Source organism: Novosphingobium sp. GW835-FHT14H07 (assembly GCF_058793515.1).
Map to the genome: position 1 here is coordinate 112,646 of NZ_JBXAFX010000003.1, position 57,051 is coordinate 169,696.

General features: G+C 65.5%; 50 protein-coding genes (2 of these 50 only partly in view). 28 read left to right on the forward strand and 22 right to left on the reverse strand.

Annotation, left to right across the window (positions count from 1 at the left end; all coding sequences use genetic code 11):
• Positions 1–145, reverse strand: the start of a protein-coding gene (locus AC1Q5P_RS04130; protein ID WP_492518208.1) for a TetR/AcrR family transcriptional regulator. It extends 533 nt beyond the left edge of the window; only the first 145 of its 678 coding nucleotides appear in the window; it begins with the start codon at positions 143–145; its stop codon lies off the left edge, out of view.
• A 159-nt stretch (positions 146–304) separates the two neighbouring features.
• Here AC1Q5P_RS04130 and AC1Q5P_RS04135 point away from each other — a divergent pair, with 159 nt between their 5' ends.
• Entirely contained in the window at positions 305–2,524 is a 2,220-nt protein-coding gene (locus tag AC1Q5P_RS04135; RefSeq protein WP_492518209.1) for a glycoside hydrolase family 3 C-terminal domain-containing protein, read from the forward strand.
• A 31-nt stretch (positions 2,525–2,555) separates the two neighbouring features.
• Positions 2,556–5,669 (forward strand): family 78 glycoside hydrolase catalytic domain, encoded by a 3,114-nt coding sequence (locus AC1Q5P_RS04140; protein ID WP_492518210.1) that lies wholly within the window; start codon positions 2,556–2,558, stop codon positions 5,667–5,669.
• 6 nt (positions 5,670–5,675) lie between these two features.
• On the opposite strand, the gene AC1Q5P_RS04145 is transcribed toward AC1Q5P_RS04140, so the two are convergent.
• The 3 genes from AC1Q5P_RS04145 to AC1Q5P_RS04155 all read right to left on the reverse strand — a co-directional run bounded on the left by AC1Q5P_RS04145 (position 5,676) and on the right by AC1Q5P_RS04155 (position 8,796).
• A complete protein-coding gene (locus AC1Q5P_RS04145; RefSeq protein ID WP_492518211.1) occupies positions 5,676–6,641 on the reverse strand; it encodes an acyl-CoA dehydrogenase family protein in 966 nt (321 codons plus the stop codon).
• A 14-nt stretch (positions 6,642–6,655) separates the two neighbouring features.
• A complete protein-coding gene (locus AC1Q5P_RS04150) occupies positions 6,656–7,801 on the reverse strand; it encodes an acyl-CoA dehydrogenase family protein (protein ID WP_492518212.1) in 1,146 nt (381 codons plus the stop codon).
• Positions 7,802–7,920: 119 nt separating this feature from the next.
• Positions 7,921–8,796 carry a LysR family transcriptional regulator gene (locus AC1Q5P_RS04155; protein ID WP_492518213.1) on the reverse strand — a complete coding sequence of 292 codons (876 nt, stop codon included), beginning with the start codon at positions 8,794–8,796 and terminating at the stop codon, positions 7,921–7,923.
• 100 nt (positions 8,797–8,896) lie between these two features.
• Between AC1Q5P_RS04155 and AC1Q5P_RS04160 the strand changes: the two genes are divergently transcribed.
• From AC1Q5P_RS04160 to AC1Q5P_RS04175, 4 genes are read left to right on the forward strand one after another with little or no spacing between them, the layout of a single operon-like run.
• A complete protein-coding gene (locus AC1Q5P_RS04160) occupies positions 8,897–9,703 on the forward strand; it encodes a crotonase/enoyl-CoA hydratase family protein (protein WP_492518214.1) in 807 nt (268 codons plus the stop codon).
• Positions 9,700–10,938: a CaiB/BaiF CoA transferase family protein gene (locus AC1Q5P_RS04165; protein WP_492518215.1), complete on the forward strand. Its 1,239-nt coding sequence runs from the start codon at positions 9,700–9,702 to the stop codon at positions 10,936–10,938. The genes AC1Q5P_RS04160 and AC1Q5P_RS04165 overlap by 4 nt, the downstream gene beginning before the upstream one ends.
• Positions 10,938–12,374, forward strand: a complete 1,437-nt coding sequence (locus AC1Q5P_RS04170) for an aldehyde dehydrogenase family protein (protein WP_492518216.1) — start codon at positions 10,938–10,940, stop codon at positions 12,372–12,374. The genes AC1Q5P_RS04165 and AC1Q5P_RS04170 overlap by 1 nt, the downstream gene beginning before the upstream one ends.
• An 18-nt stretch (positions 12,375–12,392) precedes the next feature.
• Positions 12,393–13,292: an NAD(P)-dependent oxidoreductase gene (locus AC1Q5P_RS04175; protein ID WP_492518217.1), complete on the forward strand. Its 900-nt coding sequence runs from the start codon at positions 12,393–12,395 to the stop codon at positions 13,290–13,292.
• A gap of 49 nt (positions 13,293–13,341) precedes the next feature.
• Here AC1Q5P_RS04175 and AC1Q5P_RS04180 read toward each other — a convergent pair whose 3' ends face one another.
• Together AC1Q5P_RS04180 and AC1Q5P_RS04185 are read right to left on the reverse strand one after the other, a co-directional pair.
• Positions 13,342–14,196, reverse strand: a complete 855-nt coding sequence (locus tag AC1Q5P_RS04180) for an SDR family NAD(P)-dependent oxidoreductase (protein WP_492518218.1) — start codon at positions 14,194–14,196, stop codon at positions 13,342–13,344.
• A gap of 21 nt (positions 14,197–14,217) precedes the next feature.
• A complete protein-coding gene (locus tag AC1Q5P_RS04185) occupies positions 14,218–14,679 on the reverse strand; it encodes a VOC family protein (protein ID WP_492518219.1) in 462 nt (153 codons plus the stop codon).
• A 103-nt stretch (positions 14,680–14,782) separates the two neighbouring features.
• Here AC1Q5P_RS04185 and AC1Q5P_RS04190 point away from each other — a divergent pair, with 103 nt between their 5' ends.
• Positions 14,783–15,778, forward strand: coding sequence for an alpha/beta hydrolase (locus AC1Q5P_RS04190; RefSeq protein WP_492518220.1), 996 nt, complete (start codon positions 14,783–14,785; stop codon positions 15,776–15,778).
• A 27-nt stretch (positions 15,779–15,805) separates the two neighbouring features.
• On the opposite strand, the gene AC1Q5P_RS04195 is transcribed toward AC1Q5P_RS04190, so the two are convergent.
• The 3 genes from AC1Q5P_RS04195 to AC1Q5P_RS04205 all read right to left on the reverse strand — a co-directional run bounded on the left by AC1Q5P_RS04195 (position 15,806) and on the right by AC1Q5P_RS04205 (position 21,428).
• Entirely contained in the window at positions 15,806–16,918 is a 1,113-nt protein-coding gene (locus AC1Q5P_RS04195) for an acyl-CoA dehydrogenase family protein (RefSeq protein ID WP_062343338.1), read from the reverse strand.
• 213 nt (positions 16,919–17,131) lie between these two features.
• Complete coding sequence (locus AC1Q5P_RS04200; protein WP_492518221.1) at positions 17,132–19,600, reverse strand: TonB-dependent receptor; 2,469 nt, start codon at positions 19,598–19,600, stop codon at positions 17,132–17,134.
• A 397-nt stretch (positions 19,601–19,997) separates the two neighbouring features.
• A complete protein-coding gene (locus AC1Q5P_RS04205) occupies positions 19,998–21,428 on the reverse strand; it encodes an NAD-dependent epimerase/dehydratase family protein (protein ID WP_492518222.1) in 1,431 nt (476 codons plus the stop codon).
• 135 nt (positions 21,429–21,563) lie between these two features.
• Between AC1Q5P_RS04205 and AC1Q5P_RS04210 the strand changes: the two genes are divergently transcribed.
• Together AC1Q5P_RS04210 and AC1Q5P_RS04215 are read left to right on the forward strand one after the other, a co-directional pair.
• Complete coding sequence (locus tag AC1Q5P_RS04210) at positions 21,564–23,489, forward strand: flavin-containing monooxygenase (RefSeq protein ID WP_492518223.1); 1,926 nt, start codon at positions 21,564–21,566, stop codon at positions 23,487–23,489.
• A gap of 65 nt (positions 23,490–23,554) precedes the next feature.
• Complete coding sequence (locus tag AC1Q5P_RS04215) at positions 23,555–24,208, forward strand: TetR/AcrR family transcriptional regulator (protein ID WP_039334487.1); 654 nt, start codon at positions 23,555–23,557, stop codon at positions 24,206–24,208.
• A gap of 27 nt (positions 24,209–24,235) precedes the next feature.
• Here the strand turns inward: AC1Q5P_RS04215 and AC1Q5P_RS04220 are convergent, their stop codons facing one another.
• The gene (locus AC1Q5P_RS04220; protein ID WP_492518224.1) at positions 24,236–25,012 is read right to left on the reverse strand and encodes an SDR family NAD(P)-dependent oxidoreductase; all 777 of its coding nucleotides are present in this window, start codon (positions 25,010–25,012) and stop codon (positions 24,236–24,238) included.
• 282 nt (positions 25,013–25,294) lie between these two features.
• Between AC1Q5P_RS04220 and AC1Q5P_RS04225 the strand changes: the two genes are divergently transcribed.
• From AC1Q5P_RS04225 to AC1Q5P_RS04245, 5 genes are read left to right on the forward strand one after another with little or no spacing between them, the layout of a single operon-like run.
• Positions 25,295–26,209: a ThuA domain-containing protein gene (locus AC1Q5P_RS04225; protein ID WP_492518301.1), complete on the forward strand. Its 915-nt coding sequence runs from the start codon at positions 25,295–25,297 to the stop codon at positions 26,207–26,209.
• A 32-nt stretch (positions 26,210–26,241) separates the two neighbouring features.
• Complete coding sequence (locus AC1Q5P_RS04230) at positions 26,242–27,534, forward strand: MFS transporter (protein ID WP_492518225.1); 1,293 nt, start codon at positions 26,242–26,244, stop codon at positions 27,532–27,534.
• Between the two features lie 3 nt (positions 27,535–27,537).
• Positions 27,538–28,395, forward strand: coding sequence for a sugar phosphate isomerase/epimerase family protein (locus AC1Q5P_RS04235; RefSeq protein WP_492518226.1), 858 nt, complete (start codon positions 27,538–27,540; stop codon positions 28,393–28,395).
• Positions 28,396–28,455: 60 nt separating this feature from the next.
• Entirely contained in the window at positions 28,456–29,070 is a 615-nt protein-coding gene (locus AC1Q5P_RS04240) for a gluconate 2-dehydrogenase subunit 3 family protein (protein ID WP_052242365.1), read from the forward strand.
• A 14-nt stretch (positions 29,071–29,084) separates the two neighbouring features.
• Complete coding sequence (locus tag AC1Q5P_RS04245) at positions 29,085–30,770, forward strand: GMC oxidoreductase (RefSeq protein WP_039334481.1); 1,686 nt, start codon at positions 29,085–29,087, stop codon at positions 30,768–30,770.
• Between the two features lie 53 nt (positions 30,771–30,823).
• On the opposite strand, the gene AC1Q5P_RS04250 is transcribed toward AC1Q5P_RS04245, so the two are convergent.
• Positions 30,824–31,603 (reverse strand): SDR family NAD(P)-dependent oxidoreductase, encoded by a 780-nt coding sequence (locus AC1Q5P_RS04250; protein WP_492518227.1) that lies wholly within the window; start codon positions 31,601–31,603, stop codon positions 30,824–30,826.
• Positions 31,604–31,641: 38 nt separating this feature from the next.
• Entirely contained in the window at positions 31,642–32,721 is a 1,080-nt protein-coding gene (locus tag AC1Q5P_RS04255) for a 3-ketosteroid-9-alpha-monooxygenase, oxygenase component (protein WP_039334652.1), read from the reverse strand.
• A 324-nt stretch (positions 32,722–33,045) separates the two neighbouring features.
• Here AC1Q5P_RS04255 and AC1Q5P_RS04260 point away from each other — a divergent pair, with 324 nt between their 5' ends.
• From AC1Q5P_RS04260 to estDL136, 10 genes are all read left to right on the forward strand, one after another.
• Complete coding sequence (locus AC1Q5P_RS04260) at positions 33,046–33,807, forward strand: SDR family NAD(P)-dependent oxidoreductase (protein ID WP_039334478.1); 762 nt, start codon at positions 33,046–33,048, stop codon at positions 33,805–33,807.
• Between the two features lie 13 nt (positions 33,808–33,820).
• Positions 33,821–34,549, forward strand: a complete 729-nt coding sequence (locus AC1Q5P_RS04265; RefSeq protein WP_492518228.1) for an EthD domain-containing protein — start codon at positions 33,821–33,823, stop codon at positions 34,547–34,549.
• Positions 34,550–34,572: 23 nt separating this feature from the next.
• The gene (locus tag AC1Q5P_RS04270) at positions 34,573–35,448 is read left to right on the forward strand and encodes an SDR family NAD(P)-dependent oxidoreductase (protein WP_039334474.1); all 876 of its coding nucleotides are present in this window, start codon (positions 34,573–34,575) and stop codon (positions 35,446–35,448) included.
• A 295-nt stretch (positions 35,449–35,743) separates the two neighbouring features.
• Complete coding sequence (locus AC1Q5P_RS04275) at positions 35,744–37,162, forward strand: cytochrome P450 (protein ID WP_492478161.1); 1,419 nt, start codon at positions 35,744–35,746, stop codon at positions 37,160–37,162.
• Between the two features lie 10 nt (positions 37,163–37,172).
• Positions 37,173–37,505: a 2Fe-2S iron-sulfur cluster-binding protein gene (locus tag AC1Q5P_RS04280; RefSeq protein WP_039334472.1), complete on the forward strand. Its 333-nt coding sequence runs from the start codon at positions 37,173–37,175 to the stop codon at positions 37,503–37,505.
• A gap of 117 nt (positions 37,506–37,622) precedes the next feature.
• On the forward strand, positions 37,623–38,504 hold the full coding sequence (locus AC1Q5P_RS04285; protein WP_492518229.1) for an SDR family NAD(P)-dependent oxidoreductase: 882 nt from the start codon (positions 37,623–37,625) through the stop codon (positions 38,502–38,504).
• Entirely contained in the window at positions 38,501–38,926 is a 426-nt protein-coding gene (locus tag AC1Q5P_RS04290) for a nuclear transport factor 2 family protein (protein ID WP_492518230.1), read from the forward strand. Before AC1Q5P_RS04285 ends, AC1Q5P_RS04290 begins: the two co-directional genes overlap by 4 nt.
• A complete protein-coding gene (locus AC1Q5P_RS04295; protein ID WP_492518231.1) occupies positions 38,923–39,729 on the forward strand; it encodes an SDR family NAD(P)-dependent oxidoreductase in 807 nt (268 codons plus the stop codon). Before AC1Q5P_RS04290 ends, AC1Q5P_RS04295 begins: the two co-directional genes overlap by 4 nt.
• A complete protein-coding gene (locus AC1Q5P_RS04300; RefSeq protein WP_193828628.1) occupies positions 39,729–40,628 on the forward strand; it encodes an NAD-dependent epimerase/dehydratase family protein in 900 nt (299 codons plus the stop codon). The genes AC1Q5P_RS04295 and AC1Q5P_RS04300 overlap by 1 nt, the downstream gene beginning before the upstream one ends.
• A 13-nt stretch (positions 40,629–40,641) precedes the next feature.
• The gene (estDL136, locus tag AC1Q5P_RS04305; protein WP_492518232.1) at positions 40,642–41,568 is read left to right on the forward strand and encodes a chloramphenicol hydrolase; all 927 of its coding nucleotides are present in this window, start codon (positions 40,642–40,644) and stop codon (positions 41,566–41,568) included.
• A gap of 3 nt (positions 41,569–41,571) precedes the next feature.
• Here estDL136 and AC1Q5P_RS04310 read toward each other — a convergent pair whose 3' ends face one another.
• The 4 genes from AC1Q5P_RS04310 to AC1Q5P_RS04325 all read right to left on the reverse strand — a co-directional run bounded on the left by AC1Q5P_RS04310 (position 41,572) and on the right by AC1Q5P_RS04325 (position 45,913).
• Positions 41,572–43,542 carry a putative bifunctional diguanylate cyclase/phosphodiesterase gene (locus tag AC1Q5P_RS04310; RefSeq protein WP_492518302.1) on the reverse strand — a complete coding sequence of 657 codons (1,971 nt, stop codon included), beginning with the start codon at positions 43,540–43,542 and terminating at the stop codon, positions 41,572–41,574.
• A 195-nt stretch (positions 43,543–43,737) separates the two neighbouring features.
• Entirely contained in the window at positions 43,738–44,508 is a 771-nt protein-coding gene (locus AC1Q5P_RS04315) for a TIM barrel protein (protein WP_062347292.1), read from the reverse strand.
• Positions 44,509–44,511: 3 nt separating this feature from the next.
• Positions 44,512–45,510, reverse strand: coding sequence for a sugar phosphate isomerase/epimerase family protein (locus AC1Q5P_RS04320; RefSeq protein ID WP_039334458.1), 999 nt, complete (start codon positions 45,508–45,510; stop codon positions 44,512–44,514).
• Positions 45,511–45,526: 16 nt separating this feature from the next.
• Positions 45,527–45,913, reverse strand: coding sequence for a C-glycoside deglycosidase beta subunit domain-containing protein (locus AC1Q5P_RS04325; protein WP_039334456.1), 387 nt, complete (start codon positions 45,911–45,913; stop codon positions 45,527–45,529).
• Between the two features lie 121 nt (positions 45,914–46,034).
• Between AC1Q5P_RS04325 and AC1Q5P_RS04330 the strand changes: the two genes are divergently transcribed.
• Positions 46,035–47,654: a GMC family oxidoreductase gene (locus tag AC1Q5P_RS04330; protein ID WP_492518233.1), complete on the forward strand. Its 1,620-nt coding sequence runs from the start codon at positions 46,035–46,037 to the stop codon at positions 47,652–47,654.
• A 179-nt stretch (positions 47,655–47,833) separates the two neighbouring features.
• Here AC1Q5P_RS04330 and AC1Q5P_RS04335 read toward each other — a convergent pair whose 3' ends face one another.
• The 3 genes from AC1Q5P_RS04335 to AC1Q5P_RS04345 all read right to left on the reverse strand — a co-directional run bounded on the left by AC1Q5P_RS04335 (position 47,834) and on the right by AC1Q5P_RS04345 (position 51,323).
• Positions 47,834–48,760, reverse strand: coding sequence for a hypothetical protein (locus AC1Q5P_RS04335; RefSeq protein WP_492518234.1), 927 nt, complete (start codon positions 48,758–48,760; stop codon positions 47,834–47,836).
• Between the two features lie 164 nt (positions 48,761–48,924).
• A complete protein-coding gene (locus AC1Q5P_RS04340) occupies positions 48,925–49,827 on the reverse strand; it encodes a PRC-barrel domain-containing protein (protein ID WP_427465895.1) in 903 nt (300 codons plus the stop codon).
• A gap of 248 nt (positions 49,828–50,075) precedes the next feature.
• The gene (locus AC1Q5P_RS04345) at positions 50,076–51,323 is read right to left on the reverse strand and encodes a S8 family serine peptidase (protein ID WP_492518235.1); all 1,248 of its coding nucleotides are present in this window, start codon (positions 51,321–51,323) and stop codon (positions 50,076–50,078) included.
• 86 nt (positions 51,324–51,409) lie between these two features.
• On the opposite strand from AC1Q5P_RS04345, the gene AC1Q5P_RS04350 reads away from it, so the two are divergent.
• From AC1Q5P_RS04350 to AC1Q5P_RS04360, 3 genes are all read left to right on the forward strand, one after another.
• Positions 51,410–51,898 carry an RNA polymerase sigma factor gene (locus AC1Q5P_RS04350; protein WP_492518303.1) on the forward strand — a complete coding sequence of 163 codons (489 nt, stop codon included), beginning with the start codon at positions 51,410–51,412 and terminating at the stop codon, positions 51,896–51,898.
• Positions 51,895–52,611 (forward strand): hypothetical protein, encoded by a 717-nt coding sequence (locus tag AC1Q5P_RS04355; RefSeq protein ID WP_492518236.1) that lies wholly within the window; start codon positions 51,895–51,897, stop codon positions 52,609–52,611. The genes AC1Q5P_RS04350 and AC1Q5P_RS04355 overlap by 4 nt, the downstream gene beginning before the upstream one ends.
• Before the next feature lie 89 nt (positions 52,612–52,700).
• Positions 52,701–53,672 carry a hypothetical protein gene (locus tag AC1Q5P_RS04360; RefSeq protein WP_492518237.1) on the forward strand — a complete coding sequence of 324 codons (972 nt, stop codon included), beginning with the start codon at positions 52,701–52,703 and terminating at the stop codon, positions 53,670–53,672.
• 454 nt (positions 53,673–54,126) lie between these two features.
• Here AC1Q5P_RS04360 and AC1Q5P_RS04365 read toward each other — a convergent pair whose 3' ends face one another.
• The 3 genes from AC1Q5P_RS04365 to AC1Q5P_RS04375 form a co-directional block, all read right to left on the reverse strand.
• Complete coding sequence (locus tag AC1Q5P_RS04365) at positions 54,127–55,317, reverse strand: replication initiator protein A (protein ID WP_492478506.1); 1,191 nt, start codon at positions 55,315–55,317, stop codon at positions 54,127–54,129.
• A 430-nt stretch (positions 55,318–55,747) separates the two neighbouring features.
• Entirely contained in the window at positions 55,748–56,851 is a 1,104-nt protein-coding gene (locus AC1Q5P_RS04370) for a ParB/RepB/Spo0J family partition protein (protein WP_039335747.1), read from the reverse strand.
• A gap of 83 nt (positions 56,852–56,934) precedes the next feature.
• On the reverse strand, positions 56,935–57,051 hold the 3' end of the coding sequence (locus AC1Q5P_RS04375; protein WP_039335745.1) for an AAA family ATPase. It continues 1,086 nt past the right edge of the window; only the last 117 of its 1,203 coding nucleotides appear in the window; its start codon lies beyond the right edge, outside the window — the gene reads right to left on this strand; the stop codon is at positions 56,935–56,937.

The following is a 57,051-nucleotide window of genomic DNA, read 5'->3' on the forward strand; positions in this document are numbered from 1 at the left end:
GGAACATCGTGCGCGCGGTGTCGACAATGGCACGATCGATCGAGGTGACCTGATCAGCCGTCGGCCGGCCGCGCACCGGTTGATGCGGCGCGGGCGTAGCCTTCCTTGCTGCGGGACCGCGGGTTTTCTTGGGGCTGGCGTCCATCGCGGTGCCTTGTTCCACAGCAGCAGAGCCCGCGCAAGCGGTGTCGCCTAATCGAACCCGCGTGATCTATTACTTGACTCGAAGGCGAGCTTCGTGAAGTCTGCCGGCCTGAAAGCACGGGGCGGGCGATGCCCCGCCGGATCACCTGAGGACCCTGAAATGAAGCCTGCCGCGCGCCTGTCCTGCTCTGCTGCAATGCTTGCGCTCGGCTGTGTCCAGGCACAGGCCAACCCTGTGCAAGCTTCCCGGGATACCGCCGAGGCGCGCGCCGAGCAGGCGCTTTCGCAGATGACGCTGGAGGAGAAGATCCAGCTGCTTCACGGCACGATGCCGCTGTTCATTCCCGTGCCCAAGCGCGCGCCGGGCATGCCGGTTGGCGCAGGCGTCATTGCCGGGATCGAGCGCCTGGGCATCCCGCCCCAGTATGCCACCGACGCCAGCCTTGGCGTTTCCAACATCATGGACATGCGCAAGGGCGATGTTGCCACGGCCCTGCCTTCCGGCCTGTCGCTCGCCTCCACCTGGAACCCGGCGCTGGTGCGCGAGGGCGGGCGGATGATCGGATCGGAAGCCGTGGCCAAGGGCTTCAACGTGATGCTGGCAGGCGGCGTCAATCTGTTGCGGGACCCGCGAGCCGGGCGCAATTTCGAGTATCTTGGCGAAGACCCGCTGCTCGGCGGCGTGCTGGCCGGGGCGCAGATCGAGGGCGTGCAGGCGAACGGCATCATCGCCACGATCAAGCACTTCGCGCTCAACAACCAGGAGATCGGGCGCTCGTCGGCCTCGGTCGAGATGGACGAGGCGGCCATGCGCGAGAGCGACCTGCTGGCCTTCCAGATCGGCATGGAGCGCGGCAATCCGGGCTCGGTCATGTGCTCGTACAACAAGGTTGGCGGCACATATGCCTGCGAGAACCGCTTCCTGCTGACCGACGTGCTGCGGCGCGACTGGGGCTTCAAGGGCTATGTCATGTCGGACTGGGGCGCGGTCCATTCGGCCGAGGCACTGCTGGCCGGGCTGGATCAGCAATCGGGCGAGATGCTTGACCGCAAGCGCTGGTTCTCCACCGAACTGAAGCCGAAGCTGGCTGACGGCAGCATTCCGATCTCGGCAGTCGACATGGCGGCCAAGCGCATCCTCTGGGCGATCTATGCCAAGGGCGTGGACAAGACCGTGATCGCGCCCAGGGCCATCGATTATGCCCGCAATGGGGAAGTTGCGCTGCAGGCCGCACGCGAAGGCACGGTGCTGCTGCGCAACGAGGGCGGCATCCTGCCGCTGGCGGCTTCGGTCCGCTCCATTGTGGTGATCGGCGGCAAGGCCGATCTTGGCGTGCCATCGGGCGGGGGATCGAGCCAGGTCGTGCCGGTCGGCGGGTTCCGCGCGGTGGAGAAGATCGAGAGCGGGCCTGCCGCCACCTTCGCCCGCCGTGCGTGGGGCGGCACGCCGCCGCTTGAGGCGCTGCGCCGCACATTTGGCAAGGCGCAGGTGACGTACGTTGACGGCAGCGATGCGAAAGTGGCAGCAGACGCGGCCCAGGCCGCCGATGTCGCCGTGGTCTTCGCCACGAAGTTCGCGACCGAAGCCGAGGACCAGCCCGACCTGGCGCTCGATGGCCGGCAGGATGCGCTGATCGATGCCGTGGCCAGCGCCAATCCGCGCACGGTGGTGGTGCTGGAGACCGGCAACCCGGTAACGATGCCTTGGCTGGCCAAGGTGCCGGCGGTGCTCGCCGCGTGGTATCCCGGCCAGCGCGGCGGCGATGCGATTGCCGAAATCCTGTCCGGCAAGACCAATCCCTCGGGTCGCCTGCCGGTGACCTTCCCGGTAAGTGTGGATCAGTTGCCCAATCCCGTCCTGCCCGGATCGGACTTGCCGCCGCCGTCCAAGGAGGACAAGGCCACCTATGGGCTGCAGACCAACAGCCCGCCGTTCACGATCACTTATCCCGAAGGTTCCGACGCCGGCTATCGCTGGTTCGACCGGAAGGGCGAGAAGCCCCTGTTCGCGTTCGGCCACGGCCTGTCCTACACGACGTTCCGCTATTCGGCGCTCAGGGCCAAGGCCGGGCGCACCGTCAGCGTCAGCTTCACCGTTACCAATTCCGGCGCGCGCGAAGGCGCCGACGTGCCACAGGTCTATGTCTCGTTGCCCGGCAAGGCGCGGCGCCTGATCGGGTGGGACAAGCCGGTGCTGAAGCCGGGGGAAAGCCGGACAGTGACGATCACGGCCGACCCGCGCCTGCTCGCCAGTTTTGACGTGGCCCGACAGCGCTGGGTGGTGAAGCCGGGCAGAGTGAAGATCGAGGTGGCCCGCTCTGCCGGTGACCCGGTGCTGGCCACGCAGGTTTCGCTGGCCGCGCAGACGATCAAGCCCTGATGCCAAGAGCAAAGATTCCGGGAGAAAGACGATGAAGGTCAACCGGCGCGAAGCCATTGCCTTGGGCATTGCCGGCGGCGGTGCAACCGCGCTCCCGCTGCGGGCGCTTGCCGCAGCTGAACCGGCACAGGTCGAAGGCCTGCGTGTGTGCGGTCTGGAAAGCCCGCTGGCGCTGGGCGATGCACCACCGAGGTTTTCGTGGAAGCTGGGCGGCGCGGAGCGTGCAGGGCAGGTCGCTTACCGGATCAGCGTGGCGCGAAGTCCGGACGACCTCGCTGCTGGCCGCAACCTGGTCTGGGACAGCGGGCGCGTGGCAGGCACTTCGGCGGTCGACATTGCCTATGGCGGGCCGGCCCTGCCCTCGCGCAGCCGGGTGTGGTGGCAGGTGGAAAGCTGGACCAGGGGCAGCCGCACGCCGCTGCGCAGCAAGCCGGCAATGTGGGAAACCGGCCTTGCCCCGGCAGACTGGCAGGCCGAATGGATCGCCAGCGAAACGCTGGTCGCCAAGGCCGATCGCGAAGCCGGGCTGCACTGGATTTCAGGGCCGGACAAGCAGAACGTGGGCCAGACCCGCGCATTCCGCTGGACCTTTGACCATCCCGGCGGTGCGGCAGAGTTCTGCGCCACGCTGCACGAATTGACCGGCGTGTGGATCAATGGCGAACCTACGCCCGCGCCGCGCGATGGCCCAGCGCGTCACACCGAGATGGCAGTCTGGCCGATCATCCTGAAGAAGGGCCGAAATGTCATCGCCATCGAAGGGCGGCGCGTCGGCAGCTTTGGCCAGCCGCCTTGCGTGGTGGCGGCCTTGCTGCGCCATGGCGAAGGCCTGATCCAGCGAATGACTTCGGCCAGCCCCGGCTGGAAGACCATGGTGGCGGCGCCCCCCGGCTGGCATCTGCCCACGTCCGATGACACGGCATGGCCCGCAGCCGAACCGGCCAAGGGCAGCCTCCCCATTGGCGAGCCCTGGCCGCTCACGCCTGCCAGCCGCCTGCGCCATGGCTTCACCATCGACAGGCCAATCCGCGCCGCGCGCCTCCATGCCACGGCACTGGGCATCTACCAGCCATGGATCAACGGCGCGCCGCTGGCCGACCGCAAGCTCGCGCCCGAATTTACCGATCCTTCGAAGCGGGTGCTTTACCAGACTTATGACGTCACCGCGCTGCTCAAGCCCGGTGCCAACATGCTCGGCATGGTGGTCGGCGATGGCTGGTACGGTTCGCGCTTCAGCACTTCGGCCCGCTTTGCCTTCGGGCCTGCGCCATGCCGCATGCTGTGCCAGCTCGAGATCGAGCATGACGACGGCTCGCGCACCGTGATCGGCAGTGGCGATGGCTGGGAGATCGCAGACTCGGCCGTACTCGAACATTCGCTGTACGATGGAGAGATCCACGATGCGCGGGGTGAACAGCCCGGCTGGGCTGGCGTCGGCGGCGCTACTGCAGGGTGGCGTCCGGCCAGTGTGGTGGCTGCTCCCGCGATCCCGGTTCAACCACAGCGCTGCCCGCCGATCCGCATTCGCGAGACGCTGCAACCGAAGAGCGTCAAGCGCCTGGGGCCTGGGCATTATCAGCTCGACTACGGACAGAACTTTGCCGGCTTCCCGCGCCTGACCGTGAGTGCCCCTGCCGGCACGCGCATCGAGATGCGCTTTGCCGAGATCCTCAAGGCCGACGGCACGATCGACCAGGCCAACCTGCGCACCGCCAAGGCGCGGGACATCTACATTGCCGCCGGGCGCGGGCGCGAGGTCTACGAGCCGCGCTTTACCTATCACGGCTATCGCCATGTCGAGATCACCGGTGTGCCCGATGATCAGACGGCGTGGAACCTTGAAGGTCTGGTGGCGCATCAGGACCTGCCACTGACCGCCGAGTTGCGCGTCGGCGATCCGGTGATCCAGCAGTTCTGGCGCAATTCGGTGTGGAGCCAGAAGGCCAACTTCTATGGCCTGCCGACCGACTGCCCGCAGCGCGACGAGCGGTTGGGCTGGATGGGCGATGCCGCCGTGTTCTGGCCAGCGGCGGCATGGAACATGGACGTTGCCGCCTTCACCGCCCGCGTGATGGAGGACGCGCGCGTCTCGCAAAGCGCCAAGGGCGCCTTCCCCGACTGCATCCCGCCGTTCGTGCCGACGATGAAGCTGTCCTCGCCGGGCTGGGCCGATGCGGGCGTGATCCTGCCGCACACCTCGTGGATGCAGAACGGCGATACCGGCGTGATCCGCGCCAACTGGCAGGCGATGGAAGCCTACATGGCGTGGATCGAGGCGGCCAACCCTGACCATGTCTGGCGCAAGCAGCGCGGCGCGGACTATGGCGACTGGCTCTCGGTCGATGCGCCGACGGCCAACCCGGGCGCGGCGACCACGCCCAGGGACCTGCTCTCCACCGCCTATTGGGCGCAGGATGCGACGATGATGGCGGCGATGGCCGGGGCGATCGGCAACGCAGAGGCTGCCGCAAAGTATCGCAGCCTGTTCGAGGCGATCCGCAGCGCATTCAACACCGCCTTCGTCGTCGAAGGGAAGGTTGGTAATGGCAGCCAGACCGGCATCGTCGTGGCGATCCGCTTCGGCCTGCTTTCGCCCGAAGCCATGCGCGCAGCGGGCGCGGCGCTGGCGGCGGACATTGCGCGGCGCGGCAACCACCTGTCCACCGGCTTCCTCGGCACGCCGCACATCCTCGATGCGCTGGCCATGGCCGGGCAGGAGGCAACTGCGATCACCCTGCTCACCCAGCGCAGCTATCCGTCATGGGGCTATATGGTGGAGCAGGGCGCGACGAGCATGTGGGAACGCTGGAACAGCGACCAGGGCGATGCCAGCATGAACAGCCGCAATCATTATGCCTTCGGCGCAATCGGCGATTTCCTGTTTCGCCGCATCGCCGGCATCGCGCCTGCGACGCCCGGCTTCGGCAAGGTCCGCATTGCACCGATCATGAGCGAAGTGCTGGGCACTGGCGGCGCGACCTACCACAGCGTGCGCGGCACGATCCGCACCGACTGGACGGCCAAGGGCGGCAGGTTCCGGCTCGATGTAGAGCTTCCCGGCGGCGTGGAGGGTGAGGTCGTGCTGTCCGATGGCCACAAAACCCGCGCGATGGCGGGGCCGAACCGGTTTTCGGGCAAGCTCTGAGGTGGATCAGGCGAAGACGCTTTGCCTGATCCAGTCCACGCTTGTCACGGTCGACGCGAGTCGGCTTTGCCCCAGCACTTGCGACCAGTAGCCCTCCGAACCATCTGCGAGGCGCCATTCGTGCAGGCGGCGGGTGAGGAGCTGGAGGTCGTATTCCTCGCTGATGCCAATGGCGCCGTGAACCGCATGAGCGGTGGCAGCGATGCGCGGGGCGGCCGACGACGTGGCGATCTTGGCCGTGGCCGCGGCGGCGAGCGGCAAGTTCAGACCATGCGAAGCGCCAAGCTGCGCGGCGATGCGGCAGGCGATCATGTCCTCGGCCATCAGCGCCAGCATCTGCTGCAGCGACTGCTGGCGGCCGATGGGCTTGCCGAACTGCACCCGCTCGGATGCATAGGCGGTGGTCACGTCGCACAGGCGGGCGGCGGCACCGGCGATCAGCGCAGCGCGCAGCACGGCGGCAATGGCGCGCAGGCCGGATGCAGAGCGGGGCAGACTCCTGCCTTCGGGCTTGCCGGAAATGCGTGCAGCCAATGAATTGGTGACGCCGGTCGGCGCGGGCGAAAGCTGCGCCATGTCGCACAGCACCAGCGCATTGCCGCAATCGACCAGCGCCGCTTGCGCCACCAGTCCGCACGGCACCGGCTGCGCCAGCGAGGTGACAAGCACGACCGGCCCATCGGGCGCAGCAATCCCGCTTTTGGCCAACAGCGCGCGGGCTACCATGGTTTCGGCCACGGGCAGCGGCACGGCGCGGGCCCCGAGTGCCTCGATCAGCGGTTCGATATCGGCAAGACTCAGGCCCGCGCCGCCGTGTTCATCGGCAACCAGCGCATCGAGGAAGCCTGACTCTGCGATCTCTCTCCACAGAGCGTCGGCAGAGCCACCGTGTTCGATGGCACGGACCACTGCCGGGCTCGCTGCCGCATCGAGCATGCGGACGAAGGGTTCGAGCAGTTCGTTGATGTCCATCTGTTTCTCTCCCCTCACCGCAGGCCCATGCCGCGCGCGATGATCCCGCGCAGGATCTCGCGCGTGCCGCCGCGCAGGCTGAAGCTCGGCGCGATGTGCGTGACGTAGAGCAGCGTGCGATACAGCTCCTCGCTCACCGCCTCATCGGGGTGCGCGGCGAGATCGTCGCCGATCACCACCGGCAATTCCTGTTCGAAGCCAGTGCCGCGATCCTTGACGATGCTCGCTTCGACCACCGGGCTTTCCCCCGCCACCAATCGCGCCGTGCAGGCAATCGACATGGCGCGCAGCGTGGCAAGCTCGGCAGTCAGCCGCCCGACCAGCGCGGCGCAATCGCTGCGACCCACCGCCTGCAGGTGCCGTATCCACGCATCCAAAAGCACGGCGCTGGAATAGATGCGTTCCGGCCCGGAGCGTTCGAACGCCAGTTCGGCGACGACCTGCTTCCAGCCCTCACCCTCTGCCCCCACCAGCGCATCCTCGCCGAGTTCGACGTTCTCGAAGAACACTTCGGCAAAGTGCGCATCGCCCGTAAGATCGACGATGGGCCGTACCGTGACGCCGGGTGCCTTCAGGTCGATGATCAATTGCGAAAGCCCCGCCTGCCGGTCTGCCGAAGTGCCGGAAGTGCGGACCAGCGCGATCATGTAGTCCGAATGCATGGCATTGGTGGTCCAGATCTTCTGGCCGTTGACCACCCAGCCCCCGCCGCTGCGGTCGGCCCGCGTGCGCACGCTGGCAAGGTCCGAGCCCGAGCCCGGCTCGCTCATGCCGATGCAGAACAGCTGTTCGCCCCGGCAGATCGCGGGAATGTGCCTGCGGCGCTGCGCCTTGGTGCCGAAGTTCAGGAGCAGTGGCGCGCTCTGCCGGTCGGCGATCCAGTGCGCGGCGACCGGTGCTCCGGCGCAGAGCAATTCCTCGACCACCACGAAGCGCGCAAATGGGCCCTTGCCGTGGCCACCGTATTCCTTGGGCAGCGTGAGGCCGAGGAAACCCGCCTGCCCCAGTGCGCGGCTGAATTCGGCGCTGAAGCCCTGCCACGACCGCGCGCGGCGATCCATCGGGATGCCGGCAATGTGCTGTTCAATGAAGGTGCGGATGGCAGGCCGCAGCGCTTCGTCTTCGGGTGGCAACTGGGCAAGCGTCAGGGTATCGAACACGGAAAGGCGGCTCCTGTCCCGGGCGGCGCATCATGGCGCCGCTCTCAAGGGCAAAGCGATGCGCCCGGAGGCACTCTGCATCAAATATTTATTTTGCCGGGTTCGATAGTGATTGCATATCAGGCCTTCTCACAGGCCAGGGCGGCGCGCACGAAATTCCGTGCCAGAACAGATGGCTCGTCGGCCCGCGCGATGCCCATCGCGATCGGCACCGGGTCTGACAGGGTGACGATGCGCACCCCCTCCCCGGCAAAGCGCGCGCTGCGGCCGGGGATCAGCGCCACGCCAAGCCCGGCTTCGACAAGGCTGAGGATGGTCTGCACCTGCACCGCCTCCTGCGCGACGCGCGGGGTGAACCCGGCACGATGGCAGGCGAGCCGGATCGTGGCATGGAGCACGCTGACCGGGCTGTAGATGATGAAGCTGCGATCAGCCAAGGCGCCAAGATCAAGTGTCTTGCGCCGCGCCAGCACGTCGCTTGCAGGCAGCACCGCAACCAGTTCATCGGTCTCGATCACGTCGATAGCCACGGGCGCGGAGTCCATCACCGGCAGGCGCACCAGCCCCACGTCCAGGCGGCGCGCAGCAATGGCCCGGACGATCTCGACGCTGTTCATCTCCTCCAGCGCGAGCTCGACCTCCGGGTAGGCGTGGCGAAAGGGGGAGACGATGCGCGGCAGCAATTCTCCGATGGCCGAGCCGATAAAGCCGATCGACAGACGGCCGCGCAGGCCCGCCGCGCCCTGGCGCACGGCCTCGCGCACTTTCTCGGCCGCCGCCAGAGCCTCGCGCGCCGGGGCAACCGCGGCAAGGCCTGCCGTCGTCAAGCGCACGCCACGCGGATCGCGCTCGAACAGGGCGACGCCAAGGTCTTCCTCAAGCTTGCGAATGGCGACCGTCAGCGGTGGCTGCGAGATGTGCAGGCGCTCTGCCGCGCGGTGAAAGTTCAGCGTTTCGGCAAGGGCGTTGAAATAGCGCAGCTGGCGCAAGTCCACGATACATACTCACTATCGAATGTGGAAAATTCAATATTAGCCCGAAAGGACGGGGTAGCCTAGCTGTTTCAGCCAACCAAAAGCCCATGGAGAGAGCGCGATGTCCGAAACCCCCTTCCTGCTGGTCGAACGCGATGGCCCGGTGGTCATCGCCACGCTCAATCGCCCGGACACCCGCAACGCCATTTCGGAAACCGCGCACAGCGAGGAGATCGCGCAGTTCTGTGCAGACGTGACCCGCGATGCTTCGGTGCGTGCGGTAGTGCTGACCGGGGCGGGCAAGGCCTTCTGCGCGGGCGGCAATGTCAAGCACATGGCCGAGAAGACCGGCATGTTCGGCGGCTCGCCGTTCTCGATCCGCAACCAGTATCGCACCGGCATCCAGTTGATCCCGACGGCGCTTTACGATCTGGAAGTGCCGGTCGTTGCCGCTGTCAACGGCCCGGCGATCGGGGCGGGCCTTGACCTCGCCTGCATGACCGATATCCGCATCGCTTCGGACAAGGCTCTGTTCGCGGAAAGCTTCGTAAAGCTCGGCATCGTGCCGGGAGATGGCGGGGCGTGGCTGCTGCCGCGCGTGATCGGCATGGCCCGCGCCAGCCTGATGACGCTGACCGGCGACACCATCGACGCCGCCAAGGCACTGGAGTACGGCCTGGTCAGCGAAGTCGTGGCGCCTGACCGGCTCCTGCCGCGTGCCCTCGAAGTCGCCCACTCGATCGCCGCCAACCCCGGCCATGCCACCCGCATGGCCAAGCGCCTGCTGCGCGAAGGGCAGGACATGAAGCTGGCCCCGCTGCTCGAGCTTTCGGCCGCTTACCAGGCGCTGGCCCATCACACCCATGACCACCACGAGGCGGTCAGTGCCTTCCTCGAAAAGCGCAAGCCGGAGTTGAAGGGCGAGTGAGCGAACCGCAGGTTGCCGGCCCGCTTGCCGGGATTACCGTCCTCGATCTTTCGCGCGTGCTGGCGGGGCCGTGGTGTTCACAGGTTCTGGGCGACCTTGGCGCCGACGTGATCAAGGTCGAACAGCCGGGACAGGGCGACGACACGCGCAAGTGGGGGCCACCGTTCCTTGACGACGGCAGCCGCGATGCCGCCTATTACCTCTGTGCCAACCGCAACAAGCGTTCGGTTGCGATCGACATGGCCGAGCCTGCAGGCGCCGAACTGATCCGCCGGTTCGCCGCGCAGGCCGACGTGGTGATCGAGAACTTCCGCGTCGGCGGCCTTGCCAAGTACGGGCTCGATTATGAGTCCCTGCGCGAGGTCAAGCCGGACCTGATCTACCTTTCGATCACCGGCTTCGGCCAGACCGGCCCCTTGCGCAACAACGGGGGATACGACTTCCTCGTCCAGGGCATGAGCGGCCTGATGAGCGTGACCGGCCTGCCCGATGGCGAGCCGGGCGGCGGGCCGATGAAGGTCGGCATCCCGATCAGTGACCTGACGACCGGGCTCTACGCCGCAATTTCGGTGCTGGCGGCATTGAACCACCGCCATGCCACCGGCGAGGGCCAGCGGATCGACCTTGCCCTGCTCGATACGCAAGTGGCACTGCTCGCCAATCAGGCGTCGAACTGGATGAACGGCGGCATGGTGCCGCGCCGCATGGGCAACCAGCACCCCAATACCGTGCCATATCAGGACTTTGCGTGTTCGGACGGCAGCGTGCTCGTCGCACTCGGCAATGATCGGCAGTTCCGCGCCTTCACCGCGCTGATCGGCCTGCCTGACCTCGCTGACGACGAGCGCTTTGCGATCAGCGCTGGCCGTAGCGTCAACCGCGAAGCCCTGCTCGCGCAATTGCGCCCGGCCATCGCCCGGTGGAAATCGGCTGAACTGATCGCGGCGATGGAAGCGGCGGGGCTGCCCGGCGGCAAGGTGAACGAGATTCCCGAAGTGCTGGAGCACCCGCAGATCGAAGCGCGCGGGCTGGTGCACGAGATGGCGCGATCCGACGGGACGCCGGTCAAGGTGCTTGGCTTCCCGGCCCAGCTTTCGGCCTCGCCCGCAACATATCGCCACGCCCCGCCACGCTCGGGCGAAGATACCGTCGCCGTGCTCAGCGAAAGACTGGGGCTCGGCAAGGACGAGATCGAACGCCTGCTGGCGGCTGGCGTGATTGCGGAGACATTGTGATGCAGGGTGCAAACTACATCGACGGTCGCTGGGTGGACGGCGCAACGCCGTTCACCACGCAGAATCCGTCCGACCTTGATGAGACCGTGGGCAGCTATACCAAGGTTGGGGAGGCCGAAGTGCGCGAGGCCATGGCGGCGGCGCGCCGGGCGCAGCCAGCATGGGCCGCGTTCAACATGCAGGCGCGGGCCGATATCCTCTACCGCATTGCCGAACTGCTGAAGGCGCGCGCGCCGGAGATCGGCAAGCTGCTCAGCCGCGAGGAAGGCAAGACCCTGCCCGAAAGCATAGGCGAGGCCCTGCGCGCCGCACAGTGCTTCCAGGCCGCGGCCGGCGACGTGATCCGCGCGCAGGGCGAATGGTACAATTCGATGCGCGATGGCTTCAACGTGCTGGTCACGCGCGAACCGCTGGGCGTCATCGCCGCGATCACCCCGTGGAACTTCCCGATCGCGCTCCCTTCATGGAAGATCGCAGGCGCGCTCGCCTATGGCAATGCGGTGGTGCTCAAGCCCAGCAGCTTCGTACCCGGCTGCGCGGTGATGCTGGCGCAGATCATCGAAGACGCGGGCGTTCCGGCGGGCGTGTTCAACCTCGTCATGGGTGATGGCCGCGCTACCGGCAACGTGATGATCGACGAGGCCGATGGCCTGACCTTCACCGGCGGCACCGCCACGGGCCGCGCCGTGCTGACCCGCGCCGCCGAGACGATGACCAAGTGTCAGCTCGAACTCGGCGGCAAGAATGCGCTCGTCGTGCTCGACGATGCCGACCTTGATCTCGCGGTCGAGATCGCCAGCAACGGCGCCTGGATCCAGACCGGGCAGCGCTGCACCGGGACCGAGCGCCTGATCGTGACGCGAGGCATCCACGATGTCTTTGTCGAGCGCATGGCCAAGGTGGCGGGCAGCTACCGCGTCGGCCATGCGCTCGATCCCGAGACCCAGATCGGCCCGGTCGCCAACGTGCAGCAGTTCAACGAGAACCTGCAGTTCGTGATCGATGCGCAGGCCGAAGGCGCGGAGCTTGCCGCAGGTGGCGGTGCCGTGGAAGCGCGCACGCGGGGCCTCTACATGGCCCCGACGCTGCTGACCGGCACCAGGGCCGAATGGCGCTGCAACCAGCACGAATCCTTCGGGCCGATTGCTTCGGTGATCAAGGTCGAGGACCTCGACGAGGCGATCCACGCTGCCAATGCCTGCGAATACAAGCTGTCATCCGGCATCGCCACGACCAGCCTCAAGAGTGCGGAACGCTTCCGCAAGGCGTCGAAGGCCGGCATGGTCATGGTCAACGCGCCGACGGCGGGCCTCGAATACCACGTCCCGCTCGGCGGGCGTTCGCCCTCTGGCTACGGCGCGCGCGAGACCGGCTCCACGGCCGCGGAATTCTTCACCGAGAGCAAGACCAGCTACATCAATCACGGCGCCGTCTGAGCGCTGTCGGAGAGAGATATGACGACTGTTGCATACATCGGCCTTGGCGCGATGGGCCTGCCACTGGCCATGCATCTGGTGCGCAAGGGTTTTGACGTCATCGCCTATGACATCGACCCGACCCGCGCCGACGAGATCGTGGCATTGGGCGGGCGCAAGGCGGGCTCTGTGGCCGAAGCCGCGAGGGATGTCGAGGTGGTGATCACCTGCCTGCCCGCGACGCCCCATGTGGAGGCCGTGGTGCTCGGCCCCGATGGCGCACTGGCTCAGATGAAGCCCGGCACGCTGCTGCTCGACATGTCGACCATCGATGCCAACGGCACCGACCGCGTCGCCAGGGCCTGTGCCGAAAAGGGCGTGGCCTTCGTCGACAGCCCGATCGGCCGCCTCGTGCTCCATGCCGAGCGCGGGGAATCGCTGTTCATGGTGGGCGCGAGCGACGAGGACTTCGCCCGCGTCGAGCCGCTGCTCAATGCCATGGGCAAGGACATCATGCGCTGCGGCGGGCAGGGCATGGGCAGCCGGATGAAGCTGGTGAACAACTTCCTGCTGCTGACCATCGCCGAAGTCAGCGCCGAAGCCGTCGCGCTCGGCACGCGTCTTGGCCTAGATATCGAGACGATCCTGAAGGTCACCGGCAGCACAACGGCGCAGAACGGCCAGTTGCACACGCTGATGGTCAACAAGGTGCTGAAGGGCGATACCACCCCCGGCTTCACCATCGACCTTGCCTTCAAGGACATGACCCTGGCGATGACGGCTGCGGCGGAATACCGCATGGGCCTGCCGGTCGGCGCGGCCGCTCACGCCGTCTATGGCGGAGCCCGCGCCGTGCCGGAATTCGCGAAGAAGGATTATTCGGCTCTGCTCGAATGGGCCTGCCGCAACGCCGCGGTGGAAACCCCGCGCACAAGCTGAAGTCAGCCGGAAGAGCAGCGCGCCGAAAGGCGCGCCGCTGCCGTGCCTCTCAATCCGCCGCGATCTGGCGGGCGATGTCCGGCATGACCGGCGGGGTCTGCTCCTGCATGAAACGGATGCGCCCGCCAAGGGCCTGCTCGCTCATCTCGGGCTGGCTGTGCACCCAGAACCTGTTTTCTGCCATCTGTTCGAGGAACAGGCGGCAGCCCTCGTCGAGGTCCATGCCGTAGTCGCGCATCATCTCGAACATCGCGCGGCGGTGGCCGCTGGCGTTGGCCGGTTCCCCCTCGCCGCCTTCCGCATTGAAGATGTTGGTGCGCATCATGCCGGGGATGATCGCCGATACGTGGATCGGCAGCTTCTTCAATTCCATCTCGAGATAGAGGCATTCGCTGAACGCCTGCACCGCGTGCTTGGTGACGATATAGGCGGTCTGCGCGGGCATCTGTCCGAAGGCGCCAACGGAGGAAAGGTTGCCGATCCAAGCTTCCTTGCCGCTGGCGATGATGCGGGGGACGAAGGCCCGCACGCCGTGGATCACCCCATGGAGGTTGATGTTCAGCGCAGCTTCCCAGCGCGCCGTGGGCACTTCCCAGGTGTAGCCGACGGTCTCGATACCCGCGTTGTTGATCAGCAGGCGCACTTCGCCATGCCGGGCGAATACCAGTTCGGCGAGGCGATCGAGCTCTTCGGGAATCGACACGTCGACCTTTTCGGCTTCGGCCTTCCCGCCGACCGCCTTGATCGCGGCGACAGTTTCAGCGGCGGCGGCCTCGTTGATGTCGGTCACCACCACGGTCATGCCGAGCGCGCCGGCGCGACGGGCGAGCCCTGCGCCAATGCCGGAACCGGCACCGGTTACGACGGCCACGCCGCCTGCAAATACGTCCTTGTCCAAGGCCATGAACTTACTCTCCGCTGCGGATCAATGGGCCAGCATCTGCACGTTTTCGCACAGCGCGCCTTCGGGATCGGTCGCGAATACCACGCGCACGCCGTGATCAGCCTCCTCGCGAATGGGGCCGACCAGCTTGCCGCCGTTCGCCGTGATCTTTTCGACAAGTGCGTCGAGATCCTCGACCACGAAGCCGAGGATGACCTGCTGGTCGCGGGGAGCAGCGCGCTCGGTAAAGTTGAACATGACCAGCGAGCCCTTGGTCCAGTCACCCCCCGGAGCGAGGATCACTTCGCGGAACGGCTCGCCATCGCTTGAGCCAGCCACCCTCTGGACAATGCCGTAGCCGTAGACCGCCACGTAGTAGGAGGCCATCGCCTCTTCATCGCGGCAGATCAGCTTCGTGAAGCCGGAAATTGCGGTCATCGTATCGTTCTCCCGTTCGCGCTGCGCGATGTCGTGACTGGCCTTGCGAGCCGGCCTCTCAGACATTCCGCAAGGAAAGTGAATCAGCACTCACTATCATTGATTATCGTAGCCTCTTCGCGCATATGTTACGCAATGACAAGCCGAAAGGCCGGAAGGAACAAGCCTGATGCGCAGCTATGATGTTGAAAACGGGGTCGTGGATCTGGGCCGGATCAAGCTCGACGTGCCCGATACGATCAGCGAGGAGGCCAAGGCCTATCTGCGCTTCGATCCCAACCAGCAGATGCCCGAGGACGCGCCCCCGGTGCCGATGTGGCTGATGCGCGAACCGCTGGCGCCGATGTTCGAGTGGCTGAACCAGCAGGCGTTGGAAGCCTATCCCTGCACGGTCGAGGAGACCGCGATCGACGGCGTGCGCTGCCATCGCATTGCGCCCAGGGACGGCGTGCGCCATGCTGGCAAGCTTCTGATCAACCTGCACGGTGGCGGCTTCGTCATGGGTTCGGGCTCGCTGGTGGAAGCCATCCCGATTGCTGCCGAAACCGGGTGCGAAGTCATCGCCGTCGATTATCGTCTTGCGCCCGAGCACCCCTTCCCCGCGGCCGTGGACGACATCGTCGCGGTCTATCGCGATGCGCTGAAGACCCATGCGGCAAGTGACGTGATCCTGTTCGGCACCTCGGCTGGCGGCTTCCTCACGGCCATGGCGATCATGCGGTTCAAGAAGGAAGGGCTTCCACTACCGGCTGCCTGCGGCGTGTTCACCGCCGGCGGCGACGTGACGCAGCTGGGCGATACCTTCAACTACCTGACGCTGTCGGGCTTCTACGGCCACGTCGGCGCAAAGCTGGACGATCCGCTGTGCGAACGCGGTGTCTTTGTTGGAGCGGCGGACCGCAACGATCCGCTGCTGACCCCGATCAAGGGCGACCTTTCGGACTTCCCGCCGACGCTGCTGGTCACCGGTACGCGCGATGCGGTGCTGAGTTCGGCGGCCATGTTCCACCGTGCCTTGCGCAAGGCCGGGCGCGATGCCGACCTTCACGTGTTCGAGGCCATGCCGCACGGCTTCTGGTTCAGCGTGGCTCTGCCGGAATCGCGCGAGGCAATCGACCTCATGGCGCGCTTCTTCGAACGCCACCTGGGCATCGGCGCAACATAGATCAGCTGCGCCGACAAGAACCGCGACTTACAGGAAGAAGTCGCGGTTCTCGGCGCCCATCAGCACGCTGGCATAGTTGCGCGCAAAGCCGACCGGATTGTTGGCAACATGCGCGCGCGACATGCGCACGTCATGCCACAGATCCTGGAAATCGCTGCCGAGATAGACCGAGCGGCCACCGGCCACGTCCATCAGCAGGTCCATCGCCTCGATGCAGCGATCAGCCACGAGGCTGGCCTGATAACGATAGCGGACGCGGTCCTCGATGGTCGGCTTCCAGCCCGCCCTTTCCATCGCCTCGAAGTTGCTGACCATCACCGTCAGGCATTCCTCGGCAAGGTTGGAGGCCCGGGCGATGCGTTCCAGCACATCAGGGTCGGCGGCGGACTTGGTCATGTCGGTGGAGCTGAGGCCGACGCGATCCCTGAACAGCGCGATGGCATGGCGCACTGCACCTATCGCGGCGGTGTTGACCACGCGAATGAACACTTGCGCCCATGGCAGGTCATAGACGCCGCTGCCCTGATGGTGGACCGAATTGAACCCGTCCATCTGCTTGTGGCTGCGGCGCTCGGGCACGAAAACCGGTGTGTCGATCACGATATCGTTGGAGCCGGTGCCCTGCAGGCCCATGGTGTGCCAGGTATCGTCGATGCGGTAATCGCCGGCGGGCACGAGGAAGGTGCGATGGCCCTCTTCGGCCACCATCCCGCCCAGCAGCACCCAGTTGCAGTGCAGGCTCCCGCTCGACCAGCCCCAACGGCCCGACAGCAGGAAGCCGCCTTCGGTGCGCTGCACTTTCGCGCCCACCGGATTGTAGGAACTGGAGATCATGGCGTCCGGGCCATCGGCGAAAACCTCGGCCTGTGTCTCAGGGGCCATCATCGCGATCTGGTAGTTGTGAACCGCGACGATCCCCAGCGCCCAGGCGGTGCTCATGTCGCGTTCGGCAATGGCGATCTGGTCGAGGAAGAAGTCCTGCGGCGTCCCTTCGCGTCCGCCGTGGCTGGCGGGGGTAAAGTGGCGGAAGAAGCCCTCTTGCCGCAGTGCTTCCACGACCTTGTCGGAAATGCGCCGCGCCTTGCGCCCTTCTTCGGCATGAGCCGCGACGAGATCGAGCGTGGCTGCTGAGATCGACATTTAATACCCCTCGACACCTAGTGCGTAGCCATGTGAATCTTATGATACGCATTTTGCGCCTTGCAAAGCATCTAGACAAAACTTTGCCGCAAAAACACTGGTGAAATTGTCTATTTGCACCAAAGTGCAGCGCATCTACGCCGCACACCCGTCTACGACACAGGGGCCGCCTTGCGAGCGGCCCCTGCAGATTTCGCCAAGCGCGACAGGCAATTACCAGTTGAACTTCAGCGTGGCGCCGAATTCGCGCGGGTTGGTCAGGCTGACCTGCCGGAAGCCCGAATTGAAGGTGCCTGCAATCAGGGAATCCACCGTCCCGTTGCCGAGGCCACGGTTGGTGATGCGCCGCTGGTCGAGCAGGTTGCGGGCGAACACGTCGAACTCCCATTTGCCGTCGTCGGTGCGCACGCCCAGGAACATGTTGAGCAGTTCGCGCGACTGATAGGTGTACTGCGCCCGCTCTGAATCAAAGCCCGGACGATAGGTGAACAGGGCGCGCACGAACGGCGTCACCGAGCCCATCGGCAGGCGCAGTTCGGTGTTGGCAGTCAGACTGAAGTCCGGAACTTCGGCGAGGCGACCATTGGCCACGCAATAGCTGACATTGCCCGTGCCGGTAACCTTTGGCGTGCCGTTGCGGTTGGGGACGCCGGTGCCGGCAAAGTCGGTGCACGGCACGCGGGCATTGTCGAACCGCGCCTTTGTGTATGCGGCCGACACGCCCAGGTCCCAGTTGTCCGAAACGCGCCCGTCGAACGAGGCTTCGACGCCCTTGATCGTGGCATCGGCATTGTAGTTGAAGTCAAAGAACCCGGTGGCCGGCTGGTTCGCGGGAGCGTTGTAATAGATGTCGGTGAACCGCGACAGGAAGTTGTCGATCTTCTGGTAATAGCCCGAAAGCGAATAGCTGACGCGGCGATCGAACATCGTGCCCTTGATCCCGCCCTCGAACGAATCGCTCTTTTCCGGATTGGTGCGGATCAGGTCGTTGGAAATTCCGGCCGGCACGGCAACGCCCGTGCTGCCGGCGCGGAACGAGTGGCCATAGGCGGCAAACACGTTGAGGTTCGGCGTGATCTCGTAGGAGATATTCACGCCGCCCGTCACCGGCTTGTTGGTATTGCGCTGCAGGGCCGGCGGGATGATCTCGGTCGGGCCGCTATTGACGGCGCCGCTCAGCGTCAGTTGTGTGGTCTGAACGCTCTTGATGATCGAATAGCGCACGCCACCCTCGATCGACAGCGGGCCGGAGCGGTAGCGCAGGTTGGCGTTGAACGACCAGGTCTGGTTGTTGACCGGCACGTTGACGCGCGTTGCGATGCCCAGCGTGTTGGGCAGCGTGAACGGCGTGAAGCCGGGGATCGGCAAACCGATCGCGGCGAATGGCAGGTTGACTTGCGCATTAGGGCTTACCGCATACCAGAACTGCGATGCATCCTGGTTGACCACGGTCGTGCCGGTCTGCTTCGTGTAGAACGCGCCAAGACCCCAGCCAAGACCTTCGCTGTTGTTCGAGGTCAGGCGCAATTCGGCCGTGTCGACCTTGTAGGGCGTCACCACATCGGAATACTGCACATAGCCCGGCAGCGCATTGGTCACATCAAGATCGCGCTGGATGTCGAGCCTGCTGAACTGGTGCGCCCCCACGAAGGCGATTGTCGCGGGCCCGAGATCGTAGTCAAGGTTGAGGTTGACGATGTGCGACTTGTTGATGTTGCGGAAGGCACCATCCTGCACCGAGGCATAATCGTCCGTGGTCAGCGCCGGGCCCGACCGCGCAGTCGTATCGGGCACGAACACACCGGCGAGCAGCGCCGGAAGATCGCCCACACCCGGAACCGGAATCGTGAAATACTGGCTGTAGGGCGTATTGCCCGCGCCGATGACCTGCTGGAACTGGCGGTTGTCGGCTTCGAGGTACTGATAGGTCAGGTAGCCGGTGAAGTTGTCGGTCGGCTTCCAGCCCAGCGTGATGCGCGCGCTTTCGGTGGTGCTCTTCGAGCGTTCCTTGCGGGTCACGTTATAGACGTGGTTGAGGCGGTTGCCGTCGACCAGCGCGGCAACGCGGATCGCGAACGTGTCGGAGAACGGCAGCGAGGCCCCCATCTGCGCGTTGTAGCCCGCACGGGTCGTGCCGGTGATCTGCGCGTAGCCCTCAGGCTTTTCGAAGCTGGGGCGACGCGTGGCGATGGTGATCGCGCCAGCCGGCGCCGAAAGGCCGCGCAGCAGCCCCTGGGGCCCGCGAAGCACTTCGATCTGCTGCACGTCATAGATCGCGGTGTAGACCGTCTGTGCGTCGGTCGGGATCTCGTTGAGGTAGACCTGCACCGCGGGCGAGGTGCCCTGATCGGGGTCGAATGAAATGCCGCGCAGCGTCGTGGTGTTGTTGCGGCCGCTGACATTGGTCAGTTCAAGGCCGGGAGCGAGTTGCTGCACGTCCTTGACGTCGAAGATCTTGAACTTCTCGAGCTGTTCGCCGGTGGCCACGTTCACCGTCATCGCCACGTCCTGCAGTTTCTGCGACTGGCGGGTGGCGGTAACGATGATCTCGTTGCTCGGCGCTTCCTCTGCCGCCTGCGGCGCGGCGTCGGCCGGCTCGGCCGCCATGGCTGCACCTGGCAGCAGCATCGCGATTGCACTGGCGCCGAGCAGCAGCGCGAACCTGGTGTTGTCGGACTTCATGTTTCCTCCCCTCGTTGGCCGAAAGAGCGAGGTGGCCCCGCCTGCGTTTCGCGCCTGCATTTGTGCCGATCGCTCGGTCCGATTCCGGCGGGATCGTGCGGTGACTTCAGGGGAGCGATAGCGCGCCTACCGTCCATCGTGCTGGACCGGCCCATGCGCCCAAGATCAGACTCACTCCCCCTCGGTCCTTGCATTCAATCACGCCGAAGTTAGTCTTAACTAACAAAAGATGCCGGGTGCGTCAAATCAGATTCGCTCAATAGCGATCTTATTCGGTCGTAATTGGCCTGCGGCGGGGGATTTGCGTAAGAATGCGCCATTTTCGCAACGCAATAACCAAAGGGCGAAAGCGCCTTACCGCGCACCCGCTACAGTCGCTCGCCTGAGTCCCCGGGGCTCAATCCATGTCGGGCCAGACTTGCGCGAAGAACGGATTGGCGGCCCTGTTCGCATCGTAGCTGTCCTGATCGACCATGCAGGTCGGACACCAGTGGCCGCCCTTGAGGTAGAGCCGGGGCGTCATCGTGAAGTCATGGCCCATGGCGCAGCGGATTTGCGTCGGCTCGTCGGCACCGCCCATCGCACCAACATGCTTGCCGCCCCGGAACGCGACGGCAGACTTGAGATCGTCGCCGGTCCAGTCCTGCTCGTGCTTCTCGCTGTCATAACCGTGGTCGAGCAGCGAGACCTCGCGCGAGGGCTGGCGGAACTCGAAGTCGGCCCAGGTGCGCGGCAGCCGCTCCCACGCCTCGCGCGATCCGAAATAGGCATCGATGTGCTCGCGGTCGTCATTCGCGATCCAGTTGAGAGTGCCCCCCGGGCCCTTGGCCAGCTTCTCCATCCGGCTGCGCCCCGCGCCCGGAAACCACCGGGCGACAAGCCGCACCGGCACCGGCATGCTGGCGACCATCGCCTGTGCCCAGTCCTCCAGCGTCTCGGAGCGGAACGGCACCATCTCCTCGAGCCGATCCGAATCCGCATACCACTGGCCATGGAAGTTGCGCGTCGCCGACCAGTGCGGGCGAAAGCTGGCGAAGGCATCCTTCTGCCCCAGCGCGCGTGCGGTGATGCGGGCGAACTCGTGATTGGTGACCCGCAGCTTATCCCCGCCGCCGATGTTGTAGAAGCGCTTCCAGAACGTCTCGGGCACGGCATCCTCGCAGGCATTCGCCGCAAGCCGGGCCGAATCGCCCACCGTCACCCATTCGAACACGCCGTTGAACGGGTTGTGGAAAATGATCGGGTCGAAGATCTTCCAGATGCCCGGATGCGCAATGCCGGTCTGGCGCAGCGAGACCCAGCGCTTCAGCCCGCTTTGCGCGACGATGGCTTCAGCCTGGGTCTTGCTCACTGCGTACTGGTCGAACCGGCTGATCTTGATCGGATCGCCCGTGCGGCCCCAGTGGACCGGCGCATTGCGGTGCCCCGTCTGCGCCACCGTGCCGATATAGACGAGGGCCGTAGTCTCTGCCTGCCCTGCCGCCTTGATCGCCTCGACGATGTTGCGCGCCCCGCCGACATTCACCTTCATGGTCAGTTCGGGGAACTGGTCGGCAAGGGGCGAGACCATGCCGCCGATGTGCAGCACCTGATCCACGCCGTCGATACCGCGGCGCATGTCCTGCGCGCTGGTCAGATCGCCGCTGAGCCACTCCACCGCCGGATGCTTTGCGAACCGCTTCACCACCGGGTGGCCCTGCTCCTCCGGCCGCACCAATGCGCGGACCCGGAAGCGGTCTGCCCTGCCCGCCAGTTCGGCAAGGGTCGCGCTGCCCATGTTGCCGGTCGCACCGGTCAGGAAGATCGTCTTCTTGGTGGAAATCGCCACGTCGGGCTGCCTCGCTGGTTATAATCGTCCTCATAAGTTCGATTAAATCAAGCTGGCAGTCAACCGCTTGCACAGACCTCTTTGCCAATTCCGAATTATGATGTAAGTGCCCACTTATCAAAACGGAGAGGCGAGATGAACGCGATTCTGGCTGAGCGCACCAACTTTACACCACTGGCCAATGGCCCGGACCTTGCCCGCGCGCTCGATGAAGCGAACGTGCCGACCCTGCTTGCGGCCTATGTCCATCTCTCGCACGATACCGATCTGCTCGAACAGTTCGCGCCCCATATCCGGCCCGCGTTCTCCTATCCTCCGACGGAAATTCCCGACGAGCTGGCCGACGCGCTGCGTCTCAAGCTGCGGCACCTGCTCACCACCGGCGAAGGCCTCGCCAGCAGCGAACCCTCGGACGCGCTCGTCCAGCGCATAATGTCGGTGACCGTCGGCGAACCGGTGGACACCGAGTTCGTCGACCTGGTGAACGACCAGTGCGGCTTCCGTCCCTGGATAGACCGCAGCAAGCTGCCCGATCGTCCTGCCCCCGAGGCCGGCTTCAAGGTGCTCGTCATCGGCGCGGGCATGACCGGCATGGCCGCCGCCACCAAGCTGCGCGAGGCGGGCTATGAATTCGTCGTGATCGAGAAGAACCCCGAAGTCGGCGGCACCTGGTACGAAAACCGCTACCCCGGCGTCGGCGTCGATACGCCCAGCCACTTCTACAGCTTCAGCTGGGAAATCTGGCCCGATTGGCAGCACTACCACCCCCACGGCGCCGACATGCAGCGCTACATGACGGGCGTTGCCGACAAGTACGACCTGCGCCGCGACATCCGCTTCAACACCACGGTCGAAAAGCTGGTCTGGGACGAGAAGTCCTGCACCTGGACCGTCACTGTCCGCCGTACCGATGGCCAGACAGAAGACCTTGTCGTCAACGCGGTGATCAACGGCCACGGTCCGGTCAACCGCCCGAAGATGCCGGACATCCCGGGCCTGTCCGGCTTCAAGGGCCCCGTCGTCCACACCGCCGCCTATCCCGCCGATCTCGACCTGAAGGGCAAGCGCGTCGCCGTGATCGGCACCGGAGCCAGCTCGGCCCAGCTCTGCGGCGCGATCGCGCCCGAGGTGGCCGAACTCACCGTCTATCAGCGCACCAAGCACTGGGTGCTCTACAATCCGGAAATCGCCCACGAGGTGAGCGAGGGGATGAAGTGGGCGCTGGCCAACATCCCAACCTTCAAGGAATGGTTCCGCTTCCGCGTCTACTGGGCTGCGGCCGACGGACTGTTCTCGAACGTGCTCAAGGACCCGGCGTGGGAAGGCAACATGCTGGCCGTCTCCGAAGGCAACGAGATGACGCGCCAGTACGCGCTCGGCTACATGCAGCAGCGCTTTGCCGACCGGCCCGACCTGATCGAGAAGCTCACCCCCGATTTCCCGATCTTCTCCAAGCGCATTATCCTCGACAATGGCTGGTTCGATGCGCTCGCCCGCCCCAACGTCCACCTGGAAACGCAGGGCATCGCCCGCATCCTGCCAAATGGCATCGAGGCGAAAGACGGCTCGGTGTTCGAGTGCGACGTGATCATCTGCGCCACCGGTTTCAACGTCGCGCAGATGGTCGGCAACCTTGTGATCAGGGGCGAAGGCGGGCGTGAACTGGGCGAGGAATGGGGTGCGGAAGACCCGCGCAGCTACCTTGGCATGTGCGTCCCGGGCTATCCCAACTACTTCCACACCGTTGGCCCCAACAGCGCGCCCAATCACGCCGCCGGCCAGAACCTTATCTCCGAAGCGCAGGTCAACTGGATCATCGAGGCGCTCGATCGCATCACCGAAGCCGGCGCCCGCGCCTTCGAGGTGGAGCAGGACGCATTCGATGCCTGGAACCGCAAGGTGGACGAGCGCATGCCGCAGATGATCTGGACCCACCCGCGCGCCAATTCCTACTACAACAACTCGAAAGGCCGTGTCTTCCTGTCGTGGCCCTGGCGCCTGGTCGATTTCTTCAACGCCACCCGCCGCCCGGAACCGGGCTGCTATCGCCTGATCGATTGAGACCGCCAACCCGGTTCCATGCATCTCTCTTGCGCGGGACCGGGGTTTCGCCCTAGTCGGGATGCGTGACCAAACGCACCCGCCTCCCCGCGAAAGACCGCAAGGCGCTCATTCTCGCCAACGCCCGCGCAATTTTCGCGCAGAGTGGCTATGAAGCGGCGCGCACGCAGGAGATTGCCAAGCGGTCGGGCGTATCCGAAGCGCTGATGTACCGGCACTTCCCCTCGAAAGAGGCGCTCTACCGCGCCGTCCTGCGCGAAGTGATCCGCGAACAGGATGCCAGCTACGAGATCCTCGGGCTTCAGGAACTCAACGGGCGGGCGCTGGTCCGCAATCTCCATGCCTATTTCAGCCTCGTCATCGGGCCGTCCCAGGTGCGCTTCAAGGAAGGCTTCCGCCTGCTGCTTGCCAGCCTGATCGGCGACGCGCGGTTTGCCACGCTGGTCTATCGCCGCGCGCACCGGTTGATGAATCATCGCCTCACCGCCGCCTTGCGCCAGGCGCGCGACGCTGGCGAGGTGGTGGGCCGGGAAATCTCGGTCGCCAACACCTCGCTGTTCACCGAACACGTCGGCACCGTGCTCAACGTGCTGGCTTCGAACGTCGAACGCTCGCCCTACCACGGCAACACCGAGGACCTCATCCGCGACGCCGTATGGTTCTGCTGCCGCGGGGTGGGCTTCACCGACGAAGCGATCGAGCGCCACCTGCGCGATTGAGCGCTGCCGAAAGGGCTACGCCGGCATTCAGGCGCGCATCAGCGAGCCGCCGTTGACATCGAAGATCCCGCCATTGATCCAGCGCCCGTCCTGCGACAGCAGCATGGCGACGACGCCGGCATGGTCTTCGGATGTACCGAGGCGCGTGTGGGGGGTGCGGGCCATGTAGTAGTCCGCCCACTTCCTGGCCTCCTCGGCATTCGCGTCCATCTGCGCCTTCATCTCGCCCGTGACGGTGAAGCCGGGCGCGAGGACATTGGCCGTGACCCCATCCTTTCCCCAGCGTGCCGCGACATGGCGCATCAATGCGTTAAGTCCGGCCTTGGCCATGGCATAGCAGGGACGTGTTGGCTCGGCGCCGTGGGCAGCGCCCGAACTGGTATAGACAATCGCGCCCTCCCCACTGGCAACGAGGTGAGGCAGGACTGCGCGGGTACACAGCAGGTGGCCCCGCAGGTTTACCGCGATAGTGCGATCGAAGGTGGCGAGGTCGATCGCCAAGGCATCGGAATCTTCCATGATCACGCGCAGGTCGGCCGCGTTGATATGCGCTCCATCAAGCCCGCCGAACCGATCCACCGCGGCCGCGGTCGCCTGCTGGACGGAGGCTTCGTCAGCGATGTCGACATGGACGGCGAATGTGGCGCCACCGGCTTCCTCGGCAACCTTCGTCGCACCGGCGATGTTGATATCTGCTGCGCATACCTGCGCGCCCTCCTCGGCAAGGCGGCGAACGGTGGCTGCGCCAATGCCCGTCGCACTGCCGAAAACGATGATGCGGCGGCCGGCAAGTCGGTTGGTCATGATCGTCCCTTCTTCACGTCAATCGAGTGCTCATCAGGGGCCAGAGCCCACGCCATACGCATGACAGGATGCGCAAAGGTGAAGCATGCCTCGCCGACTTGCCAGGAATGCGTAGACATATACCCATCATGGTGCGTAAAGGAACTAAGTTTTTACTCACCATCCTCGTGAACTGCCATGGCCTTGCGCTGGCCGGGCATGCGGGTTACCAACCACATTGACAGCGCTATCTAATTGGGGTCCAAAAGGATCGACGGCGCGGGGAGAGCGATATTGCGCAAAGTGCTGAAGGTGCTCGGCCTGCTGTTGCTTGCGGCCGCGGTAGTCATGGCGATCCTGGCGTGGCGCAACTGGGACCTGATCCAGCGCGTGTTCCTGGGCGGTGTCAAAGTCTATGAGACGGTCCCGCCGCAAATTCCCGCCAACATTCCGCGCCCCGCCGTGCTGGTCTTCTCGAAGACCAATGCCTTTCGCCATGAAGAGGCGATTCCCGCTGCTGCGAAAATGTTCGACGCGCTGGCCCGGCAGAATGGCTGGGGCCTCTACCAGACGGAGAACGGAGCGGCCTTCAGCCCCGAGATCCTGTCCCGCTTCGATGCCGTGGTGTTCTCCAACGTCACCGGCGACGTCTTCACGCCCGAACAGCGCGCTGCGTTCAAGGCCTATCTCGAAAATGGCGGTGGCTATGTCGGGATCCACGGCGCGGGCGACAATTCGCACAAGGCGTGGGATTGGTATGTCACCTCGGTGATCGGCACGAACTTCATCGGCCATCCGATGGACCCGCAGTTCCAGAGCGCTGCCGTCAACGTCGAAACCCATGCGCACCCTTCGACCGCGTCATTGCCTGACAGGTTCGATCATGTCGACGAATGGTATTCCTTCGACAAGTCGCCGCGCGGCATCCCCGGGCTGACCGTTCTCGCCACGATCGACGAGGGCAGCTACAAGCCGGGTTCGTTCATGGGCACCGAACTTGCCATGGGCAAGGACCATCCCGTGGCGTGGTGGCGATGCATTGGCCAAGGGCGCGTGTTCTACGCTGCGGCAGGCCACACTGCACAGACTTACGACGATCCCCAGTACCGCCAGTTCCTTACGGGTGCGGTACAGTGGGCGATGAAGCGCGCCGGCAGCGGCTGCGGCAGCGATGCCGCCAGCGCCGCCGGGCCCGCGCAAAGCAAGCAACCGAAATAGAGCAACCACAGGAACGGGCGGGGAATTCTTTCATGGCAACCACATCCCAGAACAGGAAATCGATCTTCTGGATCTGCGTCCTTGCCCTGTTCTGTGCGGCACTGGCGAACGCCGTGCGCGCAGGCGCCGCCGGGGCAATGAAGACAGCCCTGCTCGATCCGATCGACCCGCAGCATTCGGGCGAGCTTATCGGCGTCGTGCTCGGCAACTCTTTCCTCGGCTTTGCCATCAGCTTGCTGGTCATCTCGCCGCTGCTCGACAAGTTGGGCGCAAAGAAGGTGATCCTGTTCGCCTCGGCCTGCTTCATCCTCGGCCCGCTCCTTGTCCTGCTGGCGGGGAACGCTCCACCCGCCTCGATCATGCTCGTGCTCAACCTGGCCATGGTGCTGTGGGGCTGCGGCTGGGGAGCGACCGAGGCCTCGATCAATCCCGTGGTGGCCACGCTCTTTCCCGACGAGAAGACAGGCAAGCTCAACGAGCTGCACGCCTGGTGGCCGGCAGGCCTGATCCTCGGCGGTCTGCTTTCGGTCCTGTTCTTCAAGTCGCTCGACCTGCCGTGGCAGGCGCTGGTGGGCCTGTGCCTCATTCCCGGCGTGGCTCTGGCAATCTGGGCAGCCCGCCACCAGTTCCCGCAGACCGAAAGCGCCGTGGCAGGCGTCTCCTTCGGCGAGATGATGACCGAGCCGTTCAAGCGGCCGAGCTTCTGGGTATTCTTCGCCATCATGTTCCTGACCGCGTCGAGCGAACTGGCGCCGGGCGCATGGGTCGATGTGACGCTGACCAATACCGTCGGCATGCCGGGCATCCTCGTGCTGGTCTATGTCTCTGCGATCATGTTCGTCATGCGCCATTTCGCCGGCGCGCTGGAACATCGTTTTTCCGACATGGGCCTTCTGCTGATGTGCACGGTGCCCGCGGCCGTGGGCCTGTACCTGCTGTCGTTGGCGAACTCACCCGTTACGGCGGTACTGGCGGCAACGGTCTGGGCGTTCGGCGTGTGCTTCATGTGGCCGACCATGCTGGCGGCAGTTTCGCGGCGATACCCGCGCTCTGGCCCATGGGGCATTGGCCTGGTCGGTTTTGCCGGCGCGCTGGCGATCTACTTCGTGCTCCCCGAACTCGGCGCGATCTATGACAGGGCCAAGCTGGAGAAGGCCGGGGGCGAAGAAGCCTTCGCCGCATTGCAGCCCGGCAGCGATGCCTTGCAGCAGGTTCTTGCCTACGCTGCCGAGAAGAGCTTCCAGACCATTGCCATCATTCCGGTGGTGCTCTTCTTCATCTTCCTCGCCGTGCGCCTCGTCGAACGGAAAAGCGGAAAGGCCTGATCCGTGAAGGTCGGCATCAACCTGCTGCTGTGGACGGGGCATGTCACGCCCGCTGATGCGCCGCTGCTCGCAGCGCTGAAGGACACCGGGTTCGACGGCGTGGAAGTCCCGATGTTCGACGTTTCGAGCAGCGCGCACTTTGCCGGGCTGGCCGACATCCTTGACGGCATCGGGCTCGAACGCACGGCAACGGCCATTCTTCCGGACGAAGCGCACAATCCGATTTCACCCGATCCCGCAGTCCGCGCCCGTGCGGTCCAGCATCTTGAGCGCGTGATCGATTGCGCAGCAGCGCTCGGCGCGCAGGTTCTGGCCGGACCGTTGTTCCAGCCGCTCGGGCTGTTCAGCGGGGCCGGGCCGACCGAGGCCGAGCTTGAGCGTTGCGCCGAGGTGCACCGGGCAGTTGCCGAACGCGCCCGCGCGGCAAACCTGCCTTTGGCGCTGGAACCCCTCAACCGCTTCGAGTGCTACCTGCTCAACACCTGCGAACAGGCGAGCGCCTATCTGGACCGTCTCGATGCACCCGGGTTCGGCATCCTTTACGATACCTTCCATGCCCATATCGAGGAGAAGGACCCGGTGGCGGCGCTGCGCAAGGCACTGGCGCGCGGCCACGTGGCCCATGTCCACATCAGCGAGAACGATCGCGGCACTCCGGGGCGCGGGCATGCCAGGATTGCCGAGGCCATCGCCGCACTCAAGCAGACGGGGTACGATGGCTGGCTGACCATCGAGGCCTTCGGCAAGGGCCTGCCCGAGCTCGCCGCCGCAACCCGCGTATGGCGCGATTTCTTCAGCAGCCCGGAAGAGGTCTACACCGAGGGGCACCACTTTATCCGCGCATGCTGGGGCCAGGCATGATGTCCACACCTGCCATTTTTGCCCTGCGCCAAGACGCAAGCCAGAACACGGAGACTGCCGATGATTGATCTTCCCGAAACCGATCGCCGTGGCATCTTGGCCGGCTTCGCTGCCCTGCTCGGCGCGGCAGCGCTTCCAATCGAGGCACTTGCGGCACCGGCCGGCAAGACCACGCCCTTCCTCCCCGCCCCACGCTTTGCGCTGCTTTCAAGCGTGGCCGACACGATGCTGCCCGTCACCGACACGCCGGGCGCGCTTGCGGCGCAAGTCCCCGCCCGGCTTGACGCGATGCTGAAGAACTGGGCCGCGTCGGCCACCCGGGCCGAGATCCTCGCGGCGCTTGACCGGATCGATGCCTCGGCCAAAGCTGCCAAGGGGCGCAGCTTTGCCGCGCTTTCCGCAAAGGAGCGCGAAACGGTGCTGCGCGCCCACGATGCCGCCGCGCTCAAGCCGACAGCCCCGCTCGATGCCAACAAGGCGGGGTTCCTGCAGACGGGGACCGTACCGACCGATGCCGGTTACAAGCGGCTGAAGGAGCTGGTCATCGGCCTCTACTACTACAGCCCGACCGGCAGCGAGCACGAGCTGGTCTATGATCACGTGCCCGGCCCCTACCAGGCCTCGGTCAAGCTTACCCCGAAATCCCGGCCTTTCCTCGGCCTCGGTCCGTTCTGAGCGGAGATAGATTCATGTTTGACGCCATCGTTATCGGCTCGGGTATCAGCGGGGGCATTTCCGCCAAGGAATTGACCGAACGCGGCCTGAAGGTCCTGGTGATAGAGCGCGGCCGCAAGGTCGAACACGTCAGCGACTACAACGACACCCAGATGCCGTGGGAGCTGCCCAACAACAACGAGATTCCCGAAGAGGAACTGGCGCGCGACTATCCTGTGCAGCGCCAGTGCTATGCCGTGAATGCCGCGACCAAGCAGTTCTGGGTCAAGGACAGCGAACATCCCTACACCACGCCAGAAGACCGCCCGTTCAGCTGGATCCGCGGCTATCACCTCGGCGGGCGTTCGATCATGTGGGGCCGCCAAGCCTATCGTCTTTCGCCCATGGATTTCGAGGCCAACGCCAAGGACGGTCACGGCGTCGACTGGCCGATCCGCTATGACGACCTCGCGCCGTGGTACAGCCATGTCGAGAAGTTCATCGGCGTGGCAGGGTCAAAGGAAGGCCTGCCGCAACTGCCAGATGGCGAATTCCTGCCTCCATGGGAAATGAACGATGCCGAAAAGCTGTTCAAGGCATCGGTCGAGGAGAAGTTCTCGGGCCGCAAGGTGATCATCGGGCGCAATGCCAACCTCTCGGTCGCCCAGCCACACCACGAGGAACTGGGGCGCACCAGCTGCCAGAACCGTTCGATCTGCGAACGCGGCTGCAGCTTCGGGGCGAACCACACCAGCCTGTCCTCATCCTTCCCCGCGGCAGAGCGCACCGGCAACCTGACCATCGTCACCGATGCGATCGTGCACAGCCTGGTGCAGGACCCGGCCAGTGGCAGGATCACGGCCGTGCGGGTGATCGATGCCAAGACCATGGAGGGGCGGACCTATGAGGCAAAGGTCTTCTTCCTCAACGCATCGACCATCGGATCGGCGCAGATCCTGCTGAACTCGGCGAACGAGGCAAATCCGCGCGGCCTGTGCAACAAGTCCGACCAGGTCGGCCGCAACATCATGGACCACATGTATGCGCTGGCGACAGCCGGCGTGATGCCGCATTATCCAGCCGACAGCTATTATCACGGCCGCCGTCCCACCGGCATCTACATCCCGCGCTATCGCAACGTGACCGAGGACGCCGACGGCTTCGTGCGCGGCTACGGCTATCAGGGCGCAGTGACCCGGCAGGGCGGAAAGCCCGATGCTTCCGCGGGAATCGGCCAGGAGATCAAGGAGCGGAACCGCAAGTTCGGGCCGTGGGTCGCCTATATCTCGGGCTTTGGCGAAATGCTGCCCCATCCCGATAACCGGATGACGCTGCACCAGACGCGCAAGGACAAGTGGGGCATTCCGCTGCTCCACATCGACGTTCAGCTGCGCGAAAACGAGAAGAAGATGGCCAGGCAGATCCAGGCCGATGCCCGGACCATGATCGAAGCCGCCGGCGGCACTGTCGTCTACCAGCGGACCGAACCGGGACCGCCGGGTCTGGGCATCCACGAGATGGGCAGCGCCCGCATGGGCCGCGATCCGATGACCTCGGTGTTCAACGGGCTGAACCAGGCGCACGAGGCGCCGAACCTGTTCTGCACCGATGGCGCGGTAATGACCTCGTCGGGCTGCCAGAACCCGTCGCTCACCTACATGGCGATGTCGGCCCGCGCCGCGCACAATGCGGTGCTGATGTTGAAGGAAGGCAAGATCTGAACCGCTCGGGGGCTGCCTGCAAGGGCAGCCCTTCAAGCAGGAGATGCCCGGAATTACATTCCCGGCGATCCGGGGAAGCCCATGTAGTAGCTGCCGGTGGTCATTCCGCCGTCGACCACGATCTCTGCGCCGTGGATGTAGGAGGCCTCGTCGCTGGCGAGGAAGGCGCTGGCTGCGGCCACCTCTTCCGGCCCGCCGATGCGCTGCAACGGCACGTTGCCATAGCCCTTGTCCACTTCCTCGCGCGGCGCGCCGGAGTGGTTGGACATCACCGTGTCGACTCCGCCGGGGTGGACCGAGTTCACCCGAACGCCCTTGTGGCCCAGCTCCATCGCCGCCACCTTGGTCAGCCCGCGCACGCCCCACTTGGACGAGGCGTAGGCAACCAGGCTGTTCGCGCCCTTCATCCCGTCCACGGAAGAGACATTGACGATCGAACCGCGCCCACGCGCGATCATGCCCGGCGCCACCGCCTTGATGCCGAGGAACTCGCCGACGAGATTGACGCCCAATACCTTTTCGTAATCAGCCTTGGTCGTCTCGAGCAGGCTCTTGAACATCAGGATGCCGGCATTGTTGACCAGCGCGTCGACTGGTCCCAGCGTTGCTTCAACTTCGCCGACAACGGCAGCCCAATTGGCCTCGTCGGTCACGTCCAGATGGAAGAACCGCGCCGCATCGCCAAGCTCTGCGGCCAGTGCTTCACCGGCCTCGTCCAGCACATCGGCAATCGCCACTTTCGCGCCCTCGGCCACGAACAGCCGGCTCGTCGCCGCGCCCATGCCCCGCGCGCCACCGGTGACGATCGCCACCTTGCCTGCAAGCTTTCCCATGATCTCTCCCTTGGCCCCTGCGTGGGAGCCTTATGTCCTCAGGCCACCTTCTGCCCCGGCCGCTTGTCGAGCGTGACGTGCAGACCATTGACCCGGCCCTGTATCTCGGGCGCCTTGTCACGCGGGTTGTAGAACTGGCGGTACCACAGGCGCACCTTGGCGTATGGCCCATCCTTGGGGATCGCCAGCGGGTTGATGCAGGCGCGCTTGTTCGCCCAGATTTCCACGTCCTGCGCAAAGGCAAGGCGGCTTGCTTCCTGATACATCAGCGCAGTCTGGCGGTCCTCGGCGGTCGTCTCGCGGCTGCCGTCGTGAACCTTGACCATCAGCGCGTGCCATGACCGCGTCACCCCGTCCTCGATCGGCGTGTTGGCGATCATGATGAAGCTGTCGAACGTGCCGGCCATTTCCGATTGCAGGAAGCCGGGCCCCTCGTACCAGGTATCCAGGACCAGCGCGTCTTCGGGGTTGGCGGTCAGCGTGCGGTGCCCGGCGCTGTAGTACTGGTGCAGGTGCGGCCCCATGAACTCGTTGGCAAAGTACTGCCAGTCGGTCGCCCCGTGGATCGGCACGAAGTGGCCGAAGTCGGCCATGTTGTCGACGATCTCGATGCCGTGGCTGTTAAGATCGCCCATGTAGTCGATCTTCCATTCGACCCAGCCCGGCTCGCCATAATGGCCGCCGAAATTGGCCAGCTCGACGTCGGGCTCCAACCCTTCCGGATCATGCCACATCCAGATGATCCCGGCGCGTTCGAGCACCGGATAAGTGCCGAGCTTCGCTGCCTTGGGGATGAAGTCGGAATAGGGAATGTGGTTGCACGCGCCATCGGTGCCGAAGCGCCAGCCGTGGAACGGGCAGCGGATCGACTCGCCCTCGACATGCTCGCCATCGCGCACGATGTAGGACGTGCTGTTCTTCGCCAGGTGCGCGCCCATGTGCGGGCAATAGGCATCGACCACGTAAGGCTTGCCGCTCTCGCCCCGGTAGATCACCAGATCCTTGCCGAAGTAGCGGATCGGCGCGGGAGTGCGCGTGGCATCGGCAGCAGTTCCGATCATGAACCAGCCGCGCGGAAAATCGAACTCACCCAGGCCATACTCTTTCGAGGTTGCCATCTGCATCACTCCTTTTGATCACCGCGCCGTTCTGCCTTGGTGACGACAGCGCATTCGTGATCCCGAAAACCGAATCGCGAACGATTTGCGGACCGATCGCGATCTTCTCCCACGCCCTCAGCATGGCACGCCCAAGAGCATTGGGCAAGCCCAAGCGGACCACACTTTGCGTTGCCATAAATGCCGCATCTTACGCAAAGACAGCAATACGCCACGTTTTCTCTGTAACCTGCGTTCAGATTTTGGTTTGCAGTTTGCATGAGGCCGTGGCAACAACCCGATCAGCGAGAGGCCGCAAGACGCTTCACGCCACTGGAGAGAAGCATGACCGATCTTGACCGCAAAGTCGTCCTGATAACCGGAGCCGGGCAGGGCATCGGACAGGGCGTGGCGCTGGCAATGGCAGGCGCTGGCGCATCTGTCGTCGTCACCGGGCGGACGCTCGCCAAGGTCGAGGCAACGGCGCGGATGGTCGAGGAACGGGGCGGCCAGGCGCTTGCCGTCGCTTGCGACGTGAAGTCCGCCGCCGACCTTGCCGCGACGGTCGAGCGCACCGTCGCCACCTTCGGCGGGCTCGACATTCTCGTCAACAATGCCCAGGAAGTGCCGCTCGGCAAGCTCGAGGACGTGACGGACGAAGCCTTCCTTGCGGGATTCGAAAGCGGGCCGCTGGCCACGCACCGCCTGATGAAGCTCGCCCGCCCGCACCTCGCCGCGCGCGGCGGCGGCACGATCTTCAACTTCTGCTCGTCGGCGGGCATCCGCTGGGACATGACCGGTTACGGCTGCTACGCCGCGGTCAAGCAGGCGATCCGTTCGCTCACCCGCGCCGCTGCCGCCGAATGGGGCGGCGAAGGCATCCGCGTGCTGACCATCGCGCCGCACGCGGAATCGCCCGGGCTCAAGTGGTGGATCGAGAACAATCCCGAAGAGGCGCAGGCCTTCTTCCGCACGATCCCGCTGGGCCGGGTCGGCAGCCTGGAAGGCGATATCGGCCGCGCGCTGGTGGCGCTTGCGGGGCAGGACCTTGCCTACCTGACCGGGGCGACAATCCCGCTCGACGGTGGACAGGCCAACTTCGACTGAGGAGGCGCAGCCCATGGAAAAGGTCATCGCTGCCCTCTGGGCCCCGCCGCAGCAATCGCGGGAGGATTTCGGCGCCGCATTGCTCGGCACCCTGCCCCAGGCGCTCGTCGCTGCGGGAGCGAGCCGGGTTCGGCTCAACCTGCGCGATGCCACGGTCGCCCCCGGCGAGGCGCTGGTCCAGCAGTGGCAGGCGCCGCAGCAGGCCGCCGTCGTGCAGTTCTGGATGCCCTCGGCAAACGCCCGCTTCCGGACTGAGGTCGATGCCGCGCTGGCCGCGCATTCGGCCTGGTTCGCCGCATGGCTGGTCTGCGAATCCGAGATCATCCCCAACACCGCGCACCCGTGTTCTACAAATGTTTCCCCGGGGAAACACCGCACTTGGGGCTGGAGCCAGGCCAGCTTCATCACCTTTCGCCCGGACATCACCCGCGAAGAGGCCGTCGCCCACTGGCATTCGCACCACACGCGGGTGGCGATCGAGACGCAATCGAATTTCGAATACGTCCAGAACCTGATCGTCCGCCCCCTCACCGAAGGCGCGCCGGCCTACAGCGCATTCGTCGAGGAATGCTTTCCCCTGGAAGCGCTCGAACAGCCCGAAGTATTCTTCGATGCCGTGGGCAACCCGGAAAAGTTCAAGGCCAATCTCGACGCGATGATGGCCAGCTGCCACGCCTTCATCGACTTCACCCGCAACGATATCATCCCCACCAGCCAGTTCGATTTCGCCCACTTGGGCTGAAGATCGCGCAAGAGGAATCCACCATGTCCGAACAACCGAAAGTGGCTCTCGTAACTGGCGCCAGCCGGGGTGCAGGCGCCGGCATCGCGCGCGGCTTTGGCGAGATGGGCTACACCGTCTACGTTACCGGGCGCACCGTTACGCCGGGTGACGCGAAGGGCTGGGACGGCACCGTGCTGCCCGGCACGGTATCCGAAACCGCGCAGAGGATCACCGAGAACGGCGGCAAGGGCATTCCCGTGGTCTGCGACCATGCCGACGATGCCAGCGTCGCCCGCGTATTCGAACAGATCATGGACGAGCAGGGCCGCCTCGACGTGCTGGTCAACAATGCCGCCTACATGCACCACCAGCTGATCGAGAAGGCGCCGTTCTGGGAAAAGGAACTGGATGCGCAGAAGATCATCGATGTCGGTCTGCGCAGTGCCTACGTCGCCAGTTGGCACGCGGCGAAGATCATGGTTCCGCAGAAGTCGGGCCTGATCGCGATGACCTCGTCGTTCGGCGCGACCTGCTACATGCACGGCCCCGCCTACGGCGCGCAGAAGGCCGGGCTCGACAAGCTGGCGCACGACATGGAGCACGATTTCCGCGGCACCGGCGTGATCGCCGTCTCGCTCTGGCTCGGCCCGCAACTGACCGAGCGCGCGCTGATCGCGGCCAAGACCAACCCGGAGCAGTACGAAGGCTTCCTGTCGATGGCCGAGAACCCCGAATTCTCCGCCCACGTCCTTGCTGCCATCGACCGGGCGCCGAACCGCGACGAGCTTTCCGGCCAGACGCTTATCGTGGCGGAAATCGCCAAGGAACTCGGCGTGAAGGACAGGGGCCACGACCGCCCCTCGCACCGCGAAATGCTCGGCAGCCCGCGCCCGAAGAACCCGGCGGCGGTCTATTGAAGGGTAGCGCCGAAGCACCTTCGCCTAATTGCTTCGTCACCCTGAACTCGTTTCAGGGTCCATTTCTCGACATCCACGGACAGTGTTCGGTGAGAGATGGATGCTGAAACAAGTTCAGCATGACGGGGCTTGTGGTTGAAGGCTTGTTCGGCAAAGCGCTCAGGCACGTTCGCTCAATGATCCCCGCCGGATCATCCTGCGATACCGAGATCCGCGAACCCCTTGCACCAGCCCCCCCGCCCCATACCCTTCGCCCGTTGGAGCCGGAGCAACCGGCCAGACGGGGAGATGATCGATGGCAAGTGCAGCAGCGGGTGCAGACGGCCTTCCCTTGCTCGATGGCGGCGTGCCGCTGCTCGGGCACCTCGCCCAGTTCTTTCGCGATCCGGTTTCCGTCCTGAAGCGCGGCTATCGCTCAAAGGGCCGGCTCTTCGCGATGAACTTCATGGGCCAGCGCATGAACGTGATGCTGGGGCCGGAGCACAACCGCTTCTTCTTCGAGGAAACCGACAAGCTGCTCTCAATCCGGGAGTCGATGCCGTTCTTCCTCAAGATGTTCTCGCCCGAGTTCTACTCGTTTGCCGAGATGGACGAATACCTGCGCCAGCGCGCGATCATCATGCCCCGGTTCAAGGCGGCATCGATGAAGCAGTACGTGCCGGTGATGGTCGAGGAATCGCTGAACCTGGTCGAACGGCTGGGTGAGGAAGGCGAGTTCGACCTGATCCCGACGCTGGGCCCCGTGGTAATGGACATCGCCGCGCACAGCTTCATGGGGCGCGAATTCCACGAGAAGCTTGGCCACGAATTCTTCGAGCTGTTCCGCGACTTCTCGGGCGGCATGGAGTTCGTGCTGCCGCTGTGGCTGCCGACGCCCAAGATGGTGAAAAGCCAGCGCGCCAAGAAGAAGCTCCACGCGATCCTGCAATCGTGGATCGACAAGCGCCGCGCCAGTCCGCTCGATCCGCCCGACTTCTTCCAGACGATGATCGAGACGAAGTATCCCGATGGCCGCGCCGTGCCCGACGAGATCATCCGGCACCTGATCCTGCTGCTGGTCTGGGCGGGCCACGAAACCACCGCCGGGCAAGTCAGCTGGGCGCTGGCCGACCTCCTCCAGAACCCCGGCTACCAGCAGGTGCTGCGCGAAGAGGTCGCCGGCCTGATCGGCGGCGGCAACGGTGCCAGCCTGGGGTGGGAGCAGGCCGTGGCGATGGAGAAGATGGACCTCGCCCTGCGCGAGACAGAGCGGCTCCACCCCGTCGCCTACATGCTCAGCCGCAAGGCCAGCGCCGATATCGAGCGCGACGGCTATCGCATCCGCAAGGGCGAATTCGTGCTGCTCGCGCCCTCGGTCAGCCATCGCATGGAAGAAACCTTCCGCAATGCCGATGCCTACGATCCCGAACGCTTCAACCCGCAGAACCCGGACGCGCAGATCGAGAGCAACTCGCTGATCGGCTTCGGCGGCGGGGTGCATCGCTGTGCGGGGGTGAACTTCGCGCGCATGGAAATGAAGGTGCTGGTGGCGATCCTGCTGCAGAACTTCGACATGGAGCTGATCGACGAAGTGCGCCCCATCGCCGGCGCATCGACCTACTGGCCCGCCCAGCCCTGCCGCGTGCGCTACAAGCGGCGCAAGCTGGATGGCGCGGGGGGAAGCGCGGACGTGGCGGCGCTCGCCAAGGCGGCCGGTTGCCCGGCCCATGCATAAGGCGCACTGAATGGCCAAGGTGACTTTCGTCCAGCCGGACGGCTCGGCGCGGACTTGCGTGAACTTCGAGGGCATGACCCTGATGCAGCTTGCGGTCGGCAACCTTGTCGACGGGATCGACGCGCTGTGCGGCGGCATGATGCAGTGCGCCACCTGCCATTGCTACATCGACCCGGACTGGCTTGACCGCACCGGCCCCGCCCGGCCGGAAGAACGCGAGATGCTCGAGGCCATCGATGGCGTCGAGATCCGCCCGAACAGCCGCCTGTCCTGCCAGGTCCAGCTTGGCGAGGAGCTGGACGGGCTGGTGGTGCACATTCCGGCGGAGCAACCGGGAATCTAGCAATAACAGTGCCCTCTCCCTGCGCATTCGGTTGACATGTGCTCTTGCCGAAAACAGTATGCGTAGAAATAGAAACAACTATTGCCGAATCATCGGCATGGAGAGGGTAGTTGCCGTATGACTGCGGTGGATAACGCAAAGCTCGCTGCGCAGGCGCTCGATTTCGCTGGCAAGACCGTGCTGGTCACCGGCGGTGGCGTTGGCATCGGGCGCGCCATTGCCGAGGCCTTCGCCGGAGCCGGCGCGCAAGTGGTGATCGCCGAGATCGACCCCGCCAATGCCGATGCAGCCGATGCAGCCGAAGCCGCCATGCCCTCGGCCCGCGTGATCCGCTGCGACGTGCGCCAGCGCGGCGTCGGCGCAATGCTGGCCGAGCGGATCGCCGCCGAGACCGGCCGGCTGGACGTGCTGGTCAACAATGTCGGCCACTTCGTCCACGCCCGCCCCTTCGCCATGCTGGAGGACGAGGAGGCCGAGGAGATCCTCGACGTGAACCTTGGCCAGATGCTGCGCATGACCCGCGCGATGATCCCGCTGCTGCGCAAGGGCGCGCCCGGCTCCTCGATCATCAACGTCACCTCGATCGAAGCGCATCGCGGCATCCCCTATTGCTCGGTCTATGCCGCCGCGAAGTGGGCCGTCACCGGCTTTACCAAGAGCCTCGCGCTCGAGCTTGGCCCCGAGGGCATCCGCGTCAACACCATCGCGCCCGAGACGACCGACACCCCGCAAGTGGCGCTCGATATCATGATCCCGCCGGAAAACCGCGCACACGAGGAGCGCTGGATTCCGCTGGGCCGCTTCGGCCGCCCCAGCGACTGTGCAGGCGCGGCGCTCTACCTCGCCAGCCCGCTGGCGGCATGGGTAACGGGCAGCGCGATCAACATCGATGGCGGCGCACTGGCAGCAGCAGGCTGGTATCGCACGCCGCAGGGCGAATGGACCAACGTGCCGCTGATTTCGGGCAATGGCCTCGTTGTTCCGGGCACCGTGGCATGAGCGACCTTGCCGCCCTGCGCCGCACCGCCGAGCGCTATGCCCTCGGCGCAGACCGGCGCGACAAGGCGCTGTGGCGCGAAGTGCTGGCCGACGATGTCAAGATCAGCGGCCCTGGCTTCAGCATCACCGGGATGGAAGCCAACCTCGGCTCGATCGACCACCTCGCCCACGCCTTCACCATGACCCGCCATGTGGTGCACGACATGGACGTGACCGTGGACGGTGACACCGCGCAGGGCGAGACCCGTTCCACCGCCGAACACCGCATTGCCGCGCCGGACGGCGACAAGCTGCTGGTCTGGGCGATCCGCTATCAGGACCAGTGGCGGCGCGAACAAGGCACATGGAGATTCACCCGCCGCACCCTGATCGTCGATTGGGAAGAACTGCGCGCCGTCTCCAATCCGGGCGGCGCGGCGTGAGCGGTCTTTCCGGCCGTACCGCCTTCATCACCGGTGCCACCGGAGCCATTGCCGAGGCCTGCGCGCTGCAGCTGGCGCGTGACGGGGCGCGCCTCGCCCTGATGGCGCGGCGGGCCGACGGGCTTGCCGAAACCGCTGCGCGCATCCGCGCGCACGTGCCGGAGGCGCAAGTCCACACCTTCATCGGCGATGGCACCGAATATCAGGCCGTGGCCGCAGCGGTACGCGGCGCCCACGCCTTGGCCGGCAGGCTCGACGTCGCCTTTGCCACGGTCGGTGGCGGCGGGTTCCGCCCGCTGATCGAGACCACCGCCGCAGACCTTCGCGATGCCTTCGAGAGCAACGTCGTCTCCGCCTTCCACGTGATCCGCACTGCTGCGCCGCTGATGCAGCCAGGCGGGTCGATCGTCTGCCTGTCATCGGGCGCGGCGGTCCTCACTTTCCGCCATCTGGCCGCCTACCACATGGCCAAGGCGGCGCTCGAAGGACTGGTGCGCGCGGCGGCGGACGAGCTCGGCCCCTCGGGCCTGCGCGTCAATGCCATCCGCCCGGGCCTCACCCGTTCGGGCGCGACACAGGGCATGTTCGAGGGCGGAGCGGCCGAGGCCTTCCTGCCCGAATACCCGCTCGGCCGGCTGGGCGAGGCCGACGACATGGCCGGCGCGGTACGCTTTCTTGCCGGCGACGAAAGCGCCTGGGTGACCGGGCAGTGCATCGCGGTCGATGGCGGCAACCTGCTGCGCCGCAGCCCCGATCTTGCACCGCTACCAGTGGTGAACGCGAATTCCGAAGGGAGAGAATGATGAAAGTACTGGTCATCGGTGGCACCGGGGCCCTTGGCGGCCACGCCGCGCTGCATCTGGCGCGCCAGGGCCATGACGTTACGATCACCGGCCGCTCGTCGGCGCCGCAGGGCACGCCGCTGACAGGGCTCGGCTTTCTCAAGGGAGATTACGTGGCGGGTGATTTCACCGCTGCAACGCTTTCCGGCTTCGACTGGATGGTCTTTGCCGCAGGCAACGACCCGCGCCACGTGCCGCAGGGCGAGGATTTTGGCGCATGGCTGAAGAAAGCCAACCACGAAGCGCTGCCGGCCGTCTTCGCCGCCGCGCGCGAAGCCGGGGTCAGCCGAGCCATCCAGCTCGGCAGCTTCTATCCGCAGGCCGCACCGGAGCTGATTGCGGGCAACGTCTATATCCAGTCGCGCCTTGCCGCGTGCCAGCTTGCCCGCAACGAGGGTGCCGAGGGCTTCGACGTGATCAGCGTCAATGCCCCCTTCATGGTCGGCGCCGTTCCCGGCCTGCCCAGCGCGATCTTCGAGCCTTACGTGGCATGGGCCAAGGGCCAGATCCCGATCCCGTTCTTCGCTCCCACCGGCGGCACCAACTTCATGTCGTTCCGGTCACTGTCCGAAGCCATCGAGGGTGCGTTGTTGCGGGGCGAGCCGGGCAAGGCCTATCTGGTGGGTGACGAGAACCTGACCTTCCGCGAATACTTCCAGCTGTTCTTCGACGCAGTTGGTAGTGACGTGAAGCTGGAAGAGCGCGACGAGGAATTGCCGCTCCTGCCAGACGTGGCCATCCCGCAAGGGCGCGGCAACACGATCAGTTATGAACCCGACGCTGGCGAAACCGCGCTGCTCGGCTATCGTCGCGGCGACGTGGCTGCGGCCGTGGCCGAAGTCGTCGCCCAATACGGGTAAGGGAGAGATACCGATGACGCTCAATCCGCAGGTCGAGGCACTGCTCGGCTTCTTCGCGCAGATGCCGCCGGTCGATTACGAGACGATCACGCCCGAGGCCCTGCGCGAGGCGAACCGGCCGATGCAGATGGGCCCGCCCCCGGCCGTGGCCGAAGTGCGCGACCTGACATTGGACCTGCCCGGCCGCTCCATCGCCGCGCGGCTCTATAAGCCCGAGGGCGCGGGAGAGAACGCGCCGCTGGTGCTGTTCTACCATGGCGGAGGCTGGGTGATCGGCTCGATCGAGACGCACGATGCCTCGGCCCGTGCCCTTGCCGTGGCCAGCGGCGCGGCGGTGCTGTCGGTGGACTACCGCCTCGCCCCGGAAACGCCCTTCCCCGGCCCGCTCGACGATTGCCATGACGCCCTGCTGTGGGCGGTGGACCACGCGGCAGACCTTGGGATCGACAAGCACCGCCTGGCCGTGGCCGGTGACAGCGCGGGCGGCAACCTCGCCGCTGCCGTGGCGATCCGGGCACGCGATGCCGGCGGGCCGAAGCTCGCCCACCAGCTGCTGATCTACCCGGTCACCGACACCAACTTCGAGAACGGCTCCTATACCGAGAATGCCGAAGGCTACTTCCTCACCACCCGCATGATGCAGTGGTTCTGGGCGCATTACGTGGGCGATCATGCCAACGCGCACCCGGAAGCAGCGGTGCTGCAGCACGCGGACCTTTCAGGCCTGCCGCCCGCCACGGTGCTGGTGGCGCAGTACGATCCCTTGCGCGACGAAGGGCTGGACTATGCCGAGGCGCTGAAGCAGGCCGGCGTGCTGGTCGAGACCGAACTCGCGCCCGGCATGATCCACGGCTTCTTCTCGATGTTCGAGGCGGTGCCCGATGCCATGCCCTATATCGAACGGGCGGGCGCGCGGTTGAAGGCAGCGTTCGCGGCCTGACCGCTAACCGGCGAAGCGCGCCGAGGCTTGCAGCACGGTGCGCTCCGACCGCTCCCAGGCAGCGACGAAATCGGCAAGCGGCATGGGCTTGCCAAACAGGTAGCCCTGCAGCTTGTGGCATCCGGCCTGCCGCAGCAGCTGCGCCTGTTCCTCGGTCTCGACCCCCTCGGCGATCACGCGCATGTCGAGCCCACAGGCCAGCATGATCGCCCCGGTCACCAGCATCGCGCCCTTGCTCCCCGGTGCCAGGCCGTCGAGCAGCGACTTGTCGATCTTGATGTGGCTGAAGCCATAGCTGCGCAGGTAGTGGATGCTGGTGAAGCCCGTGCCGAAATCGTCGAGTGCGATCGACATGCCGCGCTCCTTGAACGTCTCGACTGCGCGCACCACGCGCTCCGGATTGGCGAGGAGGTAGCCCTCGGTGATCTCGAACTGCAGCCGCTCGGGGGGAAAGCGGGTCTGCTCCAGCACATGGGCGACCTGCCGTTCGAAATGCGAATCCCGAAACTGTGCCGGGCTGACATTGACGCTGAGCCGCAAGTCGCCCAGCGGTGCAATATCGCGGCAGGCGCGTTCGAGCACGAACATGCCGAGCGGATGGATCTGCCCGGTGGCCTCGGCAATGTCGATGAAATCATCCGGCGGCAGCGGGCCCTCGGGGCGACGCGGCCAGCGCAGCAGGGCTTCCACCGCGACGATCCGTCCCGTCTGGGCATCCACCTCGGGCTGGTAGTAGACTTCGAACTCATCGCGGGCGAGGCCGCGACCGATCTGCGTTTCGACGGCCAGGCGATGTTTTCGACCCTCATCGAACGCGGCATCATAGACGGCGACCTGGTTCTTGCCGCCGGTCTTGGCGTGATACATCGCAGTGTCGGCGCGGCGCAGCAATTCGCGTGGCGTTCCGGCCGCATCGGTATTGGCGGCAACGCCGATGCTGGCGCCCACCTGCAGCACGTGGCGTTCGATCAGCACCGGCAGCGAGATTTCCTCGAGGATCGTTGCGGCCAGACGTTCCGCCTCGGCCTGGGCGCGCGGGCTTTCCAGCAGCACCGCGAACTCGTCGCCGCCGACCCGGGCAAGTCGTGCATGCGCAGGGCAATGCTGGCCCAGCCGCAGGCAGATGCTGCGGATCAGGGCGTCGCCGGCCTGGTGGCCGTGTTCGTCGTTGACTTCCTTGAAGCCATCGAGATCGATGAAGATCACCGCAAGGCTATCGGGCAGGGGATCAGCCCGCGCCTCGAGTCGATCAAGCCGCGTCAGGAGTTCGCGGCGGTTGGGCAGGCCGCTCAGCGGATCGCTGAACGCGATGCGCCGGTTTTCCTCGGAGAGCTTTTCGGCCTCCATCTGCCGCGTGCGGAGCGTGCGCTGGGAGCGGACCAGTTCGGAGAACGAGATGTTGTAGCGGTGCGTCACCACGATCATGCCGATGCATACCAGAGTCAGCACCACCGATTGACCGAGCAGCTTTCCGCCATCCACCCACGAGAAGTAGAACAGGAACGACAGCGTGCTGACCAGCGCCACGCGCATCGCGGCGGGACGCAGGGTCATCAGGCAGAAGACAGTGCTGACCTCGGTCAGACCAAGGAAAAACGTCAGGTTGCTGCGCGCATAGGCATCGCCATCGGGATAGACCCAGATGCACCACGCCTCGAACGCCATGGTCATCAGGATCGCCAGCCAGCAGGTGCGCCGCAGGCAGGCCGCGATGTATTCGTCAGACAGCTTGGCCGGATCGCCCTGCTGCCACCACCAGATGCCGCGCCACACGGCAATGCCGCATGTCACGAGTGGCGTCACGACGGTCTTGATCGGGCGCGCCGGGTCGAAGAACGACAGGGCGATGGCAAAGGCATTGCACACCAGAATCGCATAGAGCAGCGGCATCTGGCGCGAAAACGAACGAAACTGCGCCCGCGTCAGCTCCGGATCGCTGGTATCCAGCCTGAGGATGTTCGCAAAGGCCTGCATCCCCACCGTGTTTCGCCCTAAGTCCTTGAATCTTGGTTAAGATGCAGAACTTAGGCGAAAACCTTGAAGAGGCGGTATTATTGGGGACCCCGTAGAATTGCTTAGTCCGCCGCCGAGGACTGCCGCACCCTCCCCATTTTCACGCAGTGCAAATGGGGAGACGGCAGTCGCATCAGCGGCTGACGGAAGGGTAACTCAGGCGCACAGCCCGCGGATATAGCCGAACGCCTCGACCGAAGGCTTGGTCGGCTGCAGTTCCAGGCCGATCGTGCCCTTGTAGCCCAGACGCTCGAAGCGGGCGAGCGCTTGCGGCCAGTCGATCTTGCCCGATCCCGGTTCGCCCCGGCCCGGCGCGTCGGCGATCTGCACGTGCACCACGTGGTGCATCGCCGCGGCCAGCGCCTCGTCCGGGTCCTCGCCTTCCACCACCGAATGGTAGAGGTCGTAGAGCACCTTGACGCGAGGGCTGTCCAGCATGTCGGCCACCACCACGCTGTCGTGCGTGGTCGAGCACAGCACGCCGGGGTGATCGTGGCGGGTGTTGGCGGATTCGAGCAGGATCGTCACGTCCAGCTCCTCGGCAATCGGCAGGATCTTGCGCAGCGCATCGGCGAAGATCGAAAGCTGCACCGGCCGCTTCAGCCACGGCACGCCGCGCCCTGAAGTGACCACCACGTTCGAGCAGCCGAGGAACTTGGCCGCCGAGGCCGCCTCGCGGAACACCTCGCAGAAGCCCTCGTGCGTGGCGGGATCGACCAGCTGCGTCACATAGTCCGCCACCGTGCTGATCAGTTCGACGCCGTTGGCATCGAGCGCCGCCTTGATCGCATCAAGATCGCGCCCCTTCAGCAGGAACAGCTCCACCTTGCGGAAGCCTGCCGCTGCAGCCGCGGCAATGCGGTCCTCGATCTTGTCGCCCGCTTCGGTGAAGCCGTATTCGAGGTTTACCGAGAGTTCGAAAGCCATGGCTCAGTTCCCCCAGATGCGGCGGGCCATCGCCTGGTGGCGCCGGACCTGTTCGAAGGCATCGCGCATGTCATAGGCATGGCCTTCCCATTCGGAGACCATCGTGCCGGTGAACCCGCCATCCTTGAACAGCGGCAGGATCGTGTCGTAATCGATCGCTTCCTCGACCAGATCCTCGCTCACGCCATAGAACTTGCCGTGGATGTGGATGGTGCGATCGACCAGCGCCGCCCAGCTCTTGGGATCGTGGTTCGAAAGGATGAAGAATGCCAGGCACGCCGCCTGAACTTCCAGCGGGCCATGGCCCTTGGGCAGAGCCCACTCGCGCAGGCGCCCGGCCTTCTCGTGGCTCATGCCGTCTTCGAGCCAGACTTCCTTGAGCTTGTCGAGCAGGTCTTCCTTGGCCCCCTTGGCGCGCGCAGCATCGAGCATCGATTCCGGGATGCGGCTTGCCGTGCCGCCGAAGTCGGGAATCCAGCCCAGGTACGGCGTGTTCAGCTTGTCGTACATCTCGCCATAGGCCTGCACCGCGGGGTGCCCCGCCCACATCGGCGCGTGGACTTCCACGCCCATGCGGATGTCCAGCTCCTCGGCATAGGGTGCGATTTCCGGCAGCAGGTGCACCGGCAGCGCGAACTGGTAGCGCACCAGGCTGAAGCCCATCTTCTTGGCCGAACGCAGCTGGCGCTTGTGGTATTCCACCAGCGCGGCGTCCTCGATCGGCTGCGCGCCCGGCTTGAGGAAGCGGTCGGAATTGATCGCGCAGGAAACCGGGTTCAGGCCCGTCTCGGCGATCATCTGCTTGAACTCTTCGGCGAACTTGTCCGAAACGTCGGGGAATTCACGGAAGTTCTGGAAGCCGATGATCTCGATGTTCGGACCCAGGTTGCGCTTGGCCACTTCGGCCAGCAGCGTATCGAGCTCGAACTGGCGGGTCAGGTACTCGTTGGTGAAGGAATAGAGCGTAACGCCGGTCTGCGGACCAGTTGCGGTAGTAGCCATGATTGCCGGTCCTCTCTCAGGCAGCTTCGACGGTGAGCGTGGAGGTCTGCGGATTGGTCCGCTTCATGCCCGGAATGTAGGGCGGGCTGATGAACAGGTTCAGCGAAACCTCGCGGGTTTCACCCACCTCGGCGCTGAGCGAAGGCAGCACCAGAAACGCCGAATCGCGGATAAACCAGAAGGTGTCCACCTTCTCGCCATTCTCCGAAAGCGGCCATTGCTGGCCGTTGTATTCGATCAGCGCGTCGGACAAGTCGACAGCTTCGCCACCCACCGACAGCGGCCCCACTTCCACCACCGAAAACGGCAGCGAGCGATACCATGGCAGGCGCATCGCCAGCTTCAACCCGCCTGCCGTAGCGGCAAGTCCTTCTTCTCCGATCACCCGTTCGACTGGCAGCACGTTTGCTCTCCCGATAATTAGAATGCTTCTTCTAATCATCGCTTGACAGCGGGTCAAGGCCTGTGCAGATAAAAAGAGAACTTCAGTTCTATTCTAATTCAGGGACAGGTACCAGAGGGTCATGGCGGAATTCGATTACATCATCGTGGGCGCGGGCTCGGCAGGCTGCGTCCTGGCCAACCGCCTCAGCGCCAATCCGCAAACCCGCGTCCTGCTGATCGAGGACGGTGGCGACAACCAGCACCCCTTCATCAAGATGGCCGGCGGCTTCATCAAGATGATGGGCAACCCCGATTACTTCCGCGTCTACCAGACCGAACCGCGCCCCGGCATGCGCGGCGGCATCCACACTTACGGGCGCGGCATGGGTGGCTCCTCGGCCATCAACGGCACCTGGTATCTCACCGGCATGCCCAAGGACTTCGACAGCTGGACCGACCACGGCCTGTCGGGCTGGGGCTGGGACGAGATCGCCCGCTGCTACAGGAAGTTCGAGGACTATCGCGATCCCGGCGCGCATCCCGGCCGAGGCCAGGGTGGTGAACTGCAGGTCACTGCCTCGACCTACCAGTCCCCGGTGCTCGATGCGCTGGTCGCCGGCTTCGGCACGCAGGGCATGCCCTGGCTCGACGATATCACCACGCCCGGCAAGCAGGGCGTCGGCCGCAGCCAGTACACCGTCGACCGCAAGGGCGTGCGCGAAAGCTCGTACAAGGCCTTCGTCATGCCGATCCTCGGCCGCCACAACCTGACGATTGCCCAGCACACTGCGGTAAAGCGCATCACCATCGAAGGCGGCCGCGCCACCGGCGTCGTCACCGAAGCCCATGGGGAAGAGCGCAGCCACACGGCCGCGAAGGAAGTGATCCTTTCCGCCGGCGTCTATGGCTCGCCGCAGCTGCTCCAGCTGTCGGGCGTCGGCCCCGGCGCCACCCTGCAGGCCCTGGGCATCCCGGTGATCAAGGACCTCGCCCGCGTTGGCCAGAACCTGTCCGATCACACCAAATTCGGCGTCTCGTTCGACCTGACGAACCACCCCGGCACCAACCGCGAATTCTTCGGTTGGCGGCTCTATCGCAATGCCCTCCAGTATTTCCTCACCGGCACCGGCCACCTCGCCCGCGTCGGCATGCCGATCACCGGCCTGGTCGCCAGCGAAGGCACGCCCGAGGACTGGCCCGATCTGCAGGTCGGCGCCGCGCCCTTCGCCATGCGCACGGTGAACGAGATGGCCGCCCGCCCCGGCAGCCCGCTCACGCCCAACCCGGGCCTCACCTTCTCGGGCTATCACCTGCGGCCCAAGAGCCGCGGCTCGATCCGCCTGACCTCGCCCGATTATCGCGATGCCCCGATCGCCGACGCCGCGATCTGGTCCGATCCCTCGGACAGGGCCAAGAGCCTCGAACTCTTCCGCCTGTTCCGCGCCATCGCCGGGTCCGAACCGCTGAAAGCCTTCATCGGCACCGAACGCATGCCCGGCCCCGACGTGCAGGACGAGGCCGCGATCCTGGCCGAGCTTGCCAAGATGGTCGAAGTCGGCCTCCACGGCACCGGCACCTGCGCCATGGGCACCGATGAAGCCAGTTCGGTCACCGACACCCGCGCCCGCGTCCACGGCATCGGCTCCTTGCGCGTCGTCGACTGCTCGATCATGCCCACCCCGGTTTCGGGCAACACCAACGGCCCCGCCATGGCGGTAGCGGAACGCGCGGCGGAACTGATTTTGGAGGATGCACGGTAAGAACACCTCCGTCAGCCGCCAACACGGCTGCCTCCTCCCCGTTTGCGCTCACGCAAAAACAGGGAGGATCAAAGCCCAGGCGCGTACCCACCAATCCTCCCCATTTTCACAAAGTGCAAATGGGGAGTGGCAGCGCGAAGCGCTGACGGAGGGGCAAATCCGCAACCGCGCCCTCCCCGCTAATCCTCCTCACGCAGCCACTTGCGCTGCTCCTTGATCGTCTCGCTAAGCTTCGGCCCCGCGCAATACTCCTGCTCGAACGCGGTCAGAGGTGGCGGCGGCGGTTCCTCGAACTTCGCGGCGATTTCCTTGCGCAGGCAGAACCCCGCCGCCTCGCGCACACCCAGCATGTCGATGGGGATGCGGCTCGTCTCCTTTCGCGCGATCGGTCCTGCCAGATCGGCAATCATCCCGGCCCACGCAGTCCGGTTTTCCCGAGCCTCCGTGCCCTTTCCGCCAGCCTTGGGCGAAATGACGATGCTCGCCCTAACCGCCTCGGCTTCATCAAAGCTGCCGAGTTCGCGCAAACCGTTCGCAAGCCGGAATCGCGCAGCAATGGCTTCGAGGTTCCCCGCATCCGGCTTCACCAGCCGCGCCGCCTCGACGAATTCCGTATTGTAACGCCGCGCCCGTTCGCCTGCCGGATCGTCGTTCTTCGCCTCCCAGCTTGCTTCCAGCAACCACCAGTGCAGATCCTTGTCGCCCAGAAACTGCGCGGTGCGATAGGCCAGATAGCGCGGCGTCTCGCCTGCGCTGCGTAGCGCCTTGTAACCCTCGCTCGCGATGAAGGGCGCAAGCCGCGCCACTTCCTCGGGCGTGAAGTCGCGGTACATCACCAGCCCGTTCGATGGGCACTGCGGCAATTCCACCGGAAACCGGCCCGAACCCAACGGCATTCCATCCGGCAGCGCGCCCCAGGTCGAGATAGACATCAGCGCCATCCGCGTGAACTTTTCGCCGCCGACCGGACAGACAACTTCTTCCTCGGTAAAAGTGCTGGCCTGCGCGGGAGACGTCCCGCCCGCAGCAAGCACCGCCAGCAACGGCAGGAAAACCCGCCAGGCGCACTTGCCTAACTTGCACCAAGCCTCTGAAATCATTGCCAACAAGCGCCATCCCCTCGCCACCATCAGATTGCAACGATGCCATGGCCACCCTGCCAGGGCAAACGGAGCTTGCACCGATCCTGCCCGTCTCCTCACCCACCCACGCGAAAAGGCGCGGTCCTTCCCCGGGACCGCGCCTTCAGCGTGTTTTGCCGGCCTTTACATCAATCCTCCGCAGCGGCTTCCTGCTGCTGGGCCACGCGCTTGATCTGGCCTTCGCCCATTGCCGAGACGACAGCCTTGCCGTTGCCACTGCCGCTGAAGTTGGCGGCGGGCAGCATGGCCTTTTCACCGTCGACCTTGACCAGCAGGGATTGCACCCGCCCGCGGCTGTCGGCGATCACCTCGCGGATCTTGCCGATCTTCTCGCCATCGGGGCCAAGCACGTTCATGCCCTTGCTGAGCGAGAAGGCACCTTGCGCCGATGATGCCGCGCTGCCGGCCAGGGCCAGCGATCCCGCACCGCCCGAAAGCGCGCCATTCGCCGAACCGCTCGCCATCCCCGCGCCAGAGCCAGCGACGGAACCTGCCACGCTGCGCCCACTGGTCGCCAGCGCACCGGCAGTGCTGCGAGTGCCGTCAACCGCCCCGCGCGCCGTGCTTCGTGCCGTTCCGGCGACTTCGCCAGCGGTAGACCGCACCGCATCGGTGCCGATCAGCTGCGCATTGGCGCCACCCGAAGCCCCGCCCGAAGCCGCGCCAGAGCCGCCTGCGCGGGTCATGCCGGTCGGGGTGGAAAGCGTCTGGCCAAGGCTGCCGGTCAGCGAACCGTCGGCACTGCCCTGTGCGCCCACCTTGCCGCTCTTGCGATCGACCGACTTGCTGGCCGAAGCGCGTCCCGTGGCGTCGGCCGAGCCGCGTGTAGTGCTGCGAACGGTGCTGCGCGTCGTGCTGTCGACGCTGTCCATGGTCCGGCCGATGGTGCTGCCCCCGATCGAACCGCCAAGCGTGCCGCCCAGCGATCCACCAAGGCCGCCGCCGATGCCGCCACCGCCCAGGATCTGGGCCTGTGCAGCCGGAGCCAGCGCGATCAGCATGGCGGTCGAAGCGATAAGGATCTTGCGCATCGTGAATTTCCTTTCCTCAAAGTGGCCAGGGCCGCCTTCGCAACGGCCTCTCACAAAGGAAAACGGATGGGCTGTCCGGTTTAATTCACGCGCCCCAGAATTTTTTCGGAAATCACCCGGGTTGCGAACGCCAGCGCCAACGGCCCACCCCGCTGCGACTAATCTCGCCTTCGGCTCGCCAAGTCTCGCTCCCCTCCCGCAGGCGGGAGGGGTTGGGGGTGGGCATTCAGCGCCCATCCCTCGTCACCCTACCGCGCGGGCCGGCAGATCGTGCACAGCAGCCCGCGGCCATACGTGCCATCCGGGCCCCGTGCGCCCAGATCGATCGCCTCGGCATCAAGCTTCGGCCCCAGATTGGCGCCCCATTTCAGCGCTACGCGCGATGCCACCAGCGGCGTTGCAAACGATGTGCCGCGCACTTTCACCCGCCGCCCCGCAGCATTGGTCGCCGCGATATCGGCCCCCGGCGCGGCATAGTCGAGATGCAGCGCCCGCCCCGCCTCGATCAGCGCCCGGTTGCGCCCGTCCACTGCCGTCACCGCGATCACGCCGGGGTAGGAGGCGGGATAGGAAGGCGGCGCCGCCGGGCCATCGTTGCCCACCGCCGCCACGATCACCGCGCCCTTGCCCTGCGCCGCCTTCACTGCCCGCGCCAGCAGCGGATTGGGCGGGCCCACGAGGCTGACCGATACCACCTTCACGCCCTTGCCCACCAGCCAGTCCAGCCCCTTGGCCACCGCCAGGGCATTGCCGCCTGCCGGGTCGCTGCCATAGACATCGGCCACCAGCACGCGCTGCACCCCGGCAAATTGCAGCAGCGAAGTAACCGCGCTGCCATGATCGCTGGCCTTGGGCGCACCACGGGCAAAGCCGCGCGTTTCGGCAGGTTTCAGCCCCGGCATGGGCGCGCCGTCGATAACGCCAACCGGCGTTGCTATCGGCGGCATGGCCCCTGCCCTGCCCCCTGCCGCGCCCCCTGCCCTGCCTGCAGAACCCGACGCCGTGCCGCCCTGGAAGTTCAGCGTATCGGCAGCAACGGTCGCTCCCGGCAGCGCCTGTGACAGCACGTCCTGCGCCCTGGCCAGCCCCATGCCCGAAGGCACGCCCAGCCGCACCACTTCAACCCCCAGATCGCCCAGCCGCTCGCGCGAAAGCACGACGAAGCCCGCCCGCTGCGCCGTGGCGATGTCGTCGGCAGTGGAGTCCATCACCAGCAGTTCGCCGCGCCGGGCAAGCGCGCCCGCAGCATCCTTCTCGATCAGGTTGCGGTTGGCACGCGCCAGCCTGTCGAGCCGGACCAACCGCGCCTCGGCAAGGCCCCGAACGGTCCGGGAGACTTTGCCCCCCAAGTCGCCCAGCGTATCGCCCAGTGTGCCGCCAATGCCTCCCAGCGTCCGCCCCGCCGCCCCCTGCCCCAGATCGGGCAGCGCCAATTGCGCGCACAGCGGGGTAGCCATGGCACCAAGCGCGATCAGGGGGATGGTCAGGCGTTTCATGTTCATAAAAATATTGCCATATCTTCGCTGTCTCACGGATTAAACGAACGAGGCCGTCCGTTCTATCCATCAGAAAGGTAACGACACTGGCCGATCCCTTCGCCGATGGCATCCTTGCACTGCTCCCGCGCTTGCGGCGCTTTGCCGCCGGGCTTTCGCGCGATGCGGGCGAGGCCGATGATCTTTGCCAGACCACCATCGAACGCGCCCTGCGCTCGCGCAGCAAGTGGCAGGAGGGCACGCGGCTCGACAGCTGGATGTACAGGATGATGCGCAATATCTGGATCGATGAAATCCGCGCCCGCACCCGGCGCCAGGAGACCTTCACAGACGAGGAAGCGGGCCTCGGCGTCGGCGCATCAGGCGGACAGGAAGCCCGCGTCGCCCTGGCCGACATGGACCGCGCGCTTGCCCTCCTGCCCGATGAACAGCGCGAGGCCGTGCTGCTGGTGATGGTCGAAGGCTGGTCCTACAAAGAAGCGGCCGAAATCGTCGGCTGCCCGGTCGGCACGCTCAATTCGCGCCTGGTGCGCGGACGCGATGCCCTGATGGCCTTGCTGGGAGAAGCGGCATGACCCCCACCCATCAACAGCCCACCCGCGAACAAATCGCCGCCTTTGCCGATGGCCAGCTTGAAGGCGCCGAACTCGAGCGCATCGCTGCGGCCATTGCCGCCGATCCGGCGCTGGAGAAGCAGGTTGCCGCGCATCGCGCCCTCGCCCGGCGGCTCGGCGCCCATTTCGCGCCGGTTGCCGCAGAACCGGTGCCCGATCATCTCGCCGCGCTGCTCAAGGCCCCGCAGGACAATGTGGCAAGCCTTGCCGATGCGCGCGCCCGCCGCAAGGGGCCGCCGCGCTGGACATGGCTTGCTGGCCCGGCGCTTGCCGCCTCGCTGGTCCTTGCCCTCACCCTGCGTCCTGCCCGCGATGCCGATGATGCCGGCTATGCCGATGCCCAGCTTGCCAGCGCGCTCGATAGCCAGCTCGTCGCCGGGCAACAGGCCGATGCCCCGGTGCGCGTCCTGCTCAGCTTCCGCGATGCAGGCGGCGCCTATTGCCGGGCGTTCGAACGCGCTGCCAGCGCTGCCATCGCCTGCCGCGATGCGCAAGGGTGGCAATTGCGAAACCACAGCGCGGCCAGCAGCGGCGGCGCACCGGCGGGGGAATACCGCCAGGCCGGCAGTGCAGGCGATGTCCTCGCCGCCGCGCAGGCCATGGCCGCAGGCCCCGCGCTTACCGCAGAAGAGGAATTGGCCGCGCGCCGGAACGGATGGCGCGAGACGTCCTGATCCGCCGCCCGTTTCGATCATCATGATAGGATACCAAAGTGGCAGTTAGGTATCCCAATCGTTGACGGTGCGGGGCAATGCCGGTATGCGTGGCGGCTCCCGTGGCCTACGATCCCGCCCCCCTCACCCTCGCTTTCCGCCGCGGCCAGCTTGATGCGCTGGTCCGCACGCACCTCGATCCTGCCGGGCTTTTCACCCCGGAAATGCAGCAAACGCTGGCATTGCGCCAACTCTCGCAGGCCTGGGCCGCCTATCGCGAGGACCGCGGCATCACGCTCGGCGCAAGGCTGGTCGGGGCCGAATGCGCGGCAGAGCGTGACGCTTTCCTCGCCCTCCTCACGGCCATCCTCCCCTCCCCCGCATCACCGCTGGCAGAGGCCGTGCGGACCGTCCGCCGCATTGCCGTTGCCCCCCTCGCCGCCGAAGCCCGCCAAGCCGCCACGATCGCGGCACAGAGCATGGTTCAGCTCGAAGCGGTCATCGCCACCCTGTCGGGCGATCGCCTGCCCACAGACCCGCTGGAGCGGCTTCTGGCGCTGATTGACCAGCACCGCTACTCGCTGGGCCCCGCAGGCGATGACGCGCTCGGCGCCACGGCGCTCAGTCCGTGCTGGGCGATCAACCTCCTCGCGCTCGCCCGGCCCCAAGTCTTTGCCCTCACCGCCCCGCCCCTCCCCTTGCCCGCCCTTGCCCGGCGCCGCCTGTTCCGCGCCGATCTTTCCCCGGCGAAACGCCGCGATGCCGCGCGTGAATGCCTGCTCCGCGCCATGCTCGAAGCGGCCCGCGATCTTGACCGCATCTGGCGGGCAACGCGACGCTTTGCCGCCGAATTCCCGCAGCAGCGCTCCCACTCGCGGCTCGGCAGTGCGTGGCTCCTCCTCGTCGGCCTGGAAGACCTCACCCCCGCCCAGCTCGGCCGCGCCCTGGGCGTGACCAAGGCCGGCGCGGGCAAGCTGCTGCGCCAGCTCGAAAGCGGCGGTCTCGCCCGCTCCAACGGCATGTTCGAGCCCTTTTCCTGCACGCCCATCGCCGCCGCCCCCTTTGCTGCCGACCTCTATTGAGGCCTGCCCCACAAGACCTCATCCCTTCATCTCCCAAGAAAGCGAAGCTTCCCAACGGTTAGAGGCCTTAAGATAGGGTTAGACAGGTTAAGCGCTCCGCGCCCTGCCCCGACTCGCCAATTCTCCGCGATTCGCGCCATTCCGCCTGTTCCCGGAGTGTCGGCCAATCGTTCCCGATGGATCGACCCGGTGTTCCTGAAGGATCGACGAGGCGTTCCTGATAGGTCGAAACCCCGGATCAGACCGTTCCCGATGGATCGATGGACCGGATCAGGGGTGCGATGGGGTGCGGCGATTGAATCACTTTCCAACAGAACTCCAACAAGTAGGTTCAAATTCGGTGGAAAAGCTCGCCGCTGCAAAATCCTCGGGGAACGTCGCCATGCCACGCCCGACACTTCAGGAACGGACATGTCTGCAGACACGACATTTTCGGAACGGAAGAGCGCGAAGTTCAACGGCGCAGGGTGTGGCCGTGCTTCTCGTGGTGGCGCTTGACGAAGCCGATGAAGGCTTTCTGCCAGTTTGCGGGCAGCCGCGCCGCGTCGGCATTCACCCAGCCTTCGAACTCGGCGTGAAGCGCGTGGAGGTCCCAGCCCGGGCAAGTTTCGCGCAAATAGGCGATGGTCTCGTCGGCCATGAACCCGCGGGTCGCATTGTCGCTCAGGCCCTTCACCGCCTTGCGGATCAGCGCCGAGGCGTCAAAGGTTTCGGTCGGAGAAGAATGTTTCCCCGGGGAAACACCCGAGGGCGAGGTACCGCCGACGGGTGCGGGCTCAGCGGACTTGCTGCTGGTGGACGGTGCCGAAGCGCGCTCTGCCTCGGGCTGTCGTACCACGCCGCCAGTCCCCTGCCCCACGACGCCCGCGCCATCCTTGCCGTCGATCCGGCGCATGCGCAGCATTGGCTCGCCGCCCTTGGCGGTCTCCACGCTGAGGCCATAGCCTGGCAGCGCGTCCTTTTCGGCAAGCTTGAGGATCTCGAACTTGAAGCGGCGGTATTCGCCCTCCGCACCGGACTTCTCGAACAGGGTCGGCATGGAGATGGCAAAGCCCTCTTCCCCTGCCCCGCCGGCATGCTTGCGCGCCACCTTGTAGAGCCAGCGTTCGCGTCCGCCGGTAATGTCGAAATAGGCGCGGTCGATGGAGAGCACGCCGCCCTTCATCATCACGCCTTCCCAGAACCAGTTGGACAATTCGATGGTCATGCCGCGCGATCGTTCGGTCTTTTCATCGACCAGCTGGGTCCAGCCATCAAGCCATGAAAAGGTGGCCTCGCGTCTGTTTTCCGCGCGGATGTTGGTCTTGATCGTCGTGGCGACAAGGCGGTCGAGCGCCTGGCCGAGCAGTTCGTACGCGCGGCCCGTGGTCGGTCTCCCGATGGCGCGGAGCAGGTCGTAGGGCATCAGGTTCAGTTTGCGCGGCACGTCGTTGACGCCGCGTCGTGCCATGTCGGCGAGTACGCTGGCGCAGTAGATCAGGATATCGGCATCCCAGATCGTCGCCATGCCGTATTCCGGACTGGCCGAAACGTGGACCCACAGCTTGCCGTCGGGCGAGGTGTAGTCGATCGGTTTGACGCGTTTCGACTTGGCGAGGCTGAAGAAGGGGCGCTCCATCATCTCGCGCTGATCGCGCATCGGCATGTCCGCCACGTAGGGCAGGAACAGATCGAACTGGTCGCCCGACGGACCCTTGCGGTTCTGCGGTTGCGACGGTGCAGGGCGGGCGCGGGTCACGGGGGAGGGGCTTTCGCGGATGTTTCCCCGGGGAAACATTTTTGAGTGAGGATCGCTGTGGCTCGTTTCCCCGGGGAAACACGCGTGCTGAGAGGTTGCGCCAAGCATCCTTCGACAGGCTCAGGATGAACGGAGAAGGGGGAAGGCGGTGTGGATGGAAGCGTTATGTAGATAACAAATCCTGAAATCCGCTCAGCCTGAGCCTGTCGAAGGCCCCACCGGACGAAATGTTTCCCCGGGGAAACACCTGTCCGGATCGAGGGGGAAGGGGCGCACGGGAAAAATGTTTCCCCGGGGAAACATTTTTCTGCCGCTGCGCTTCTCGCCCCGTTTTCCATCAGAGCAGGATGCTCCGGCCCTCGTCCTCAAGCTGCTCCAACGCCTCGCGCGCCAGTTCGAGGAGGGCGTCGAGGTGCATGCCCGAACCGGCGTGGAAGCGCAGGGTCACGCCCTGCCGGTTGATCGAGCGCAGGGTGATGGCCGGCCTGCCGCCACGGCCTTCGAGCACGATCTCGCGCGGAGGGCCATCGGCCCTGACGCTCGCCGCCGCCATCAGACGGGCGACAACATCGTTGGCGGCAATCGCCGGATCGCCAGACTTGCGCCGTTCTTCCTGCAGGCGGGCCAGCACCTTGGCCTCGCGCAGGATCGCCGGGGCCAGCTCGCGGTTGTCGAGCAGCTGGGCGAGGGGGTAGGCGGGCTTCATCTGTACATCGGCGGGACTGGCAAAGGCGGCGACCACGACATCGGGAAGCGAGGCAACCTTGAGCATCTTCGACAGCCAACCTTTTGACAGGTTGAGCCGGTCTGCCATGCGCGTCAGGTGGGCGCCGTAATGATCGTAGAGCGCCTGCGCATAGTTGCGGGCGCGCTCGAGGTCCGACACGTCCTTTCGCGCGCGGTTCTCAAGGTCGGCCAGGCGGAAGGCGGCCTCGTCATCGAGCTGGGCGACTTGCGCCACGAACTGCATGTCGGGGTAGGAGTGGGCGCGCAGCCATGAGATCGACCAGTGCCGCCGCGTACCGGCGATGACTTCGTAGTCGTGGTCCGGGTCACCATCGATGCGGCGCACCACGGCGGGGACCTTCTGGCCACCCTCGGCAATGATCGAATCGATCAGCTCGCGGCAGGATTCGACCGAGAGGTGTTCGTATGAGCGGGCATTGCCCTTCCACACCCGCACCCGCGCCGGATCGAGCAGGAGCTGCGTGACCTGGCGGACTTCGCCGCTCGCCACGCGGGCCAGCGCGCTTTCGCGGCCGAGCAGGGTGGTGCCGCGCAAGCGTTCGTGGCGCGCCGGGGCAGGGGAGGGGCCAGGGGAAGGAGCAGCCGATTCGGCCGCCGTTTCCGGTGCCGCTGCTTCAGAAACTTCTGATTTGGTTTCAAGCACTTCCTCGTCAGCCAGCAGGCTTGCGAGATAGTCCGACTGCTTACGCGCCATAAGTCACCTCGTTGCGAAAGGCGCGGAACATAAAGTGAACGATTGCCTGTAGGAAAGTTGTTTCCCACGCGCTTGGCGGACGATCACGCATGGATCACGTCCTCCTCTCTTGCCGGGGCGACGCGGCCCCAGCCGGCGCGGACGAGCTGTTCGATCTGGCCCATCGCTTCATCGAGGTTGGCGCGGCAGCGCTTGTGGGT

Excerpts from the sequence above, each read along its gene's own strand:
- AC1Q5P_RS04135 (WP_492518209.1), top strand. The coding sequence starts at position 305 with ATGAAGCCTGCCGCGCGCCTGTCCTGCTCTGCTGCAATGCTTGCGCTC.
- AC1Q5P_RS04140 (WP_492518210.1), top strand. The coding sequence starts at position 2,556 with ATGAAGGTCAACCGGCGCGAAGCCATTGCCTTGGGCATTGCCGGCGGC.
- AC1Q5P_RS04145 (WP_492518211.1), bottom strand. The coding sequence starts at position 6,641 with ATGGACATCAACGAACTGCTCGAACCCTTCGTCCGCATGCTCGATGCG.
- AC1Q5P_RS04160 (WP_492518214.1), top strand. The coding sequence starts at position 8,897 with ATGTCCGAAACCCCCTTCCTGCTGGTCGAACGCGATGGCCCGGTGGTC.
- AC1Q5P_RS04170 (WP_492518216.1), top strand. The coding sequence starts at position 10,938 with ATGCAGGGTGCAAACTACATCGACGGTCGCTGGGTGGACGGCGCAACG.
- AC1Q5P_RS04175 (WP_492518217.1), top strand. The coding sequence starts at position 12,393 with ATGACGACTGTTGCATACATCGGCCTTGGCGCGATGGGCCTGCCACTG.
- AC1Q5P_RS04180 (WP_492518218.1), bottom strand. The coding sequence starts at position 14,196 with ATGGCCTTGGACAAGGACGTATTTGCAGGCGGCGTGGCCGTCGTAACC.
- AC1Q5P_RS04185 (WP_492518219.1), bottom strand. The coding sequence starts at position 14,679 with ATGTCTGAGAGGCCGGCTCGCAAGGCCAGTCACGACATCGCGCAGCGC.
- AC1Q5P_RS04190 (WP_492518220.1), top strand. The coding sequence starts at position 14,783 with ATGCGCAGCTATGATGTTGAAAACGGGGTCGTGGATCTGGGCCGGATC.
- AC1Q5P_RS04195 (WP_062343338.1), bottom strand. The coding sequence starts at position 16,918 with ATGTCGATCTCAGCAGCCACGCTCGATCTCGTCGCGGCTCATGCCGAA.
- AC1Q5P_RS04200 (WP_492518221.1), bottom strand. The coding sequence starts at position 19,600 with ATGAAGTCCGACAACACCAGGTTCGCGCTGCTGCTCGGCGCCAGTGCA.
- AC1Q5P_RS04210 (WP_492518223.1), top strand. The coding sequence starts at position 21,564 with ATGAACGCGATTCTGGCTGAGCGCACCAACTTTACACCACTGGCCAAT.
- AC1Q5P_RS04220 (WP_492518224.1), bottom strand. The coding sequence starts at position 25,012 with ATGACCAACCGACTTGCCGGCCGCCGCATCATCGTTTTCGGCAGTGCG.
- AC1Q5P_RS04230 (WP_492518225.1), top strand. The coding sequence starts at position 26,242 with ATGGCAACCACATCCCAGAACAGGAAATCGATCTTCTGGATCTGCGTC.
- AC1Q5P_RS04240 (WP_052242365.1), top strand. The coding sequence starts at position 28,456 with ATGATTGATCTTCCCGAAACCGATCGCCGTGGCATCTTGGCCGGCTTC.
- AC1Q5P_RS04245 (WP_039334481.1), top strand. The coding sequence starts at position 29,085 with ATGTTTGACGCCATCGTTATCGGCTCGGGTATCAGCGGGGGCATTTCC.
- AC1Q5P_RS04250 (WP_492518227.1), bottom strand. The coding sequence starts at position 31,603 with ATGGGAAAGCTTGCAGGCAAGGTGGCGATCGTCACCGGTGGCGCGCGG.
- AC1Q5P_RS04255 (WP_039334652.1), bottom strand. The coding sequence starts at position 32,721 with ATGGCAACCTCGAAAGAGTATGGCCTGGGTGAGTTCGATTTTCCGCGC.
- AC1Q5P_RS04260 (WP_039334478.1), top strand. The coding sequence starts at position 33,046 with ATGACCGATCTTGACCGCAAAGTCGTCCTGATAACCGGAGCCGGGCAG.
- AC1Q5P_RS04265 (WP_492518228.1), top strand. The coding sequence starts at position 33,821 with ATGGAAAAGGTCATCGCTGCCCTCTGGGCCCCGCCGCAGCAATCGCGG.
- AC1Q5P_RS04270 (WP_039334474.1), top strand. The coding sequence starts at position 34,573 with ATGTCCGAACAACCGAAAGTGGCTCTCGTAACTGGCGCCAGCCGGGGT.
- AC1Q5P_RS04275 (WP_492478161.1), top strand. The coding sequence starts at position 35,744 with ATGGCAAGTGCAGCAGCGGGTGCAGACGGCCTTCCCTTGCTCGATGGC.
- AC1Q5P_RS04280 (WP_039334472.1), top strand. The coding sequence starts at position 37,173 with ATGGCCAAGGTGACTTTCGTCCAGCCGGACGGCTCGGCGCGGACTTGC.
- AC1Q5P_RS04285 (WP_492518229.1), top strand. The coding sequence starts at position 37,623 with ATGACTGCGGTGGATAACGCAAAGCTCGCTGCGCAGGCGCTCGATTTC.
- AC1Q5P_RS04290 (WP_492518230.1), top strand. The coding sequence starts at position 38,501 with ATGAGCGACCTTGCCGCCCTGCGCCGCACCGCCGAGCGCTATGCCCTC.
- AC1Q5P_RS04300 (WP_193828628.1), top strand. The coding sequence starts at position 39,729 with ATGAAAGTACTGGTCATCGGTGGCACCGGGGCCCTTGGCGGCCACGCC.
- estDL136 (WP_492518232.1), top strand. The coding sequence starts at position 40,642 with ATGACGCTCAATCCGCAGGTCGAGGCACTGCTCGGCTTCTTCGCGCAG.
- AC1Q5P_RS04310 (WP_492518302.1), bottom strand. The coding sequence starts at position 43,542 with ATGCAGGCCTTTGCGAACATCCTCAGGCTGGATACCAGCGATCCGGAG.
- AC1Q5P_RS04315 (WP_062347292.1), bottom strand. The coding sequence starts at position 44,508 with ATGGCTTTCGAACTCTCGGTAAACCTCGAATACGGCTTCACCGAAGCG.
- AC1Q5P_RS04320 (WP_039334458.1), bottom strand. The coding sequence starts at position 45,510 with ATGGCTACTACCGCAACTGGTCCGCAGACCGGCGTTACGCTCTATTCC.
- AC1Q5P_RS04330 (WP_492518233.1), top strand. The coding sequence starts at position 46,035 with ATGGCGGAATTCGATTACATCATCGTGGGCGCGGGCTCGGCAGGCTGC.
- AC1Q5P_RS04340 (WP_427465895.1), bottom strand. The coding sequence starts at position 49,827 with ATGCGCAAGATCCTTATCGCTTCGACCGCCATGCTGATCGCGCTGGCT.
- AC1Q5P_RS04345 (WP_492518235.1), bottom strand. The coding sequence starts at position 51,323 with ATGAAACGCCTGACCATCCCCCTGATCGCGCTTGGTGCCATGGCTACC.
- AC1Q5P_RS04355 (WP_492518236.1), top strand. The coding sequence starts at position 51,895 with ATGACCCCCACCCATCAACAGCCCACCCGCGAACAAATCGCCGCCTTT.
- AC1Q5P_RS04365 (WP_492478506.1), bottom strand. The coding sequence starts at position 55,317 with ATGCCGATGCGCGATCAGCGCGAGATGATGGAGCGCCCCTTCTTCAGC.
- AC1Q5P_RS04370 (WP_039335747.1), bottom strand. The coding sequence starts at position 56,851 with ATGGCGCGTAAGCAGTCGGACTATCTCGCAAGCCTGCTGGCTGACGAG.